Source organism: Nonlabens sp. Asnod3-H03 (genome assembly GCF_045063665.1).
Taxonomy (GTDB): Bacteria; Bacteroidota; Bacteroidia; order Flavobacteriales; family Flavobacteriaceae; genus Nonlabens; species Nonlabens ulvanivorans.
Genome location: NZ_JBEFOD010000007.1, coordinates 288,357 through 346,027, shown reverse-complemented (window position 1 = coordinate 346,027; position 57,671 = coordinate 288,357). Strand labels below are relative to the sequence as shown.

General features: G+C 34.7%; 52 protein-coding genes and 2 tRNA genes (1 of these 54 only partly in view). 28 read left to right on the top strand and 26 right to left on the bottom strand.

Annotated features, from left to right (window positions below; genetic code table 11):
• Positions 1-53 precede the first annotated feature (53 nt).
• The 7 genes from ACJJVI_RS03040 to ACJJVI_RS03010 all read left to right on the top strand — a co-directional run bounded on the left by ACJJVI_RS03040 (position 54) and on the right by ACJJVI_RS03010 (position 13,384).
• A complete protein-coding gene (locus tag ACJJVI_RS03040) occupies positions 54-3,077 on the top strand; it encodes a SusC/RagA family TonB-linked outer membrane protein (RefSeq protein WP_405350222.1) in 3,024 nt (1,007 codons plus the stop codon).
• Positions 3,078-3,087: 10 nt separating this feature from the next.
• Entirely contained in the window at positions 3,088-4,545 is a 1,458-nt protein-coding gene (locus tag ACJJVI_RS03035; RefSeq protein WP_317289914.1) for a RagB/SusD family nutrient uptake outer membrane protein, read from the top strand.
• 10 nt (positions 4,546-4,555) lie between these two features.
• Entirely contained in the window at positions 4,556-6,589 is a 2,034-nt protein-coding gene (locus tag ACJJVI_RS03030) for a hypothetical protein (protein ID WP_152556238.1), read from the top strand.
• Between the two features lie 10 nt (positions 6,590-6,599).
• Positions 6,600-8,252: a family 16 glycosylhydrolase gene (locus ACJJVI_RS03025; RefSeq protein ID WP_405350219.1), complete on the top strand. Its 1,653-nt coding sequence runs from the start codon at positions 6,600-6,602 to the stop codon at positions 8,250-8,252.
• 473 nt (positions 8,253-8,725) lie between these two features.
• On the top strand, positions 8,726-10,036 hold the full coding sequence (locus ACJJVI_RS03020; RefSeq protein ID WP_042269797.1) for a T9SS type A sorting domain-containing protein: 1,311 nt from the start codon (positions 8,726-8,728) through the stop codon (positions 10,034-10,036).
• 129 nt (positions 10,037-10,165) lie between these two features.
• A complete protein-coding gene (locus ACJJVI_RS03015) occupies positions 10,166-12,508 on the top strand; it encodes a T9SS C-terminal target domain-containing protein (protein WP_042269798.1) in 2,343 nt (780 codons plus the stop codon).
• Between the two features lie 144 nt (positions 12,509-12,652).
• On the top strand, positions 12,653-13,384 hold the full coding sequence (locus ACJJVI_RS03010) for a hypothetical protein (RefSeq protein WP_036579551.1): 732 nt from the start codon (positions 12,653-12,655) through the stop codon (positions 13,382-13,384).
• On the opposite strand, the gene ACJJVI_RS03005 is transcribed toward ACJJVI_RS03010, so the two are convergent.
• The 4 genes from ACJJVI_RS03005 to ACJJVI_RS02990 form a co-directional block, all read right to left on the bottom strand.
• Entirely contained in the window at positions 13,381-14,757 is a 1,377-nt protein-coding gene (locus ACJJVI_RS03005) for an FAD-binding oxidoreductase (protein ID WP_405350216.1), read from the bottom strand. The genes ACJJVI_RS03010 and ACJJVI_RS03005 overlap by 4 nt on opposite strands.
• On the bottom strand, positions 14,757-15,092 hold the full coding sequence (locus ACJJVI_RS03000) for a hypothetical protein (RefSeq protein ID WP_036579556.1): 336 nt from the start codon (positions 15,090-15,092) through the stop codon (positions 14,757-14,759). Before ACJJVI_RS03000 ends, ACJJVI_RS03005 begins: the two co-directional genes overlap by 1 nt.
• A 117-nt stretch (positions 15,093-15,209) precedes the next feature.
• Positions 15,210-15,449 carry a hypothetical protein gene (locus ACJJVI_RS02995; protein ID WP_036579558.1) on the bottom strand — a complete coding sequence of 80 codons (240 nt, stop codon included), beginning with the start codon at positions 15,447-15,449 and terminating at the stop codon, positions 15,210-15,212.
• A gap of 4 nt (positions 15,450-15,453) precedes the next feature.
• A complete protein-coding gene (locus ACJJVI_RS02990; protein WP_405350212.1) occupies positions 15,454-15,912 on the bottom strand; it encodes an SRPBCC family protein in 459 nt (152 codons plus the stop codon).
• A gap of 158 nt (positions 15,913-16,070) precedes the next feature.
• Between ACJJVI_RS02990 and ACJJVI_RS02985 the strand changes: the two genes are divergently transcribed.
• The 7 genes from ACJJVI_RS02985 (at position 16,071) to ACJJVI_RS02955 (ending at position 24,821) form a co-directional block, all read left to right on the top strand.
• Entirely contained in the window at positions 16,071-18,047 is a 1,977-nt protein-coding gene (locus tag ACJJVI_RS02985) for a peptidylprolyl isomerase (protein ID WP_042269800.1), read from the top strand.
• On the top strand, positions 18,040-18,891 hold the full coding sequence (locus tag ACJJVI_RS02980) for a hypothetical protein (RefSeq protein WP_042249604.1): 852 nt from the start codon (positions 18,040-18,042) through the stop codon (positions 18,889-18,891). The genes ACJJVI_RS02985 and ACJJVI_RS02980 overlap by 8 nt, the downstream gene beginning before the upstream one ends.
• On the top strand, positions 18,851-20,320 hold the full coding sequence (locus tag ACJJVI_RS02975; RefSeq protein ID WP_036579566.1) for a peptidylprolyl isomerase: 1,470 nt from the start codon (positions 18,851-18,853) through the stop codon (positions 20,318-20,320). Before ACJJVI_RS02980 ends, ACJJVI_RS02975 begins: the two co-directional genes overlap by 41 nt.
• A gap of 12 nt (positions 20,321-20,332) precedes the next feature.
• Positions 20,333-21,286: an AAA family ATPase gene (locus tag ACJJVI_RS02970; protein WP_405350210.1), complete on the top strand. Its 954-nt coding sequence runs from the start codon at positions 20,333-20,335 to the stop codon at positions 21,284-21,286.
• A gap of 1 nt (position 21,287) precedes the next feature.
• The gene (locus tag ACJJVI_RS02965; protein ID WP_160165379.1) at positions 21,288-21,461 is read left to right on the top strand and encodes a hypothetical protein; all 174 of its coding nucleotides are present in this window, start codon (positions 21,288-21,290) and stop codon (positions 21,459-21,461) included.
• A 243-nt stretch (positions 21,462-21,704) separates the two neighbouring features.
• A complete protein-coding gene (locus ACJJVI_RS02960; protein WP_036579570.1) occupies positions 21,705-23,972 on the top strand; it encodes an aconitate hydratase in 2,268 nt (755 codons plus the stop codon).
• Between the two features lie 141 nt (positions 23,973-24,113).
• Positions 24,114-24,821 carry a hypothetical protein gene (locus tag ACJJVI_RS02955; RefSeq protein ID WP_042249598.1) on the top strand — a complete coding sequence of 236 codons (708 nt, stop codon included), beginning with the start codon at positions 24,114-24,116 and terminating at the stop codon, positions 24,819-24,821.
• Here the strand turns inward: ACJJVI_RS02955 and ACJJVI_RS02950 are convergent.
• The 9 genes from ACJJVI_RS02950 to ACJJVI_RS02910 form a co-directional block, all read right to left on the bottom strand.
• Positions 24,813-25,949 carry a lycopene cyclase family protein gene (locus ACJJVI_RS02950; protein WP_405350206.1) on the bottom strand — a complete coding sequence of 379 codons (1,137 nt, stop codon included), beginning with the start codon at positions 25,947-25,949 and terminating at the stop codon, positions 24,813-24,815. The genes ACJJVI_RS02955 and ACJJVI_RS02950 overlap by 9 nt on opposite strands.
• Complete coding sequence (locus ACJJVI_RS02945) at positions 25,928-26,551, bottom strand: carotenoid biosynthesis protein (RefSeq protein WP_036579576.1); 624 nt, start codon at positions 26,549-26,551, stop codon at positions 25,928-25,930. The genes ACJJVI_RS02950 and ACJJVI_RS02945 overlap by 22 nt, the downstream gene beginning before the upstream one ends.
• A complete protein-coding gene (gene crtD / locus ACJJVI_RS02940) occupies positions 26,548-28,011 on the bottom strand; it encodes a 1-hydroxycarotenoid 3,4-desaturase CrtD (protein WP_405350204.1) in 1,464 nt (487 codons plus the stop codon). Before crtD ends, ACJJVI_RS02945 begins: the two co-directional genes overlap by 4 nt.
• Complete coding sequence (locus ACJJVI_RS02935; protein WP_405350202.1) at positions 28,012-28,458, bottom strand: beta-carotene hydroxylase; 447 nt, start codon at positions 28,456-28,458, stop codon at positions 28,012-28,014. It lies immediately after the preceding gene.
• The gene (locus ACJJVI_RS02930) at positions 28,458-29,297 is read right to left on the bottom strand and encodes a phytoene/squalene synthase family protein (protein WP_036579582.1); all 840 of its coding nucleotides are present in this window, start codon (positions 29,295-29,297) and stop codon (positions 28,458-28,460) included. Before ACJJVI_RS02930 ends, ACJJVI_RS02935 begins: the two co-directional genes overlap by 1 nt.
• Positions 29,298-29,299: 2 nt before the next feature.
• Complete coding sequence (locus tag ACJJVI_RS02925) at positions 29,300-30,760, bottom strand: phytoene desaturase family protein (RefSeq protein WP_405350199.1); 1,461 nt, start codon at positions 30,758-30,760, stop codon at positions 29,300-29,302.
• Positions 30,757-31,671 carry a MerR family transcriptional regulator gene (locus ACJJVI_RS02920; RefSeq protein ID WP_348022443.1) on the bottom strand — a complete coding sequence of 305 codons (915 nt, stop codon included), beginning with the start codon at positions 31,669-31,671 and terminating at the stop codon, positions 30,757-30,759. The genes ACJJVI_RS02925 and ACJJVI_RS02920 overlap by 4 nt, the downstream gene beginning before the upstream one ends.
• Before the next feature lie 168 nt (positions 31,672-31,839).
• Positions 31,840-31,922 (bottom strand) — tRNA-Leu (locus ACJJVI_RS02915).
• A gap of 52 nt (positions 31,923-31,974) precedes the next feature.
• Positions 31,975-32,047, bottom strand: a tRNA-Lys gene (locus tag ACJJVI_RS02910).
• A gap of 117 nt (positions 32,048-32,164) precedes the next feature.
• Between ACJJVI_RS02910 and ACJJVI_RS02905 the strand changes: the two genes are divergently transcribed.
• Entirely contained in the window at positions 32,165-32,683 is a 519-nt protein-coding gene (locus ACJJVI_RS02905; RefSeq protein WP_042269811.1) for a shikimate kinase, read from the top strand.
• Here the strand turns inward: ACJJVI_RS02905 and ACJJVI_RS02900 are convergent.
• Genes ACJJVI_RS02900 through ACJJVI_RS02890 form a run of 3 tightly spaced genes read right to left on the bottom strand, consistent with a single transcriptional unit; the run spans position 32,675 to position 34,130 of the window.
• A complete protein-coding gene (locus ACJJVI_RS02900; RefSeq protein WP_348022442.1) occupies positions 32,675-33,169 on the bottom strand; it encodes a phosphoribosyltransferase family protein in 495 nt (164 codons plus the stop codon). The two genes, ACJJVI_RS02905 and ACJJVI_RS02900, sit on opposite strands and share 9 nt — an antisense overlap.
• Positions 33,169-33,753 carry a methyltransferase domain-containing protein gene (locus tag ACJJVI_RS02895; RefSeq protein ID WP_042249590.1) on the bottom strand — a complete coding sequence of 195 codons (585 nt, stop codon included), beginning with the start codon at positions 33,751-33,753 and terminating at the stop codon, positions 33,169-33,171. Before ACJJVI_RS02895 ends, ACJJVI_RS02900 begins: the two co-directional genes overlap by 1 nt.
• Entirely contained in the window at positions 33,750-34,130 is a 381-nt protein-coding gene (locus tag ACJJVI_RS02890) for an RNA-binding S4 domain-containing protein (RefSeq protein ID WP_042249588.1), read from the bottom strand. The genes ACJJVI_RS02895 and ACJJVI_RS02890 overlap by 4 nt, the downstream gene beginning before the upstream one ends.
• A 76-nt stretch (positions 34,131-34,206) precedes the next feature.
• Between ACJJVI_RS02890 and ACJJVI_RS02885 the strand changes: the two genes are divergently transcribed.
• Positions 34,207-35,151 carry an FKBP-type peptidyl-prolyl cis-trans isomerase gene (locus tag ACJJVI_RS02885; protein WP_202963522.1) on the top strand — a complete coding sequence of 315 codons (945 nt, stop codon included), beginning with the start codon at positions 34,207-34,209 and terminating at the stop codon, positions 35,149-35,151.
• A gap of 162 nt (positions 35,152-35,313) precedes the next feature.
• On the top strand, positions 35,314-35,949 hold the full coding sequence (locus ACJJVI_RS02880; protein ID WP_405350193.1) for a hypothetical protein: 636 nt from the start codon (positions 35,314-35,316) through the stop codon (positions 35,947-35,949).
• A gap of 81 nt (positions 35,950-36,030) precedes the next feature.
• Here the strand turns inward: ACJJVI_RS02880 and ACJJVI_RS02875 are convergent, their stop codons facing one another.
• Both ACJJVI_RS02875 and ACJJVI_RS02870 read right to left on the bottom strand, forming a co-directional pair.
• Positions 36,031-36,984, bottom strand: coding sequence for a transketolase family protein (locus tag ACJJVI_RS02875; protein WP_036579602.1), 954 nt, complete (start codon positions 36,982-36,984; stop codon positions 36,031-36,033).
• Between the two features lie 31 nt (positions 36,985-37,015).
• A complete protein-coding gene (locus ACJJVI_RS02870) occupies positions 37,016-37,861 on the bottom strand; it encodes a transketolase (RefSeq protein WP_042296539.1) in 846 nt (281 codons plus the stop codon).
• Between the two features lie 285 nt (positions 37,862-38,146).
• On the opposite strand from ACJJVI_RS02870, the gene tgt reads away from it, so the two are divergent.
• The 7 genes from tgt to ACJJVI_RS02835 all read left to right on the top strand — a co-directional run bounded on the left by tgt (position 38,147) and on the right by ACJJVI_RS02835 (position 46,265).
• Positions 38,147-39,277 carry a tRNA guanosine(34) transglycosylase Tgt gene (gene tgt / locus ACJJVI_RS02865; RefSeq protein ID WP_036579607.1) on the top strand — a complete coding sequence of 377 codons (1,131 nt, stop codon included), beginning with the start codon at positions 38,147-38,149 and terminating at the stop codon, positions 39,275-39,277.
• Positions 39,277-40,350, top strand: a complete 1,074-nt coding sequence (locus ACJJVI_RS02860) for an LptF/LptG family permease (RefSeq protein ID WP_036579610.1) — start codon at positions 39,277-39,279, stop codon at positions 40,348-40,350. Before tgt ends, ACJJVI_RS02860 begins: the two co-directional genes overlap by 1 nt.
• Entirely contained in the window at positions 40,337-41,236 is a 900-nt protein-coding gene (locus ACJJVI_RS02855; protein ID WP_405350188.1) for a DMT family transporter, read from the top strand. Before ACJJVI_RS02860 ends, ACJJVI_RS02855 begins: the two co-directional genes overlap by 14 nt.
• Before the next feature lie 167 nt (positions 41,237-41,403).
• The gene (locus tag ACJJVI_RS02850; RefSeq protein WP_036579613.1) at positions 41,404-42,357 is read left to right on the top strand and encodes an acetyl-CoA carboxylase carboxyltransferase subunit alpha; all 954 of its coding nucleotides are present in this window, start codon (positions 41,404-41,406) and stop codon (positions 42,355-42,357) included.
• Between the two features lie 337 nt (positions 42,358-42,694).
• Complete coding sequence (gene dnaB / locus ACJJVI_RS02845; RefSeq protein ID WP_405350184.1) at positions 42,695-44,245, top strand: replicative DNA helicase; 1,551 nt, start codon at positions 42,695-42,697, stop codon at positions 44,243-44,245.
• A 208-nt stretch (positions 44,246-44,453) separates the two neighbouring features.
• A complete protein-coding gene (locus tag ACJJVI_RS02840) occupies positions 44,454-45,668 on the top strand; it encodes an asparagine synthetase B (protein ID WP_193742966.1) in 1,215 nt (404 codons plus the stop codon).
• Between the two features lie 57 nt (positions 45,669-45,725).
• Entirely contained in the window at positions 45,726-46,265 is a 540-nt protein-coding gene (locus ACJJVI_RS02835; protein ID WP_405350182.1) for a hypothetical protein, read from the top strand.
• 192 nt (positions 46,266-46,457) lie between these two features.
• Here ACJJVI_RS02835 and mqo read toward each other — a convergent pair whose 3' ends face one another.
• Entirely contained in the window at positions 46,458-47,927 is a 1,470-nt protein-coding gene (mqo, locus tag ACJJVI_RS02830) for a malate dehydrogenase (quinone) (RefSeq protein WP_405350180.1), read from the bottom strand.
• Between the two features lie 214 nt (positions 47,928-48,141).
• On the opposite strand from mqo, the gene ACJJVI_RS02825 reads away from it, so the two are divergent.
• The 3 genes from ACJJVI_RS02825 (at position 48,142) to ACJJVI_RS02815 (ending at position 52,107) form a co-directional block, all read left to right on the top strand.
• Positions 48,142-50,412, top strand: a complete 2,271-nt coding sequence (locus ACJJVI_RS02825; protein WP_405350179.1) for a hypothetical protein — start codon at positions 48,142-48,144, stop codon at positions 50,410-50,412.
• A 108-nt stretch (positions 50,413-50,520) separates the two neighbouring features.
• Entirely contained in the window at positions 50,521-51,369 is an 849-nt protein-coding gene (locus ACJJVI_RS02820; protein ID WP_405350176.1) for a universal stress protein, read from the top strand.
• On the top strand, positions 51,370-52,107 hold the full coding sequence (locus tag ACJJVI_RS02815) for a sulfite exporter TauE/SafE family protein (protein ID WP_405350173.1): 738 nt from the start codon (positions 51,370-51,372) through the stop codon (positions 52,105-52,107).
• A gap of 4 nt (positions 52,108-52,111) precedes the next feature.
• On the opposite strand, the gene deoD is transcribed toward ACJJVI_RS02815, so the two are convergent.
• From deoD to ACJJVI_RS02780, 7 genes are read right to left on the bottom strand one after another with little or no spacing between them, the layout of a single operon-like run.
• Positions 52,112-52,810: a purine-nucleoside phosphorylase gene (deoD, locus tag ACJJVI_RS02810; protein ID WP_405350171.1), complete on the bottom strand. Its 699-nt coding sequence runs from the start codon at positions 52,808-52,810 to the stop codon at positions 52,112-52,114.
• Positions 52,811-52,828: 18 nt separating this feature from the next.
• The gene (gene deoC / locus ACJJVI_RS02805) at positions 52,829-53,473 is read right to left on the bottom strand and encodes a deoxyribose-phosphate aldolase (protein WP_405350169.1); all 645 of its coding nucleotides are present in this window, start codon (positions 53,471-53,473) and stop codon (positions 52,829-52,831) included.
• Positions 53,474-53,486: 13 nt separating this feature from the next.
• Complete coding sequence (locus ACJJVI_RS02800) at positions 53,487-54,407, bottom strand: mechanosensitive ion channel family protein (RefSeq protein WP_405350168.1); 921 nt, start codon at positions 54,405-54,407, stop codon at positions 53,487-53,489.
• 3 nt (positions 54,408-54,410) lie between these two features.
• Positions 54,411-54,875 (bottom strand): DinB family protein, encoded by a 465-nt coding sequence (locus ACJJVI_RS02795; protein WP_405350166.1) that lies wholly within the window; start codon positions 54,873-54,875, stop codon positions 54,411-54,413.
• On the bottom strand, positions 54,875-55,165 hold the full coding sequence (locus ACJJVI_RS02790; protein WP_036579645.1) for a chaperone modulator CbpM: 291 nt from the start codon (positions 55,163-55,165) through the stop codon (positions 54,875-54,877). The genes ACJJVI_RS02795 and ACJJVI_RS02790 overlap by 1 nt, the downstream gene beginning before the upstream one ends.
• Entirely contained in the window at positions 55,165-56,043 is an 879-nt protein-coding gene (locus tag ACJJVI_RS02785) for a DnaJ C-terminal domain-containing protein (protein WP_405350164.1), read from the bottom strand. The genes ACJJVI_RS02790 and ACJJVI_RS02785 overlap by 1 nt, the downstream gene beginning before the upstream one ends.
• A gap of 10 nt (positions 56,044-56,053) precedes the next feature.
• Positions 56,054-56,461, bottom strand: coding sequence for a hypothetical protein (locus ACJJVI_RS02780; RefSeq protein ID WP_036579649.1), 408 nt, complete (start codon positions 56,459-56,461; stop codon positions 56,054-56,056).
• A 175-nt stretch (positions 56,462-56,636) separates the two neighbouring features.
• Here ACJJVI_RS02780 and ACJJVI_RS02775 point away from each other — a divergent pair, with 175 nt between their 5' ends.
• Positions 56,637-57,671, top strand: partial view of a PAS domain S-box protein gene (locus ACJJVI_RS02775; protein ID WP_405350162.1) — the 5' portion only. Its footprint extends 192 nt past the window's final position; 1,035 of the gene's 1,227 nt are visible here — the first part of the coding sequence; it begins with the start codon at positions 56,637-56,639; its stop codon lies beyond the right edge, outside the window.

Below are 57,671 nucleotides of genomic sequence, written 5' to 3'. Positions count from 1 at the left end.
ATTTTAATTAACATAAACTTCACATTAATTTTAACCAATCAAATTTTAAAAGGATGAACAAACACTTTTTCTTTCTTCTTATTACAACGTTTTCGTTAATTGGATTTGCACAGCAAACACAATATTCTGGAACGGTAATAGATGGCTCAAATCAAGAACCTTTATTAGGTGCTTCAATTATAGTAAAAGGAACAAATGTTGGAACCACCTCAGATCTCGATGGGAAATACAACATTACTGCTAACTCATCAGATATATTAATTATATCTTATCTAGGTTATCTAACTAAAGAAATTCCAGTAAGTTCTGACTTAATAGTGACCTTAGAAGAGGATGTAGCTTCTTTAGATCAAATAGTTGTTGTTGGATATGGTACACAAGCAAAAAGAGAAATTACCGGAGCGGTAACTGTGGTTAAGGCAGAGACAATTGAAAGTTTGAAGCCCACACGTATAGAACAGGCTCTTCAAGGTCAGGTAGCAGGTGTTAATGTAACATCTACATCTGGTTCTCCTGGAGCTGCTTCAAATATCAGAATTCGTGGTATTTCTACTAATGGAGATAATAGACCTTTAATATTGGTAGATGGTAATGTTGTTGAAGATTTAAGTGTTATAAATCCAGGTGATATTGAAAGTTATACCGTTTTAAAAGATGCGACAGCTGGTATATATGGTGTGCGTGCGGCAAATGGTGTTATTTTAATAACCACTAAAGGAGGTCGTAAGAATCAAAAATTACAATACGAGTATGATGCTTTTGTAGGTTTTCAACAAACTACTAGAAAATTACCTACTTTAAATTCAAAGCAATATTCGCTTTTAGTCAATGAAGCATTCGCAAATAATGGTGAAACACCACCATTTTCTACTATAGTAGGTTTGAATGATACAGATTGGCAGGGAGAAGTTTTTAGTAATGCACCAATATTTAATAATAACATAGGATTAAGAGGTGGGACGGAAAAGGCAGCATATGCCTTTGGTGCCGCTCTACTTACACAGGATGGTATTGTAGGAGCCGGAAAAAGTAATTTTACCCGTTCTACTTTAAGATTCAATTTTGATTATGATCTTTTAAGCAATTTAAAGGTGAAAACTGGATTGTTTTACACAGGTACCTCTCGAAGTACCATATCTGAAACTGGTCTAGGTAGTGTTTTATTTAATGCGGTCAATAATGCTCCTACCTTTTCAGTAAGGGATGCAAATGGAGATTTTACCTTAGCAGAAGGCTTAGGGAATGAGGTTATTAATCCTGTACATCAACTGGAGAACACATTTAATTCTAATAAAGTAGATAAAATTAGTGGAAATTTTGGACTGAATTATAAGTTTTGGGATGACTTCACCGTTGAAACCCGAATCCAATTTAATTATGCCGAAGCTTATGGTGATAATTTTGCACCTGAGGCAAACTATGGTTCAGGTAAAGTATTTAACTTAACACGTAATGTTTATGGAGAATACAGTAATTACTTTAGGGATTACACTTATGATGCGTTTATTAATTATAAGCACACTTTCGCGCAAGCGCATAACTTAAATGCTACTGTAGGAATGTCTGCGTTTAGAACTACTGGAAAGTTTAATGGTTTAACAGGTTTTGATATTCCAGATAATAGTTTTTCAAATGCAAATAGACAGAATGCATCTGATATAGTCGATAATTTCCAAAATGGAGGTGATGAATATGATGCAAGACTACTATCACATTTTGCTAGATTGCAATATGATTATGATGGGAAGTACTTGTTCTCTGGTGTTATAAGACGCGATGGATCTACAAAATTTGGTCCTGAAAATAAGTTCGGAATTTTTCCATCAGCATCTGCTGGTTGGGTCCTTAGTAAGGAAAGTTTTCTTGAGGAGTCTAAAGCTATAAATTTCTTGAAATTAAGAGGATCTTATGGTATTATAGGTAATGATAGAATACCTGATTATAGATTTATCTCTTTACTTAATGGTGAAGGAGCTTATGTTATAGGAGATAACTTGATTTTTGGAACTGCAATTGGAGCAATATCTAATCCTGAAATTAAATGGGAAGAGCAGTATACTGCAGATATTGGTCTAGAAGCTGAGTTTTTAGATTATAAATTAAATGTGACAATTGATTACTACACAAGACGAACTGAGGATTTACTATTGGTTCCAGTAGTTTCTGGTACCTTAGGCGTTACAGCTCCTGGGTCAAGCGCACCTGTTATTAATGGTGGAGATATTGAAAATAAAGGATTAGAGTTTGCGATTAGTTATAAAGATAAAATTAATGATAATCTTTCATTCACTGCAAGTTACAATTTTGCAACATTGAAAAACGAAGTTCTTAAAGTTAATAATTCTGTAGGGTTTTTAGAAGGTGGTTCTTTCGGAGTAGGGCAACCAGCGCCATCTAGAATGGAAGTTGGTAAGCCTATTGGATATTTCTATGGTTATCGTACTGATGGTATTTTTCAAGACGCTAATGAAGTAGCATCACATCCTTCTCAACTAGCGTTAGGAGCAATTGCTCAACCTGGAGACATTAGGTATGTAGATATTAATGAAGACGGTGTTATTAATTTAGAGGATAGAACAGATTTAGGAAATCCTATACCAGACGTTACTATGGGTTTAAATATATCTGTAAATTATAAGAATTGGGATGTGCAAACTTATCTATATGCTTCTATAGGTAATGATGTAGTACGTAATTATGAACGTAATCAAAACTTGACAAATCTTACAACAAACTATCTAGATCGTTGGACGGGTCCTGGTACTAGTAACTCTACACCTAGAGTTACAACTGGAGCTACTTCAAATCAAGTTTTTTCTGATTTTTATGTAGAAGATGGTTCTTTTTTAAGAGCTCAAAATATGCAAGTTGGCTATACTATTACAGACGCTACACTTGATACACTTAAAATTAAAGACATGAGATTTTATGTCTCCGTTAATAATCTATTCACGCTTACTAAATATCGAGGATTTGATCCATCTGCATCAGATGGAGCTCCTATAGGTGGAGGAATCGATTATGGCTTCTATCCAGTGCCACGTACTTTTTTAGCAGGTGTTAATCTTAAATTTTAATCTCATCATTATGAAAAAAATAATAAACCTATTTCTTATTTTGAGTGTTGCCGTTGTAGTCAACAGCTGTACAGATGACTATGTAGATGTAGCTAGTAGAGATGCAAACTCTGAAGACTTTTTCAATACTCCAGAAGATTATCAAAGTGCTTTAATAGGTGCTTATGATTTATTACAAAGTACCTACATGAATGTGATGCTGGGCGAGATAGCTTCTAATAATACCGTCGCTGGTGGAGAAAGCGCGACAGACGTTATTGGAATACAGCAAATCGATGATATGACGCACACACCTGTAAATGATCAACTTAAAGATATTTGGGGATGGATGTACTCTGGTGTTAATCGAGCTAATTATATAATGGAATTTCAAGATAAAATTGACTTTCCAGAAAAGCAGCAAGTGTTAGCTGAAACCAGATTCCTTAGAGCATATTATTATTTTGAATTAGTGAAGTTCTTTGGTGATGTACCGTTAGTTGTAGATAAAAGAATATTATTTGGAGATCAATTTGAAATTAATAGAACTCCCAAAGCAGACGTATACACTCAAATAGAATTGGATCTTATTTTTGCAGCAGATAACCTAAATTATACCACAACTGAAACTGGTAGAGTGACTAAAGGTGCTGCTCAAGCATTACTAGGTAAGGTTTATTTGTATCAAAATAAATTTGGAGATGCCGCTAGCGTCCTAGACGATGTAATCACTATGGGGCCATATGATCTTGTAGATGACTACGATACGATTTTTGAAAACGATAATGAGAACAACATTGAATCTGTTTTTGAAGTGCAATATACAGATGTAGAAGGAGCAGGATTTGGTTGTCTACAGTGTAGTGAAGGTAATGTTGCTGTTGGTTTTAACGGTATACGTAATTACACAGGTCCTGTATTTGACTCAGGTTTTAGCTTTAACTTACCTACTCAAGATGTTTATGATGAGTTTGAGCCTAATGATCTTAGACTACCAGTCGCTTTACTAGATATTAATGTTTGGTCTGCTGCAAACGGTGCTACTTTTAATACTGGATTTGAACATACAGGATATTATAACAGAAAATATATAGCAAGGCAAGGTGATTTAAATACAGGAGATCAAAACCTTACTAACCCTAACAATTATAGAGCTATTAGGTTTGCAGATGTGTATCTTATGGCTGCCGAGGCATATAATCGTGGTAATCTAGGTGATGATATTGCCAGAGATTACCTAAATGAAGTTAGAATGCGTGCTATGATGCCTTTAGTTACAGCAACTGGTGCAGCATTGACGGATGCTATTTACCATGAGCGTAGAGTAGAGCTAGTTGGTGAAGGTCATCATTTTTTTGATTTAGTACGTACTGGTAGAGCAGCAACTGAAATTAATGGCTTTACAACTGGCAAGAATGAAGTATTTCCTATTCCTATAGATGAAATCATACTATCAGGTAATCGATGGGACCAAAACCCTAATTATTAATCATATCAACATGAAAAAGACATTCTATTTTTTAAGTGTTTTACTATTAGCTATTATGGCAGTAGTTAGCTGTACAGAAGACGACCTTACAGAACAAGTTCAAAACTTAGCTGCACCTCAAGAACTGGACATAACGTTCAATATTCTACAAGATAATAGTGGGATGGTGACACTAACACCATCTGCTTCAGGTGCTGCTTCTTTCGAATTGTATTATGGCGATGATACTGAAGAGTCTATAGAATTACTTCCAGGTGAAAGTGCAGAGCGCATTTATTCAGAAGGTAATTATCCAATTCGACTGGTAGCTACTTCAATAAATGGTAAAATATCTGAAATTACGAAAGATTTATTGGTTTCTTTTAGAGCGCCAGAAAATCTTGTTATTAGCATAGTTGATGACCCTAATTCTAGTTTCGGAATAGTAGTTTCGGCAACAGCAGATTTTGCAACCATGTTTGAAGTGACTTTTGGCGAGGATGCAACATTACCTGCACAAAACCTTGCTACAGACGGTGAGACAGGATATGTATACAATTCAATAGGTGATTATGTGGTAACGGTTACTGCATTTAGTGGTGGTGCTGCTACAACTATGGGGACTGAAACTGTTTCTATAATTGATCCATTTTTACTACCTATCGATTTTGAATCTGCGACACTTGCATATAATTTTATTGATTTTGGAGGTGCTGCTTCCGCGAAAGTTGCTAATCCAGACCTCGCAGGTAATAATAGCGCTTTTGTTGCCGAAACTACAAAGACAGCCGGAGCACAAGTTTTTGCTGGAACTGTTATTGAATTAGATGAAGCCATAGATTTTACTACTTTTCAAAAAATAAAATTAGATTCTTGGTCTCCACTACCTGCAGGAGCTATTGTGAAAATGAAGTTAGAAAATGCTTTAGATTCTAATATTAGTACAGAATTAGATGTACCTACTGCGGCCACTAGTTCATGGGAGACTTTGATTTTTGATTTCTCTGCTGCTGACCTTACTCAACAGTACCAAAAAGTCATTGTATTTTATGATTTCGGTAATGCCGGTAACTCAAATACATTCTATTTTGATAACATTGAATTAACAGATCAAAGTCCTATAGCTTTAGAGCTACCATTAGATTTTGAGTCTACGCTTCTAACTTACAACTTTGATAATTTTGGTGGAGCAAATACTTCATTAGTGTCTAATCCGGATATTTCAGGATTAAACACTTCTGCTACGGTAGGGAACCTAAATAAATCAAATGGATCACAAGTGTGGGCAGGATCATTTATTGAATTGGATAACCCTATTGATTTTTCATTAATGCAAATGATCAGTATAAAAACATGGTCGCCTCAATCAGGTATCACTGTAAAAATGAAATTGGAAAATTTAGCAGATCCTAATATTAATGTAGAAGTAGATGTGGTCAATACGGTTGCAAATGCATGGGAAGAGCTTACATTCGATTTTACAGGAGTTAATAACGCAAATAATTATCAACGTGTAGTTGTGTTTTTTGATTTTGGTAACGCTGGTGCTGGGACTGATTACTATTTTGACGATATAGCTTTGACTGATGGAATGGCATCTTTAGAATTACCAGTAACTTTTGAAGACGCTACACTTAATTACAGTTTCACTGACTTTGGTGGAGCAGCCACGTCAGTAATAGCAAATCCAGATGCAACTGGAGCAAACACAACAGCTATGGTAGCAAACCTTAATAAATCTTCAGGCTCACAGGTCTGGGCAGGTTCGTTTATTGAATTAGATGCTCCTATTGATTTTACTAGTTTACAAAAAATCAAATTAAAGACTTGGTCTCCTCAATCAGGTATTGTTGTGAAAATGAAATTAGAGAATTCTGCAGATTCTAATATCAATGTAGAGGTTGACGTTACTAATACGGTAGCAAATGGCTGGGAGGAATTGACTTTTGATTTCACTGGAATAAACAGCTCAAATGATTATCAAAAAATAGTAGTTTTCTTCGATTTTGGAACCGCTGGAACTGGAACGGATTACTATTTTGACGAAATTGAATTAACAAATTAATAAAAGCATTATGAAACTTATTAATAAAATATATTTTTTAGCCTTTCTAAGTCTGTTAGTTTTATCATGTCAGGAAGATGATTTACAATTTGGAGATATTACAGCACCCACTAATCTTGAAGTTAGTTTTATTGTACAAGGTCAGGATGCGATGAATCCTGATGGTGACGGTAGTGGTAAAGTAGACTTTACAGCAACAGCAGATAATGCTATTAACTTTACTTATGATTTTGGAGATATGCGTACAGGATCTGCCTATGATGGTACAATTACACATCAGTTTGTAGAACCTGGAGTAAATACCTATAGTGTTACTGTAATAGCAACAGGCACAGGCGGAGTTTCAACTTCCAAAGTTGTCTTAGTAGATGTGTTTAGTGCTTTTAACGATGCAGAAGCTAAAACCTTCTTAACTGGTGGTGATGGTTTATCTAAAACATGGTATTGGGCAGCTGCTGAACCTGGGCATTTAGGAGTAGGTCCTAATGATCCAAATGCAGCAAATCCTGGAGAAAATAATTTCCCAGCATTTTATAGTGCTACGCCATTTGAGAAGAATGGCGCTCCAGAAAGTATGTGTCTTTATATGGATCAGTTAGTCTTTACTCAAAATGGAGATAACGTCACTTATGAATTATTGAACGGTGGAGAGACCTATTTTAATGGTTCGTTTGAAGGTGTAGCCGGAGGTTCTAATGGATTCGATTACTGTTATGCTTACGATACCTCAGGTATTAAAAATGTTACTTTTCTACCGTCTGATTCAATTGTGCCAGACGATGAAAAGCGTGGCACTGCAATGCAATTTAGCGGTGATGGATTTATGAGTTATTATATAAACTCTTCTTTATATGATATTCTTGAAATTTCTGAGAATCGATTAGTTGTGCGTTCCATTATGAATGGTGACCTCGCCTGGTACCATATCTTCTCGACAGATGATCCTAATGCAGCTAGTGGTGGAACTACAGGTTCTTTAGTTTGGTCAGATGAATTTGACGTTGATGGTGCTCCAGATCCCGCAAACTGGACTTATGATCTTGGTACTGGAACCAATGGATGGGGAAATAACGAGTCACAAACTTATACAGATAGAGTAGATAACGTAAAAGTTGAAAATGGTGTTTTAAAAATTACAGCAAAAGCAGAAAATTTTAATGGTTCTAATTTTACATCTGCGAGAATAAAGTCTGAAGGGCTATATGACTTTACCTATGGTACGGTAGAGGTTAGGGCAAAATTACCTACTGGAGGCGGTACTTGGCCAGCAATATGGACTCTAGGTTCAGATTATCAAACCAATACTTGGCCAGCCGCCGGTGAAATGGATATTATGGAACACGTAGGTAATAATCAAGATGTCATTTATGGTACTGTTCATCATCCTGGTGCCTTTGCAGGTAATGCAGATGGTGGTAACTTGATGGTGTCTGGAGTTTCAACAGATTTTCATGTGTACAAGCTTGAATGGACCGCTACAGATATAAAGTTTTTTGTTGATGATCAACAATTCCATCAAGTTGCAAACGATGCAACTTTGCCCTTTGATAAAGATTTTTTCTTTATTATGAATATAGCCATGGGCGGTGATTTTGGTGGTGTAATAGACCCTTCGTTCGTCGAAAGTACTATGGAAGTAGATTACATAAGAGTTTATCAGTAGTTAGATAATTATTTATGTTGTTAAATGGTTCCCCTAGGGAGCCATTTTTTTTTAATAGAACATATCTACTAAATGTTTGATGAACAAATAGTAGTGATATTCTTAAAACCTACGATAAGAACCATATTGATAGAGCTTTCAATATTAATATTATTTATTTTACGTAAAAGTTAATGATTGTACTAGTAGGAGGATATTCAATTAATTATTAATAATAGTGAGTTTTTAAAAGTTTATTTATGTCCCGTTTTACTCAACATTACCACAACATTTTGTGTTTTGAAGAGTAAATAATGGATTTTCGAAATCGTTATAGCTTGTGTAAATAGCTGTAAATGATTTAATTATGTTTTTATAATTTGTTTTGATCGTAGATTACGCAGTGATGATTTATTGTATGGGTGTAATATGATTAACTATATCGTTATTGTTATAGATTTAATTACTCAAATTAAACTTTAAATAACAATCAAATGAAAAAAATTACTTTATTGCTTTTCTTGTTTTCAATAGCAGGATTTTCACAGTCATTACCATTAGACTTTGAAGTACCAGAGGATGACAACTTTGGAGCTTTTAATGGAACCGCAGCAAGCGTAGTTGTAGATCCTACAGATGCAACTAATCAAGTGCTTGAAATGATTGGTGCAGGTGTAGATTTTGATGGTGCAGCTATGGGTTTAGATACCTATGTAGATCTTTCTAATGATGCAACAAACATTATTACCATGAGAATATGGGCGCCAGATGCAACCTTAAGAACGCACCTTTTGAAATTTGAAGGTGGAACTTCGGGAGCAACTGAGTTAACGTTTACAACTAATATGATGGGTTGGCAAACTGTAAGCATTGATTTTGGAGCTGGTTTAGGTAATGAGTATCCTACTATTGTAATCTTTACAGACTCAACTCCTGGTAATACAGCTACAGGTACATATTATATTGATGATATAACAGGACCTAATGGAGCTATGATTCCAGTTGATCCTATACCTGCAACAGCAGCTCCAGACCCTACAGCTCCAGCAGCTGAGGTTCTATCTATTTTTACAGATACAGGTGGATATACTAACTTTTGGACACGCGATTATAATTTTGGTCAATCTAATATTGTAGATTTAGGAACTTCTGGTGTTAATAATACTTTTAAATTTAATCTAGCCGCTGCTGGTTATGGAGAAGGTAAAAATAGTGTTGTTGATATAAGCGCCTACAACTTCTTACAATTTGATTATTGGGCAGACAACATGTCAACAGAGATTAGATTTTATATGATTGATAATAACGGTGCTGTCGTTGAGTATTGGTATGAAATCGGTGGAGCTGCACCACAAGAAGCTATTGTGTCAGAAGCTTGGACTCATGTTGAAATCCCACTTTCTTTCTTTGAAAACACAGCTCCTAGAAGCACTGGTGGTACTGGAGGTTTCTCAAAAGCAAACTTCTTTCAATGGAAGATAGATGCGTCAAGTAATTTACAGTCTGATTTTATTTATGTTGATAATATCTATTTCTCTCAACAAACACTTAGCTCTGAATCTTTTAAACTTAATGTATTCAATGCTTACCCTAATCCTGCTCAAAGTAGTTGGACTATACAGTCAGCAAATACAATTATCGATACGGTAAATATTTATGATCTTACCGGTAAATTAGTATTAACTCAAAAGGAAGGTAGTGCAACATCTATAAATCTTGATGCAACTGGTCTTTCACAAGGAATGTATATTGCAAAAATCTCTTCTGGAGATGGCGTGCAAAATATTAAATTGTCTAAAGAGTAATACTATAGCCAATTATTCTTTTCAAAAAGGTTACTTCTAGGAGTAACCTTTTTTATGTTTAGGTTTTTGATGTTTCGCTTTCGCGAAAGCGATTTACCAATTGAATTGCATGTCTAAAGCATCTTAAACTTGAGATTACCTTACATTTATTTAATCGTACTAATTTTAACCTTTAATTTTTTAAATGGTCAAGATGAAGCTAGTAATTGGTATTTTGGAGAAAACGCTGGATTAACTTTTAATAGCGGCATGCCTGTAGCTCTAGTTAACGGCAATTTAAATACTGCCGAAGGTTGCGCTGCTATCTCCGATTCTCAAGGTAATCTTAGATTCTATACAGATGGAAGAAGTGTTTATAATAGGGATCATCTAGTAATGCCTAATGGTTCCCAATTACAAGGTAATTCATCGAGCACTCAATCTGGTCTAATTGTGCCGCATCCTGGGAATCAAAATCTATATTATATTTTTACTCTTCAATCACTTGCTGCGCCAGGTGGCCTCAGATACAGTGTTGTAGATATGTCACTAGATAATGGATTAGGAGAAATTACTACCGATAAGAATATTTTGTTACATGATCCTACAACTGAAAAAATTACAGCGGTAAGTCATTCAAACGGTACGGATGTGTGGGTAATTGCTCATAAATATGGTTCTAATGAGTTTACTTCTTATCTAGTTGATATCAATGGTATTAATATTAACCCTATTATTAGTGCGGTAGGTAATAATGTAACTGTTCTTGCTGACACCATAGGTCAAATGAAGGCATCGCCTGATGGGACCAAGGTAGCTGTTGTTTATAATGAATCAGAGATTTTAGAACTTTTAGATTTTGACGCTACAACAGGAATGCTTAGCAATGCTTTTCAAATCAACTCATTTGGTACCAATATGGGAACAAATTCTTCTAAAATTTATGGTGTAGAGTTCAGTCCACGTAGTAGATTCTTATATATCACAGAAACTTTTGAAGGTGTTTATCAATTTGATTTGATTAATTATAATGCTGTAGATGTTGATAATTCAAAAGTGTTTTTGGGTTCTCAATCCTCAAATACCGTTACAGGATCTAATAATTCCCTTCAACTAGCGCAGGACGGTAAAATATATGTCGCACAAGACGGATATGATGGACTAGGTGTGATTAATAATCCAGACGAATTAGGTTCTCTTGCAAATTATTCTTCAAATGGAGTAACCTTAAATAATAAAATATCCCGATTAGGATTGCCGCCATTTGTACAGTCCTATTTTGACATTGGCTTTATTGTAGAAAATGTTTGTGTGGGTGACGCATCACAGTTTACAGCTAATTTGTCTCAAGCATACTCTTCAATTTCTTGGGATTTTGGTGATGGTTCTACTTCTGCCATAGAGAATCCTATCCATAGTTATGCTATTGCAGGTGATTACAATGTCAGTTTAAGTGTTGTAGAGGCTGTAACAGGTCAGCTATTTATAGAAAATCGGGTGATTACAATTTATAATACACCTATAGCAAATTCAGTAAACGACTTAATACAATGCGATACGGATGCAAATGGAGTTGAGACTTTTGATCTTACTAGTCAAAATGCTAGTATACTAAATGGTCAAGGACCTAACGGGTTAAGAGTGGATTATTTCGAATCCACAGCAGATTTAATTGCAGATATGCCCATTACTAATCCTATAAATTATACCAATACTTCATTAAATCAACTTGTAATTGCGCGTGTGAGTGTTGTAGGTAGTGAAGATTGTTTTGATACCACTACATTCCATCTTCAATTATTAGAAAGTCCTCAGTTATTGTTGCAGCCAGAATATTTTCTTTGTGATGACCAACAACTAACTGTTGATGCTGGTAGCGGATTCGATAATTATCTATGGTCCACTGGAGCAACTTCGTCAGGAATTGTTATAGATACACCAGGTTCTTATAGTGTAACGGTTTCTAGTATTCAAGGTGTAACTAGTTGTGATACTAATTATGCCTTTAACGTTATTGCCACTGATGTACAGATTACGGATGTTATTGTTGAAGATTGGACGTTAAATGATAATTCTATTATCGTTGAAGTAAGTGGTGTCGGCAGTTTTGAGTACTCTATTGATGGCGTTAATTATCAAAACTCAAATGTATTTAATCAATTAGCCATTGATGAATATACAATATATGCGCGTGATGTTACTGGTTGTTCTACGGTTAGTCAAAATGTAGTTATGTTATATCATCCTAGGTATTTTACACCTAATGGTGACGGGTTTCACGACTACTGGCAGATAATAAATAGTCGTTTTGAACCTAATAATGAAATCTATATCTATGATAGATATGGTAAGCTTCTCAAGCAAATTAGTGCTGACGGGATAGGTTGGGATGGAACCTATAATGGCGTCCCATTGCCATCAAGTGATTATTGGTTTATTGTGAAACGGGAAAATGGTAAAATGTATAAAGGGCATTTCTCTTTAATTAGATAGTATTTATAATAATCATTAATTAATCGCGCTTTATGACGACCAAATTAGGAATACTAAAATATTTCCGATATTTATAGTTACTAGTACTGTGTTGTTTAGCACAGAATACCTTCATTAAGTTGTTAATCGCTAAATTGTAAGTGTATGTTCCTATTTAAATGGTTTAAAAGTTTAACGATTAGAACTCAAATGTTAGTTTTGAGTTCTTTATTTATAGTTTTTAACATCGTGGTTATTGCTATAGGTGATATTGAATATATTAGGCTGGCTAGAATACTGTCTACACTTGCGGTTTTCCTATATTTTATTGTAGCGATAGGTCATTATAGTAAATGGTTATACTTCATATACTGCTTACAGGTATTATCTAGTATAGGATTCTATTATTATGATTTTAATTTTGGAAAATATCTATTTCTAGCGGCTAGTATCTTAGTCTATGGTATTATAGTTTCATGGGTATTGAAAAGTATTCAATGGGATCAAATAAAACGTTATGAATATGCTTCTTTCCTATTCATATTTTTTACGCACATCGCTTTTCATTTTTATAACGTAAATAATTTTGAAGAAATGATAAGTACAGATGTTGAGTATCTTCTATTATTACTTACAGGAATCGCTGGTATGACTACTTGTTTATTAGTAGGTTTTTCAAATGCTACGAGAAGTACCTTTAATTCTGCTTATTTGATGTATGCTACTTTTGCTTTTGTATTTGCAGATTTTGCCGCGATGGTAGCTTACTATTATGAATTATTTCCAATACGATTCTATTTTATAGAGCGAGGCAGCTATTTATTTGGACTATATATATTAGCGCGATTCTGTTATATAGAAAATAATGAAAGCGTAACACAAAACTACCTCGATTAGAAAATTTTACCAGGATTTAATAATCCTTTAGGATCCATAGTTAACTTCAAAGCCTTCATTAAAACTATTTCTTCTGGTGTACGGCATAGATTGAGATAGTCTTTTTTATGAGTGCCGATACCATGTTCTGCGCTTACAGATCCTCCTATCGCTTTTAATCCGTCATAAATACAATGGTCAATTTTCTTTTTTAAATCGCGATTTAGATTACTCTTGCCTATCATGAAGTGAATATTGCCATCGGCAACGTGGCCAAATGCATATATCTGCTCCACACCATCTATTTGAGCAAGTGATTGATAACGATCAGCGATATAATCACCTATGAACGGTATAGGTAAGCTAATGTCAAAGTGCTGATCGTGTTTCATAAAGTCCACGAGATTATTTACGTCCTCTCTAATTCTAAAAAACCACTCAATATCGCTAGGTGATTGAGCCATTACAGCATCTAATATTCTATCTTGTTCAATAGCGTCTTCGAGCAATGATTGAAATTCGGCGTGATCATTTTGTGGATGACTACCTAGAGCTTCAATAAGTACGTAATAATTGTAATCATAAGGTAATGGTGGTCTAACAGCATTACTAACGCTAGTCATCTGTTCATAACTATTGCGCCATATAAGTTCAAAACCACTCAGTTTTCCAGCGAGATTACTGTCCATGTATTTTAGAAATGCGACTACATTTTCATAGTTGTTAAACCCAATATAAGCAGCATTTCTACTTTTAGGCGCTTCTTCTAATTTTAAAATAGCTTTTGTCACAATCCCTAAAGTACCTTCAGAACCTATAAAAAGTTGCTTCACATCATAGGCGCTGTTGTCTTTAATGATCTTTTTCATTGATGATATGATGGTCCCATCTACCATCACGGCCTCTAGGCCTAGAATCAGTTGTCTGGTCATACCATATTTAAGAACTCTCAGTCCACCTGCATTTGTAGATATAATGCCGCCTATTTGCGCGCTACCACGAGCGCCAAAGTTAAGAGGGAATAATAAGTCAGTATTTGCAGCAGCTTCATGAATATGTTCTAAAATAACTCCAGACTGTACGGTCATTGTCCTGCTTGAGCCATCAATCTCTTCAATAGAATTTAAGCGCTCTGTTGAAATGACAACCTCGTTCCCATACGTTTCTGTACTACCTACAAGATTAGTTAATCCACCGTGTACGACAACAGGTAAATTGTGCTCATAACAAATCTTCATAATACTACTTACTTCATCAGTACTAGTAGGCATTAAAAGGCAGATAGCTTTCAATGGTTCATCCATGTGCCATATATGATGATAGCGAGATTCTAGCTCCTGACCACTTACAATTTGTGATGGATCTAGAATTTTTTCAAAAAGACTAAAGCTCATTATTCTAGTAAAGATTTAAGCATATTTAATAAATGCTTTTCCATGGAGTCATATTCACCATCAATTTTAAAAAGAGTTTTCACTTCTTTAAAAGTATCTGTAAGTTCTTTACTAGATAAGTTGTGATGATTTACATACTCTTGAACCCTTTTAAGACTTTGGTAATCAGTATCATTGTTAAATACTTTATGAATTGTTCTAAAATCTGATTTCTCTACGTGCTCTTTTATGAAATGTAATTCTTCTGCACCTTGAGAAAGATCTGCACTTGCACAGTAAAGTAGTAAATACGTCTGAAACTCGTTTTTATTCCAGTTTAAATGATTCGTTTCCATGGCTGTAATTTAGTACTTAAAATTAAGCAATAAATAGTCATATGTAAAGTAGAATAGCAGCTAGATTAATTATTAAGTATTGATTGTCTTACTGAATACGCTTTCGCGAAAGCGTAATTAACTCATCCACAACTGCCCACGATGTGGTTTAAGCGCATCACGTACTGGTGGCATCGCAGCTTCTTCAATACCCATAAAAGCTATAAAGTGATTTTCATTTATTTTTTCTACTCCAGTGCCTAAAGAAGCAATTTTATCTCTCACGATAAACTCATCTAGATGGATAACGTGATGTTGTGCGGTGCGCTGTGCGTCTGGACCTTTAAAGTCCCAAATCAGTTTAAGTTGTCTTCCCATGGATTTACATTGTGCTTGCAAAGGTCTTAAAATCTTCCATGTGCTGGTGTGTTTGACTAGTAAAAATTTGAGGTCGCCCTTTTGCAACAATACGCATCATGCCTGTAAAAGTAAATGTAGCAGTACTGTCCCAAACCGTTACCTTTTGTGTTTGATCACCTTTTTTAATCACCTTTTCTTGAAAACGATTACTTTGCTTATTGAAGACACCGTTAGTCCTATAAGTAGCTTCCCATAAATGTGGTAAGTCGATTGCGGTTATTTCCTCAATCATTGTTATAGTAGTACCAGCAGCTTTAATTTTCATACTGCGCTTACTGCCTGATTGACCTATGTCAGGTGTAAGGTTTTTAAAACTTATTAATCCTTTTTGCCACTCTTTAAAATAATCTTGATTTTTAAAAAGCTCCATAACCTTTTCTATTGGTTGTGGTATCGTCACTTGATGGGTGCATTCAATCATAAGAATTATGTCGAAGTGATGTTGAAAAACTAACTAGATAACTGCTTTAAAATACCTAGTTAAAATAGAAGTGAAATCAATATACTAGGTTGAAAAGAGAAGCGTTTTGTATAGGGTTAAAATATGGTTATTTTTGCTAGCCTTGAAAGAGAATAAATATGATTTCTACAAAACGTTTTTTTACGATACTATTACTTTTTATAAGTTCGATAGCGGTCGCTCAAGAACTTGAAGATAAAACATTACTTACTATAGACGGTAATTCCTATGATGCTGGGACTTTTATGAGAGTTTATCTCAAAAATCTAGACATTGTACAAGATGATTCTCAAAAAGATATCGATAATTACTTAGACCTTTATATAGACTACAGGTTAAAGTTATTGCAGGCTTATGAAATGAATCTGGATCTTAAAGAGTCTTATAAAAAAGAGCTTAATAATTATAGACAAAGTCTTGCACAAGCCTACTTAACAGACACAGATGTAACAGAATCCTTGATAAGAGAAGCTTATGATCGTAAAAAAAGAGAAGTAAAGGCCAGTCACATATTAGTTAAAGTTGGGCCAGGCGATGCGCCACAGGATACATTAAAAGCGTGGAATAAAATAAACGCAATTAAAAATGAATTAGATAATGGAGCAGATTTTTCTAAACTGGCACGTACTAAAAGCGAAGGCCCGAGTGCTGGTAATGAAGGGAAATTAGGCTGGTTTAGTGTTTTTAGAATGGTTTATCCTTTTGAAAATGCTGCTTTTGACACTGAGGTAGGGAAGCATTCTGAAGTTTTCAGAACAGACTTTGGATATCATATAGTTAAGGTTTTTGAAGATAGACCAGCAAGAGGTGAGGTTACCGTTGCACACATCATGACTTTTGACGCTAGAGATGCTGAAGAAAAAACCGCCGAAAAACGTATCAATGATGTTTATAAACAGTTGCAAGAAACGGGTAGATTTGAAGAACTAGCAAGAGAGTTTTCAGACGACATGAACTCTGCATCGCGTGGTGGTAAATTAGATCGTTTTGGAACAGGAGGATTAAATGCCACTACTTTTGAGGATATCGCCTTTGGTTTAAAAGAAAAAGGTGAATACTCTGCACCTTTTAAATCAAAATTTGGATGGCATATTGTTAAGCTTATAGAAAAACATCCAGTAGGTAGTTATGAGGATCTTGCACCATCACTAAGAGAGAAAATTAGAAAATCACCTAGAGCTCGCAAGATTACAGACTCATTCAATAAAAGTCTTAGAGAAAAGTATCAGGTAGAAAGATCAGAGAAGGTACTTGAAAAATTAAATGAAGTTATTTCAGATTCTATTTTAAGTAATAGCTGGCAATATGATCCTGCTCTCAAGATGGCAGATTTGAAAATGTTTACTATTAAAGATGAAGAAATCACCTATGCAGATTTCTACAAAGACGTTATGAGCCGTCAGAAAAAGGATTTTACAAATTATAGTAGTAAAGAAGAAAAGGTACAAAAGTTCTATTATGATTTTATCGATAAATCTATTGCAGCTTATTATGATAAAAATTTAGAAAATGAAAATAAAGACTTTGCCTTTATCTATGATGAGTATAAAGAAGGTCTATTACTTTTTGATTTACTAGAAACTAAAATTTGGAATAAGGCAAAAGAAGATTCTACAGGTCAACAGGCTTATTATGATTTACATAAAAGTAAGTATCAATGGAAACGTAGGTTAGATATTGTTTTAACACAAAATACTACAGAAGAAGTAGCTCAAGAAGTGCAGCGATTATTAAAAAACGGAACCTCTAGAGAAGAGATTAAAAAACAATTCAATATCGATGGACGTACTAAGGTAATGATGTCTAATGGGATTGTTGAAGAAAATTATAATCGCATTCCAGACAATTTTGAAGTTAAAGAAGGCGTTTCATCCATTTATTATGATGAGAAAACAGGATTCTATAAAGTAATTCTTGTAAAGGAGATTTTAGAACCTTCTCAAAAAACACTTGATGAGGCTCGTGGTGCAGTAATTAATGATTACCAGCAACAATTAGAAAAAGATTGGATGTCATCCCTTAGAAATGGTAGAACTATTAAGGTGAATAAAAAGACCTTTAAAAAAGTCAAAAAAGCGATTGCAAAAGATGCATAAACTATTGTATTACATAGCTTTTTTATTGCTACTTAGCTCTTGTGAGTATTTTCAGCAAGCACAGCCTGTGGATGCTGTAGTTATAGCCGGTGATGCTTATCTCTCTCAAGAAGATATTGAAAATCTATTACCAGAACAATATACCAAAGAAGATAGTACCATAATAGTCTCTAGTTATATTAATAACTGGGCAACTGAGCGATTGTTAATGCAAAATGCTCGCAAAAATATTTCCCTATCGCAGCAAGAACAACTAGATAAGCTTATTGAAAAATATCGCTTTGAACTTTATTCACAAGCTTATAAGCAAGAGCTCACCAAGCAAAATTTAGATACGGTTATTAAACTTGCAGCCATAGAAAATTATTTTAAACAACATCAAAAGGATTTTAAACTCAACGAGGATTTAGTGCAATTCCGTTATATACAATTAGATCCATTGTACACAGATGTTGATATGGTCGATAAATTATTCAATAAAGGCTCGATTGACGCGTTTAAAAAGTTAGATAGTCTATCCTTGGGATTCAAAAGTCATTTTTTAAATGATAGTATCTGGGTTCAGAAAAATATTGTTTTTAATAGAGTCACTACAATCACGCCCTCAAATGAAGAGCGTTACATAAAAGATAACAAATATTGGAAATTAGAAGATAGCGTTGGCGTATATTTGGTGCGATTCAATAATGTACTGCGTCGCGGTGATAATGCACCATTATCTTACGTAAAACCTACAATAAAACAAGTGTTGCTCAATAGGCGCAAACTTAATTACATTAAAAAATTAGAAAAAGATTTATTAGATGATGCTATCAAGAGTAAGAAATTTCAAATTAAGTCATAAATACCTTCTGGTTATTTTAGGTCTCGCTTTCGCGAAAGCTTCTATTGCACAAACAGATACAATTCAAATGTCTGATGAGCAGGTAAAAGAAGAAGTACTGTTGGCTATGAGAAAAATAGACTCGGTAAAACCAGTACCTGTGGTACAAGTAAGAGAGCTTATTGATGGAGTGTCTGGTGTTGTAGGTGATTATGTTATCCTTAATTCAGATATTAAAAAACAACTTCTAGAAATTCAAGGAGATCAAGACTTAGGTGAATTGTCAGACTGTCAATTGATTGAGAGTATATTGCGTGAAAAAATGTTTGCTCATCATGCAGTACAAGATAGTATCACGGTCAGTGATCAAGAAGTAGAGGCAGAGACTGATCAACGTATTGCATATTTTAAAGGTATTCTAGGAAGTGAAGATGCCGTGTTGAAGAAATATCAAAAAAGTAGCATGCCAGAATTAAGGTCTGCATTAAATCGTATCACTAGAGATATGAAACTAGCGCAACGTATGCAACAGCGTATTACTGAAGAGGTGGAAATTACGCCAGAAGAGGTAAGAGCATTTTTCTTTAATCTACCAGAAGAAGAACGTCCATTATTTAATACTGAAGTTGAGATTGCTCAAATAGTAGTAAAACCTAAACCTAGTGATGATGCTGTTAAAGATGTGGTAGATAAACTAAACGATTACCGTACTGATGTACTTGAAAACGGAGCTAGTTTTGCAGCAAAAGCTGCATTGTTCTCTGAAGACGTAGCAACAGAGCGTCAAGGTGGTATTATTTCTTTGAAAAGAGGAGATCAATTTGTAAAAGAGTTTAAAGAAGCAGCCTTTTCATTAACCGAAGGAGAAGTAAGCGAACCATTTGAAACTGTTTTTGGTTGGCATATTTTAAAAGTAGAGAAGGTAAAGGGACAAGTAAGAGATGTACGTCATATACTATTATATCCATATATTTCTGTTGCTCAGGTTAATGAGGCAAAACAGAAACTCGATGAGATGAGAGATAGAATAATTTTAAAAGAAATTACTTTTGATCAAGCCGCACGAGAAATTAGTGATGAAAAAGAAACCGCAAAGAATGGTGGGAAATTAATTAATCCCAATACTGGTGAAGCACGATTAGATCTTACCAGACTTTCTGAAGATTTAACTAGACAGATTATTTTTCTTGAAAAAGGAGATATAAGTGGTATTATAGATGAAAAAGATCAGATAGGTCGTGAGACATTTAAAATTATTTATGTCATCAATAAGATAAAAGATCACAAAGCAGACTATGCTTTAGATTATCTTAAAATTAAAGATATTGCTTTAAGAGATAAACAAGTAAAAGCAATTAGGAAATGGCAATCAGAAAAACTCAAAGACACTTATATTAAGATTGGCGCAGAGTTTAAAGGTTGTGATTTTGAAAATGAATGGAATAAATAATAAACAGATCACATGTCAGATGTAACTGCTATCGATAATTTGGTAAAGAAACACCAAGAGCTCAAAAAAGAAATTGCAAAAATTATTATAGGACAAGATGAAGTCATAGACCAGATTCTTATTTCTATTTTTGCCGGTGGGCATGCTTTATTAGTAGGTGTTCCAGGTCTAGCAAAGACTTTAATGGTAAACACCATTTCACAAGCACTAGGTTTGCAATTTAAGCGTATACAGTTTACACCAGATTTAATGCCTAGTGACATCCTAGGTAGTGAAATACTAGATGAAAGTAGAACCTTTAAATTTATTAAAGGTCCTATATTTTCTAATATCATCCTTGCAGATGAGATTAACCGTACACCACCTAAAACTCAAGCAGCTTTACTAGAAGCCATGCAAGAAAAAACGGTTACTGTCGCAGGTCATAATTATAAATTAGACGCACCTTATTTTGTGCTAGCAACACAAAACCCTATAGAACAAGAAGGTACTTATCCATTGCCAGAGGCACAACTGGATCGATTTATGTTTGCTATTAATTTAGAATACCCTTCTTTTGAAGAAGAGGTAAATGTGGTGAAGGCAACTACTAGTAATCACAAAGCGCAAATTAATGCATTGTTCAATGCTCAAGAAATAATAGATTTTCAACAATTAGTACGTCGTATACCTGTAGCAGATAATGTTATTGAATATGCCGTGGCCTTAGTAGGTAAGACAAGACCAAAGTCGGAAGCCGCACCAGCGATTGTTAAGGGATATATCGATTGGGGTGCTGGACCAAGAGCTTCTCAGAATTTAATTCTAGCAGCAAAAACTCACGCAGCTGTAAATGGTAAGTATAGTCCAGACATAGAAGACGTGAAAGCAGTTGCTACTGGAATTCTAAGACATCGTATTATTAAAAACTACAAGGCAGAAGCCGAAGGATATACTGAAGATAGTATTATCGCAAAAATTCTTTAAGATGCGCAAATACGCTGCTAGTTTATATCTCTTTTTAATAGGAGGTATTTTAGTTGGTGCTGGTGCATTATATAGGGATATCTATCCTATTTTTAGCAATAGTTTTATGGTTTTAGGATATGCTGCTGACCTAGCTGCTGTTTATTTTATTTTTAAAGCAGTCAACAGGAAGTAGATTTCATCTTGTCTACAGTCAACCTACTGAAATAAATTATTACTAGTTTGATAATCATTATCGTTAGAATTATGAATTTGACAATTTAAACGGTTTAAATTATTAAATTCATAATTACTCATCTTCTTAAACATCATTATTTTGAGAACGTCTAAACTACTGTGGTAGCGCGGTTAGACTTTCATTTCACGTGTCATTTTTGTAACTTCGCAATCCTTAAAATGACTAATTAAAATAAGATATATGGCTTTTGATATTGATATGATAAAAAAGGTGTATGCTGAGATGCCAGCTCGTGTAAATAAAGCACGTGAAATTACTGGTAAACCTCTTACACTAGCTGAGAAGATATTATATTCTCACCTTTGGGATGGAACACCTGGTAAACCTTTTACTAGAGGTAAAGACTATGTAGATTTTGCACCAGATCGTATCGCATGTCAAGATGCTACGGCTCAAATGGCTTTGCTACAATTTATGCAAGCTGGTAAAACCGAAGTAGCAGTACCTACAACAGTTCACTGTGATCACTTAATCCAGGCAAAGAACGGTGCTAATGCAGATCTTCAAAATGCTTTAAATACTTCTAATGAAGTTTTTAATTTCCTTGAGTCTGTTTCAGATAAATATGGTATTGGATTTTGGAAGCCAGGAGCTGGTATTATTCATCAAGTAGTACTTGAAAATTATGCGTTCCCAGGTGGTATGATGATTGGAACTGATTCCCACACAGTAAACGCTGGTGGACTAGGAATGGTTGCAATTGGTGTAGGTGGAGCAGATGCCGTTGACGTAATGGCAGGAATGGCTTGGGAATTGAAATTCCCTAAACTTATAGGTGTTAAATTAACAGGTAAATTATCTGGTTGGACAGCTCCTAAAGATGTTATTCTTAAAGTAGCTGAGATTCTTACTGTAAAAGGTGGTACAGGTGCAATTGTAGAATACTTTGGTGAAGGTGCCGCAAACCTTTCTTGTACTGGTAAAGGAACTATTTGTAACATGGGTGCAGAGATAGGTGCAACAACATCTACCTTTGGATACGATGCTTCAATGGAGCGTTACCTACGTGCAACAGATCGTTCTGATATAGCAGATGCTGCAAACGAAGTGAAAGATTATCTTACTGGTGATGATGAGGTATATGCTAATCCAGAACAGTATTTTGATCAAGTAATTGAAATTAATTTAGATACATTAATGCCTCACATAAATGGACCTTTTACTCCAGATCTAGCGACTGAAGTAGGTTCAATGAATGAAAAGGCGACTAAAAATGAATGGCCTCTTAAGGTAGAATGGGGACTTATAGGTTCTTGTACTAACTCTTCTTATGAAGATTTATCTCGTGCAAGTTCTATAGCTCAACAAGCTATTGATAAAGGTCTTAAGACTAAGGCAGAATTTGGAATTAATCCAGGATCCGAAAAAGTACGTTACACAACAGAGCGCGATGGTATCCTAGGTATCTTTGAAAAGTTAGATGCAAAAATCTTTACAAATGCTTGTGGACCATGTATTGGTCAGTGGGCACGTTATGAGGATCCTAAAAATGCACCTAAAAACTCCATCATTCATTCGTTTAACAGAAACTTTGCTAAACGTGCCGATGGTAACCCTAATACACATGCATTTGTAGCTTCTCCAGAAATGGTTGCTGCCATTGCTATAGCCGGTAGACTAGACTTTAATCCGATCACTGATAAATTAATCAATGAAGATGGAGAAGAAGTAATGTTAGATGAGCCTACAGGATGGGAATTACCACCTAAAGGTTTTGAAGTAAAAGATGATGGTTACTTAGCTCCACAAGAAGATGGAAGCGGTGTAGTTGTAAATGTTGCAGAAGACTCTGAAAGATTGCAATTATTAGAACCATTTACTCCTATAGGTACTAATGTAAATAATGCAAAATTATTAATAAAGGCTTTTGGTAAATGTACAACAGATCACATTTCTATGGCTGGACCATGGTTGCGTTATAGAGGTCACTTAGATAACATCTCAAATAACTGTTTAATAGGAGCGGTTAATGCTTATAATAAGCAAACTAATCTTGTTAAAAACCAGTTAGATGGTGAATATGGAGCAGTTCCTGCAACAGCTAGAGCTTATAAAGCTGCTGGGGTACCTTCTGTAGTGGTTGGAGATCATAACTATGGTGAAGGTTCTTCACGTGAACATGCAGCTATGGAGCCACGTCACTTAGGTGTTGTAGCAGTAATTGTAAAATCATTTGCTCGTATCCATGAAACAAACCTTAAAAAACAAGGTATGTTAGGACTTACGTTTGCAAATGAAGCTGACTATGATCTAATTCAAGAAGATGATACGTTCAACTTTGTTGATCTTGCTAACTTTACACCGGATGTGCCATTGACTATCGAGATCACTCACGCAGATGGTTCTAAGGATACAATCAAAGCAAATCACACTTATAACGCTGCTCAAATCGAGTGGTTCCATAAGGGAAGTGCTTTGAACAAAATTAAAGAAGATAACGCGGCATAATTAAAAGCGTTTTTTGAATTATATTTAAAATGCCTCTTGAGATTTCAAGAGGCATTTTTATATAACTTAAAACAAGTATTCAAATGATATGGTGATGTTTTTTTGATTTTTAAAATACAGAAGCGGCTATCTTTGTAAAACATGTCACAACAAATCACAACACTTACTTTTTTTAAATATCCTGAATTAAAACAAAAATTTTGGGCATTCGGAATGATGCAATTTGCACACAGTCCGTTAAAGAAAGTGAATGGCTTACAATTTTATAAATTGTTGGGTTCAGGAAAGAAAAACTTTGATCCTAAACCAGACTGGAGTGTTTATGGATTATTGCAAGTTTGGGAAAATGAAGAATCTGCAAAAAGCTTTTTTGCAAATTCAAATTTATATAATCGATATCAAAAGCACAGTTCCAACCAGCTTACTTTCTATATGAAATGTATTAAAGCGCATGGACAGTGGTCTAAGAAAAACCCATTTATGGTGAGTGAAAACTTAGATGATAATAACGCCTATATCTCTGTAATAACAAGAGCGACTATTAAAATAAGCATGTTGAAAAAATTTTGGGATTATGTACCTACCTCTCAATTAGACTTAGTTGATAATCCTAATTTATTATTTACTGCTGGAGTAGGAGAGAGACCAGTAACTCAAATGGCGACTTTCAGCCTTTGGAACGATGCTCGTGCTTTAAAGAAGTTTGCCTATCGTAGTCAAAGTCATAGACATGCTGTGCAACAAACTCAAGCCTTGCAATGGTATAAGGAAGAGATGTTTACCAGATTTCAACCTTATCGCATTATTGGTTCTTGGTCTAATTTTGAAATACCGGAAGGTCTACAATAAGCTTTTAAAAAAAGCTTTAATCATGCGCTTTGAAGTCATGCTTTGCATTATAGAGATCTCTTCTGCAAGGTTGGTTTCCTCATCTAGAAATTTAAATAGTCTTTGTATGTTATTGTTATCATATAAACGATGAAAAAACGCTGGTCCATCATCATTGAAATCATGTAAGACCGACAGCATGCTGCTATCATATATACTAAACCGTTTTGTAAATAAATCTGTCAGTAATGGTAAGCCGTTTAAATAATTACGTACCAAAGTAGCTGCTTTTTTCTCTGTCATTTTAAAAGAATAACCAGTTGATGGTTTTACCCAGCCACCTGCGGTTCCTATCTTATAGATATTTTGAGAATGGTGACGATCAAAATTATAAGTAGTCATAGGGATAATACCTTTTTCTATTTCTACAATTTTATACTCTTTTATGTTTAATTGCTCATTAATATAACGTTTGAGATACTCTTCATAGGTAGTATCCATTACCAGATCAGGCGAAAAATATGTAAATTCTATAAGTGCTTTCTTAGTGCTATAGGGCAATATATATGTAAAGCTTGTCGTACCACGATCCCTTAAGCTATAGTCCATCATGGTAAAACATTCTGGATTGAAGTGATCATCGGTAGTCTCGATGGTCCACCCTTTAAAATGCTGTTGTAAAGTGATCGCTTTTTGATCTTTAAAAAACTGATTGTCTATACGACTATCTAATATGACCTTAGCATGGATTACACCATTGGTGTGGTTTATAATTTGTATTTCTTCATTTTTTTTATCAATGCTGGTTACTGTTGAATTGATAAAGGAGCTGTGATTACTTTGTTGTAGTTTCGCTTTCGCGAAAGCGATAAAATCTACACTGTTGATGGTCTTATAAACATAGGGATTCATATCTAGTTCAATAATACCTTGTGCCGATTTAAAAAGGCCATAACTCCATTTTTTAAGAGTCATATGGTCCCATTTTCCAGAATCTTTTTCCCAATAGGACCATTTCTTATGTAAGACGGTAGGAGCATTGTCTATAACCACCAATTTTATATCTGGGCATTGTTGTAATAGCTCTAAGGCTATATGACTGCCAGCGCAGCCCAAACCTATAATTGCTATATCGAAATGATGATCCATAATCCTAATGCAAAAATGAGTTGTGCAGTATACAAATGTAAGGAAGTGTTGCGATCACCTTTCAACTTATAATGAGCTAATACGGCATGGAGTATAGAAGCAACGATAAACCAGCATATATAATTCCACCAGCCTGCACCACCATTAAAGTGCCAGTAACCTGCATAGTCACAAATATGTTCTAGGAAAAAATCGAGAATGACCATTAATCCTGCTGCACTAAATATTTGGGCTGTTATATTTTTTATATACGATTGGGATATAGAATGACTTATAAAAGCCAGTATGGCCCAGTTGACACCTATTAAATAGGGTATGCCATCTAATTTAGGACCTAAATTATCACCATAAAAATAATCACCAAAAAGGCTGCCCGTATGTACACCTAACCATTCTACTATCATTCCTACGATAAAGCATAATGCAAATAGGCTTACTTTTTTTATAGATTGGATAGGATAACAAATCCATAAAACTAAAGCAAGATATAGAAGTGTAAAAGGAGATTTAGTAACAAAAAAGTCTTGGTACCCCAATGCTATACCTATAAGTGCTGTAACATGAAGCACCCAAGTAAAAAGTATAAGCGATTTTTTAATCATGACACATCAGGTATTAAGTCTGCTGTTATCTGTGCACTTAATAAACAGAGTGGAATTCCGCCACCTGGATGAACAGATCCACCGACGTGATATAGGTTTTTAAGTCCTTTATTAAAATTAGGGTGTCTTAAAAAGGCCGCAAATTTATCATTACTGGCAGCACCATACAATGCGCCTCGATAGCTACTGGTATTTTTCTCAATACCGCGAGGATCTAACACATGTTCTGTACTGATGTAATTAGAAATATCTGTATGGAGACAATTATTAATTTTTGCTATTATATTTTTTCTGGCTTCTACAATCATTGCTTCCCAGTCCTGTCCATAATCACCAGGTGCATTAATCATAACAAACCAATTTTCACAACCTGCCGGTGCATCTGTTTTAGTTTCCTTACTGGTAATATTAATATATACTGTAGGGTCGTTGAAAAGAGATTTTTTATTGAAAATGTGATCAAACTCTTCTGGATAGTTCTCGCTAAATAAGATATTGTGAAGATCTAGGTTTGGAAATTTACGATTAATACCCCAATAAAAGATTAAGGCGCTACTACTGCGTTCTTGATCAAGTGTTTTTTGAGGTGCAGGATAGTCGGTAAGCAATTTTTTATAAGTAGGATAAATGTCCATGTTTGAAACAATGATATCTGCCTTATAATTATTAATTGGCGTTTTTATACCAGTAGCTTTATTGTCCTTATAATTAATTTTGGTCACGCTTTCGCGGAAGCGGAATTCTATCCCGACCTTAACAGCGAGTTCATAAAGAGATTGAGATATACGGTGCATCCCGTTTTGAGGATAATACGTTCCTATTCCCATCTCTAAATGAGGTATCATGGACATGATTCCTGGAGTTTGATAAGGTGAAGAACCGTTATATGTAGCATAACGATTAAACAGTTGGGTTAATTTAGGGTTTTCAAACACTTCATTTTCTTTGTGTAGTGTATTGAATAGGCCCAGAAAAGGTGCTTTAATGATCGCTTGTATGGTATCTATTGAGAAATACGTGCTCCATTTATGGAGCGACTTTTCTAAAAAAAGAGATTTGGTAAGGTTATAACGTGATTTACTATTATTAAGGTAGTTGTTGATAACGGCTTTGGACTCTGCAAATGTATCACTAGCATGAGAAACAAAATCTGCTTGATTGCTGTATGCCTTAAATGAAGTTCCATCTTCCCAGAAATAATGACAACCAACACTCTTTTTTATGTAGGAAAAAGAATTGCAATGATCAGGAAATAAATCATGAAGTTGATCTACTAAATGAGGTAGAGTAAATAGGGAAGGACCTAGGTCAAATCTATACCCGTCTTTTTCTATAGAGTGCAGTTTACCACCAGCATAGTCATTTTGTTCAAATATGGTAACTTGATATCCCTTATGGCGCAGTCTAAGAGCAGTTGCGATTCCTCCTAATCCAGATCCTATTATTATGGCAGTAGCCATTTATTTGAAATATTTGAGAGGAACGACAAGCATTCCAAAGTTTTCACCTTTTTCTTTACCGATGTGTTTGTGGTGTATTTTATGTGCTCTTCTAACTCCACGTGCATAGACATTATTAGCTTTACGCAACCATTTAAAACGTTGATGAATAAATATATCATGTACTATAAAATATGCTACTCCGTATGCAAAAATTCCTGCACTCATAGGTAGTGCCCACCAAAGATCTAATTCGCTATGTGCAATCTTAAGCCCAATGCTTATTATTGCATAAAAAACAAAGAAGAAATCATTTTTCTCAAACCAGCTGTCGTGTTTTTTATGATGATGGTCTTCATGTAAATTCCATAAAAAACCGTGCATCACATATTTATGCATCCACCAGGCATTAAACTCCATAACGCAGAAAGTGGTTAGAAAGATAAGAATCCAAAAAAGTATATCCATTAAATCAAATTTAAGCGATAGCTAACATATCCTTTTGCAAGTAAGCCTAATTTTTCATAATTGGGAACCCTAATACGTGCATTTCTTATTTCTTTAGATGGTGTGCGTTCTAATCTGGTAAGTAGTCTACGGTAATAAACATATGCGGTATAAACACCTAGTTTAGCCTCAACTGGTAAACGTTGAATTCCCTTAAGTCCTGCATCAAAGTCCTCTTTAATTTCTTGTATAAGACGGGCTTTATCATCTTCAGATAAATCCTGAAGATCTGTATTAGGAAAATAACTTCTTTCTAGTACATCAAGATCTGCTTTTAGGTCACGCAGGAAATTAACTTTTTGAAAAGCGCTACCTAGTCTCATAGCGTCATCTTTAAGTTCTTCATATTTTGCTTTATCACCTTTTACGAATACTTTTAAAGACATAAGGCCTACCACATCTGCGCTGCCATAAATGTAATTTTTGTATTCCTCATCGGTTAGATAAACAGACTTGTCAAGATCTAGTCTCATACTATTGATAAAGGCTCCATACATATCTGGGGTGATATTGTATTTGTTTACGGTTTCTTGAAATGAATTTAATATTGGATTGAGGCTTATTTTTTCATCAATCGCATGCTTAAGATCCAGTTCAAATCGATCCAGTAAGGTTCTTTTATCATAATCATGAAATGAATCTACAATCTCATCTGCAAATCTTACAAATCCATATATATTATGTATGTCTTGTCTAATCGTGGGACCTAACATTTTACTAGCTAAAGAGAAAGAAGTACTATAATTGTTAGTTACGGCCTTACTACACTGACGGGATACTTTATCGAATAGGCTTTTCATAATTATGAATATTTTTTAATTAGGTCTGCTGCTAATTTTCCAGAAATAAGAGAAGGCGGTACCCCAGGTCCCGGAACGGTAAGTTGACCAGTGAAATATAGATTTTTTACTTTTTTACTTTTAAGATTAGGTCGTAAGAAAGCAGTTTGTAATAAAGTGTTTGCCATACCATAAGCATTTCCTTTATAGCTATTGTATTCTGATTTAAAATCATTTACACAGAACGATTCTTTAAATATAATATGATTTGTGACGTTTTGCTGTGTTCTTTCTTCGAAACGTTTGATAATAATATTGAAATATTTTTCTCTAAGTTCAGGCGTGTCCTCTAAACCAGGTGCTAGCGGTATTAGAAAAAAACCATTTTCACAGCCATCTGGTGCCGTGCTACTATCTGTTACTGATGTAAAGTTTGCATAAAACAATGGGTCTTCAGGCCATTGGGCATCTTCGTAGATTTCGTGCGCGTGTTTTTCAAAATCAGTATCAAAGAATAAATTGTGATGTTCAATATTTTTTAGTTTTTTGTCAAAACCAACATAGAAGATTAATGAGCTGGGTGCAAAAGTCTTCTTTTCCCAATAAGCTTCAGAATATTGCCTGTTTTTTTGAGGTAATAGGGTTTCTGAATGATGATAATCTGCGCCAGAAAGAATGATATCAAATGTTAACTTCTCATCATTTACTTCAATACCTATAGCATGATTCTTATCATCCACTAATATTTTAGAAACAGCTGAGTTGGTGTGAATGGTTGCTCCTTGTTCTTTTGCCAGCTGTTCCATTGCTAGTATAACTTCATACATTCCTCCTTTGGGATGCCATGTGCCTAGTCCAAAATCAGCATAATTCATAAAATTATAAAAACTAGGTGTGTTACCTGGAGTAGCGCCTAAAAATAATACCGGGAATTCTAGAATAGATATTAGTTTAGGATTGGTAAATTTTTTACGAACATCTCTTGATACATTACTTACAAATGCTCCTAGCTTTTTTACGGTCTGAGGTGTTACTAACTCTAGTGGAGATTCTCCTGGCCTGTAGACAAGCTTTTTAATGGCTATGTCATAGTTTTCTTTTGCATTATCTATGAAGTCTTGAAGATAAACAGAACTTCCTTTCTCGATGCGTTCAAACGTATTTTTAATAGTGCCTAAATTATCTCCTATAACAATTGATTCATCTTTAAATACGACTGTATATGCAGGACTTAATTTATCTAATTCATAATAATCAGAAGGCATTTTACCAAAATCAGCAAAAAAACGTTCAAATATATCTGGCATCCAGTACCAAGAAGGTCCTATGTCAAATGTAAAACCATTTTTAACTAATCTTCTAGCTCGTCCACCAACGGTATTGTTTTTTTCGTATATCGTAACGTCATTACCTGCTCGAGCTAAATAGCTAGCAGCAGAAAGAGAAGCGAAACCAGAACCTATTATTGCTATTTTTTTGCTCATGCTTTTATTACTAAATCAGGAATTTTACCTATCACATCAGATATACCTCTAAATACAAGTTGATTAGGTTTAAGGTCTTTGTCTTTTATTTTCTGAGCTAAATGTCCTAAAACCCATAACTCAACGTCGTCACCATTGGAGACTTTCTTGTCAAACTGTTTTAAGAAGGAGGGAAGCTGTTTTTCGGTTGGTTGAACGGTTATGTAGGTTATAAAAGTAGGCTTAGCTTCTTTATTTTTAAAGAATGGTAGAGATTCTAACATCATACTCGCTCCTAGATATATGGTGTTACATCCTTTTTTTAATAACTCATAGTTTAGAAAAAGTAATCCTAAGTCATGCATTTCATTTTCTGGAAGAAACAATATGTAAACTTGTTCTTGATTATGAGGCTGTTGATACTGTAATTTCTCTAGGTTTATTAAAACCTTTTGTTTAATCAAGTGACTAATAAAATGCTCATGTGCTAGATTGATTGTTTTTGATTGCCATAAATAACCTAATTCCTCTAAAAAGGGTACGAATAGATTATAGAACACGCCTGAAAAACCGAACTCGTATAAAGAGCTTTGATATATTCTTTGAAACATTTGCTGGTCAAAGTTGACCATAGCTAGTTTTAATTCCTGTATGGCGTGATCATTCTTATTATTACGTTCAGCAAAATTTCTAACCTGAATTTCAATATCTTCTGAACTCAGTTCAGCAATAGCTGATATTTTTATACCAGCATTACGTAAATAGGAGATGTTCAATATCTTCTGTAGAGCTTCTAAATCATACGTTCTGATATTGGTATCTGTTCTATCTGGCGTTAGTAAGCCATACCTCTTTTCCCAAATTCTTATGGTATGTGCTTTAATGCCACTAAGGTTTTCTAAATCCTTAATACTAAACTTGCTTTTAATCAAAATATCTCTGTTTTACTTTTACATGGGTAAAGTTAAACAAAATTGGAAAGTGTTTGAGTTTTTATAAAAAAAGTTCTACAATTTGGATTTTATTTAACAATTGAGATGTTATTTGTGAGAATTTCGATAGAGGGTAAAAAAAAATCAGGTAAAACCTGATTTTTATAGTACCCGAGATGGGACTTGAACCCACACGTGACTAGCACACACGGCCCTCAACCGTGCCTGTCTACCAATTCCAGCACTCGGGTATAAAAAAAGCCCTTAAAATTTAAGGACTTTTTAGAGATTACTATAATCTTGTGATCTGGCTGGGGCTCGAACCCAGGACCCTCTCCTTAAAAGGGAGATGCTCTGCCAACTGAGCTACCAGATCGGTATTGCTTAATTGCGGGTGCAAATATATAACCTCTTTTTAAATCTCAACAAGTTTTTTTAAATTAATTTCGTTTTTTTTAATCTGTGCTTTTTGAAGGCTAAAAAATGTAATTAAATGATTGTTTTATTAGGTTATATGGGTAGTGGTAAAACTGTTGTAGGACAGGTGGTTAGTGGTTTGATAGGGTTCGAGTTCATCGATTTGGATCATTATATTGAATTTAAAGAAGGAAAAAAAATTTCTGAAATATTTGAGAGAAATGGTGCTATTTATTTTAGAAAAATAGAAAATAAATATCTGAAAGAGTTAATAAAAGAAGATCGTAAAGTTATTTTAAGTCTAGGAGGTGGTACTCCATGCTATTACAATAACATGGAATTATTATTAAATAAGAGCTATATCCGTACATTTTATCTAAGCGCGGGAATAAAAACACTATTGAATAGATTAAATGATGATAAAATAAATCGTCCCATAATTTCAGGAATTACAGGTGAAGATGAGTTATTAGAATTTATTGGCAAGCATCTTTTTGAACGTCGTCCATATTATCAACGTGCACATCATCAAATTACTGTTGATGATAAAAGTCTTAGTCAAATTTCAAAAGAAATAATAAGTACACTATTTTAAGATAACACTGTATGGTTCTGCTTTAATATGAACCTCTATGTGTTCTTGCATGGTTGTAGACAGAGAAATTCCTTTAAAATCCGCCTTTACTGGATATTTTTTATGATTACGATTAACTAAAACAGCGGTTTTTAAGCGCTCTAATGGTACATCTAAAAAATGTTTTACTCCATATATAAGAGTGGTGCCGCTATTAAGCACGTCATCGCATAGAACCACACCTTTATTGGTATATTCTTCGGCTTTTAAAGATGTCTTGATATTGTTTAATGGGTTTGTTTTGTCAATTTCTACTTTACAAAGAATTATGTCACTAGAAACAATTTTAGAAAGAGAAGATTTAAGTTTTTTAGCAAATACATAACCACCGTCACTTATGCCAGCTAAAATTATCTCATCGTGGTTTAGATAAACTTCAGCTATTTGATAAGCGATACGTCTAATTTTATTTTTTACTTGATCATGATCTAAAATTCGAGTTTCCATTATTTCTTTTTCATTAGTTTAATAAATATCTCTTTATCCTGTCTTTCCTTTACAGAATTGTAACATGACTCCATTATAATAATTTTGAAGTGTGACTCGAAAAGTTTAATATATTCTGTAATAATGCCTCCAAATGGAGGTCCGTTCAATTTGTTTTCAAAGTTAAATAAAACACCAGCTAATCTACCGTTGTCATTTAATAGTTGATGTGTCTTTTTAATGTAGCTTTCGCGAAAGCATGGTTCTAAAGCACAAAAAAATGTTTGTTCTAAAATTAAATCATATTTGCCATTATGATCAAAATAATCCTGTTGTACAAAATTACTGCAGGGTAGGGCTATCTTTTCTTTGGCATATTTAATAGGTGATGATGCAATATCTAAAATAGTAATGTTTTTAAAACCGCTGTTAAAGAGATATTCTGCTTCATGTGCGTTGCCAGCACCTGGGATCAAAATAGATATGTCTTTATCTGTTAATTGATTAATGTAATTCTTCAAAGGTGTAGATACTTTTCCTAAATCCCATCCAATTGAGTTCTTGGTATATCTCTCTTGCCAGTATTGTTGATCTAATTTAATCATTCTTCCTCATCTTGTTGGCCTAGTAAATCGTTTAAGTCTCTACGATCTTTTTTAGTGGGTCTTCCTTCACCTTTGCGTCTATAATAGTCTTGATTCAGTTCTATCATTTTTCGAGCTTCAAAATTTTCCTGTGGAGTACGATCTAACCTATATAAATTGACTAGTTTATTACCTATTCGACTATCTGGCAGGTCTATTACTTCAATTATATAGTCGATTTGATCTTTACGTAATTTTATTATATCTCCAGGATATACATCTCTAGATGGTTTGATAATTGAATCGCCAACTCTGATTCGTCCTTTTTTTGCGGCATCGGTAGCCTTGCTTCTAGTTTTGAAGTATCTAGTAGCCCATAAATATTTATCCACTCGCATAACAGAAGCTTTAATTAAGCGTTATCTCAACAAAAGTACTAGAAAATACTATCTTTGAGCGCTTAAAAAAATGAAGATGAGAAACCTTAAATACATTGTAGCCAGTTGTCTGTTTATATTTATAGCAATTGCATGTAATCCAGATGATGATTCAACTACAGTCGCAGTTAGAGATCGTCAAGAAGTTGATCTAGAGGATCAGCTAAAACTTTCTGAATATCTAGAAACACATTTTTATTATGAAGTTTATCCTCAAAATCCTGTTGGAGATGAGGTAGAAATTAAATTTGATACTATTTCTGGTGCAAATGCTAATCAGACTCCACTATCCCAACAAGTTACTGAGTCATTTTTATCTAGAGAAGGAATAGACTATAAAATTTACACTTTAAAATTATTACAAGGTTCAGGAGATAAATCACCTACATTCGCTGATAGTGCTTTAGTTAGTTATAAAGGGTTACTTCTTGAAAACGATGATGATGGAAATCAAATTTTATTTGATTCATCTGTAAATTCCGTTTGGTTTGATTTGCCAAGTGTGGTTCCAGGTTTTGCTGAAGGAGTATCACAATTTAATGGAGCTAGCACTATAACACAATTACCTGATAATACATTCTCTTATCAAGGTAGTGGATTAGGAGCTGTGTTCTTACCATCAGGTTTGGGTTATTTTTCTGCTACCATTTCAAGGGTACCAGCTTATTCACCTTTGATATTCACTTTTCAACTAAGATCTGCCAAAACAACTGATCACGATGGTGATGGAGTGTTTTCTAAATTTGAAGATTTGGATGGAGATCGTAATTTAAGGTCATCTGATAATGCAGATAATACCGATGAAGATACGATAGGTGCTTTTAATTATATAGATGCTGATGATGATAATGATGGTGTTGATACCATCGATGAAAATGCAGATCCTAATGGAGATGGAGATCCAAGTGATGCTTTAGATACAGATGGTGATGGTGTACCAGATTACTTAGATGCTGATACGGCTATCGCAGTAACAACCTAGGATATTTATTCCATATATAGATAATAATATGAGCCTCAATCGAGGCTTTTATTATTAAGATATCTTTGCGATTATTGCAAATTATTGAATAAGTATTAGATAATTACGCAAATTAAATTGTAGTATTCACAATATTATTGTCTTGAATTTAAAAACAAGATCATGAAATCAATTGTAATTTGTATCATTATTTTAGTCTTATCACTAAATTGTGTAGCACAAAGTAATGGGGCTACATCATCTGCAGAATTAGACATTAACCAAAATATACCTTATGTTAAAATAGGTGCAGGTTATTGGATTCCTACCAGCAAACTATCGTATTTTTTAAATAATGCACCTTTTTTTGAATTAGGAATTGTAATACCAGATGATTCTTATAGTAGGAGTTTTGAGTTAGGAGTTCAACTTGTTATTCCTCAACAAGAAAATTTCTTTCTATTAAGAGATAATAATGAGGATTATGAAATTGAGGCGACTACTATATTAAATGCTTATTTAAAGCTTAATAAATACATATGGGAAAAAGATAGAAATCGCTTAGAACTAACTTTTGGATTAGGGATGTCATCAATATTTCTTGATCCGGTAACTAGGGCAGGAGATGCTGTTCTGGATTATGATAATATAAACTCTTTTCTAGTAGCACCTGGGTTATCATATACCTTTAGTTTTAAGGATAAATCGATAGTTCAAATATCATTTGATATGCAGTATACACCATTTAAAATGGAGCGAGGCACGACTAAAGATTTGAACTCTTTTTCTATGCTTCCTAAGATAGCTTATCGCTTTTAGACGGTTGCTGGACAATTAGAAAACAAAAAAAATCCTTTAAGCTCAGCTTAAAGGATTTTTTAAATTGAATAAGATGAAAGATTACTTTCTGCTTATTACTTTTTCAGCTTTTAATGCAATATTCTCTGCGTTTAAGCCATATTTTTCTAATAATTGAGCTGGTGTTCCACTTTCACCAAAGGTGTCCTGGGTAGCAACAAATTCTTGTGCCGTTGGATGGTGCATCGCTAATGTGCGAGCAACACTTTCTCCTAATCCGCCTAGATAATTGTGCTCTTCGGCAGTAACGACACAACCAGTTTTTTTAGCTGATGCGATAATAGCAGCTTCATCAAGAGGCTTAATAGTGTGAATATTAATGACCTCTGCGCTGATTCCTTTTTCATTAAGAGTTTTAGCCGCTTCTAAAGCTTCCCAAACTAAATGACCAGTAGCTATGATAGTAACGTCAGTACCTTCCTGTAGCATCACTGCTTTTCCTATTTCAAACGTTCCATTTTCTGGAGTGAAGTTAGCTACTTTAGGACGACCGAATCTTAAATAAACAGGTCCGTGATGCTCCGCTATAGCTAGTGTAGCTGCTTTAGTTTGATTGTAATCACACGTGTTGATTACAGTCATGCCAGGCAACATTTTCATTAATCCTATGTCTTCTAAAATTTGGTGTGTTGCACCATCTTCTCCTAGAGTAAGACCTGAGTGAGAAGCACAAATCTTCACATTCTTATCAGAATATGCGATGCTTTGTCTGATCTGGTCATAAACACGACCTGTAGAAAAGTTAGCAAAAGTTCCCGTAAATGGAATTTTACCACCTATAGTCATGCCTGCCGCGATTCCCATCATGTTTGCCTCTGCAATACCAACTTGAAAGAAACGCTCTGGATGATTATCTGCAAAAGCATTCATTTTTAGAGAACCCGTTAAATCAGCACATAGCGCTACAACGTTCTCATTCTTTTTTCCTAGTTCCGTAAGTCCGTCACCAAAACCTGATCTCGTATCCTTACTTCCTGTATTTTCGTAAATTTTCATATACTCATGCTGTTAATACAGCGTGTTTTAATTAATAATCACCTAAGGTTTCTGGATTCTGTCTCAATGCTTCAGCAAGTTGCTCATCATTAGGAGCAATACCATGCCATGCATGAGATCCCATCATAAAGTCGATACCGTTACCCATTTCAGTATGAAGCAGGATACAAACTGGCTTACCTTTTCTAATAAGATTCATTGCTTCTTTCATTCCAGTGATAATTGCATCTACATCATTTCCTTTCTGAACCGTAATAACATCCCAGCCAAAAGCTTCAAATTTATTACGTAAATCACCTAATGCAAGTACCTGTTCTGTACTACCGTCAATCTGTTGCCCATTCACATCAATTGTTGATATTAAATTATCAACCTTATTTGCAGACGCATACATAGCAGCTTCCCAGATCTGTCCTTCTTGTAATTCACCATCTCCATGAAGTGTGAAAACCGTTTTATCATCTCCGTTTAACTTTTTAACTTGTGCAGCACCTATAGCAACACTCATTCCTTGACCTAATGAACCACTTGCAATACGCACACCTGGTAAGCCTTCATGAGTTGTTGGGTGACCTTGTAGTCTGGTGTTTAGTTTTCTAAAAGTACTTAACTCAGATACCGGGAAATATCCAGCACGAGCAAGAACACTATAAAAAACAGGTGAGATGTGACCATTAGATAAAAAGAATAAATCTTCATTTATTCCGTCCATGTTAAAGCTAGGATCATGATCCATTACTTCATTATATAAGGTAACAAGAAATTCTGTGCAACCTAGAGAGCCTCCAGGATGTCCACTACTAACCGCGTGTACTTGTCTTACGATATCGCGACGTACTTGCGTTACTAAATCTTTTAAGTGCTGTGTATCAGCCATTTTGGTTTTTTTTGATGATGGTTCAAAGTTAGAACGATTCTCATTTTTTTAAAGGGTCAAATACCTACCACTTATTAACTAAAAACCATGTTTTGTAAACAAATTAAAAAATAGTGGAGAACTAGTTTATTTATAAGTGCCGTTAGAGTTGTCATAATTACGCTTTCGCGAAAGCATAATAACAATGTCTATATTTATAATTATCTACTTCAATTGGTTCCTAATTCATTTTGAGATATTAAAATGAAGTACAAATTCAAGTTCATTAAAGTATCTTTGCGCCGCATGAAATTTGATTTATTACAAACTGATTCACAAAGCCAAGCGAGAGCTGGAGTTGTGCACACGGACCATGGAGCGATTGAGACTCCTATATTTATGCCTGTAGGTACTGTAGGTACTGTTAAAGGCGTTCACCAACGCGAGCTAGAAAATGATGTCAATCCTGACATTATACTAGCAAACACCTATCACCTATACTTACGACCTGGTATAGATGTGCTAGAAAAAGCTGGTGGATTACATAAATTTATGAACTGGGATCGTCCTATTCTTACGGACTCAGGTGGATATCAAGTGTATTCTCTAAGTGCAAATCGTAAGATTAAAGAAGAAGGTGTGAAATTTAAATCACATATAGATGGTTCATACCACTTTTTTACTCCAGAACGTGCTATGGATATACAGCGCAGTATAGGTGCAGATATTATTATGGCGTTTGATGAGTGTACTCCATATCCATGTGAATATAATTATGCGCGTCGCAGTATGCACATGACTCACCGATGGTTAAAAAGGTGTATAGAGCACTTTAACAATACTCCTAATAAATATGGTTTTAATCAAACTTTATTTCCGATCATTCAAGGAAGTACATACAAGGATTTAAGAGAACAAAGTGCTGAGTTTATCGCAAATTGTGATATGCCTGCAAATGCGATAGGTGGACTGTCAGTAGGTGAGCCGGCTGAGGAAATGTATGCTATGACAGATGTCGTTACAGCTGTATTGCCTAAGGATAAACCTCGATATCTTATGGGTGTGGGAACACCTATTAATCTATTAGAAAATGTAGCGTTAGGTGTCGACATGTTTGACTGTGTGATGCCTACACGTAATGGGCGTAATGGGATGATTTTTACAGCTCATGGTACCATGAACATGAAGAATAAGAAATGGGAAACAGATTTCTCACCATTAGATCCAGGAGATTATGCTTGGGTAGATACTGCTTATTCTAAGGCTTATGTACGTCACTTATTTACTGTAAACGAGATGTTGGGTAGACAAATTTGTACCATACACAATTTATCCTTCTATTTATGGTTAATGAGAGAAGCTCGCAAGCATATAATAGCAGGTGACTTTAGAACATGGAAGGATAAGATGGTTAAACAAATGGATAATAGACTTTAGTGCTTAAAATTCTAGATAGATACATATTAAAACAATACTTAGGAGCTTTTCTACTGCTCTTGTGCCTTTTCATACCTATTATGATTACCGTGCATATTGCAGAAAAGATAGGGAAGATCTTAAGTAAAAACATCCCTTTTGCCGAGGTGATGATGTACCTTCTAGACTTTACCATCTATTTTTCAAATTTCTTATTTCCTATTTTTCTCTTTATTTCTACCATGTTTTTCACTTCTAAACTGGCTAATAATACAGAGATTGTCGCCTTTCTAAGTTCTGGAGTGTCTTACAATAGATTTTTGCGTCCTTATATAATAGGAGCAGTTCTAGTATGTGTTACCGCTTTAGTATTTAGTACCGTGTTTGTTCCAGATGCAGCAGCAGGATTTAATGAGTTTCAATTCAAATACTTTAAGTCAGAAAAAGAACGGCAGACCAATAATGTTTTCCGGCGTATATCAGATGACGATTATGTGTATGTAAGTAATTACAATTCTGGAAGAAAAACAGGATACGATTTTACCTTAGAGCATTTTAACGGAAATGAACTAGAGTATAAATTATATGCAGAACGTATTGCTTTTAAAGACAGCATTTACACACTCAGTCGTTATAAAAAACGTGTGCTGCAGGAAAATGGAGAAATTTTAACTACTAAGGCAAAATTAGACACCATTCTTAATTTTGATATAGATGAGTTAACTCCATCATCTTATGTGGCAGAGACTTTATCTTATCAAAAGCTTCTTGATTTTATAGAGACGGAAGAAAGTCGTGGTAATGGAAATATGAACGTATATTATGTTGAGAAACATAAGCGTACATCCATACCTGTAAGTGCTTTAATATTTACCATTATAGCTGTTGCAGTATCGTCTGTTAAAAAGCGAGGTGGAATGGGTGTGAATCTTGCGATAGGTCTAGCCATAGCAATGAGTTATATGTTCTTGGATAAAGTATTCGGAACTATTGCAGAGAAAAGCACATCGTTTGAACCATGGATCGCCGTTTGGGCTCCTAATATATTCTTTGGTATAGTAGCTTTATTCCTGATAAGAAATGCGCGACGATAGATTATTTAATTATCTCCATCTTCATTTTATAGTTTTTATTTGGGGTTTTACCGCAGTATTAGGTGCACTTATTTCGATAGAATCTGTGCCTCTAGTCTGGTGGCGCATGGTGCTAGCCGTCATTATGATTGTGATCTACATGAAGGTGAAAAAGATTCCGTTTCAATTTACGGGAGTTCATAAATTACCGCGCAAGCGTTTGCTATCCATTTGTCTAGCAGGTATGGTCATCGCCTTGCACTGGATTACATTTTTTGGTGCCATTAAAGCTTCTAATGTATCTGTTACTCTTGCGATGATGAGTACAGGAGCTTTCTTTACAGCCTTGCTAGAACCGCTGTTTACACCTAAAAAATTGGTGTGGTATGAACTAGTATTTGGAATGGTGATTATAGGTGCTTTGTATTATATTTTTCAAGTAGAGACAGAGTATATTATGGGAATGGTGCTGGGATTAATCAGTGCTTTTTTGAGCGCTACATTCTCGATTATGAATGTGACTTTTGCAAAAGAGCATCCTCCATCAATGATATCGTTTTATGAATTATTAAGTGGTGTGTTATTGCTATCCTTATTTTTTGCGCTCCCACAATTTGACTTTGTTGGACCACAACAATTGACTAGTGATGACTGGTTGTGGATGGGTATACTAGCATCTGTGTGTACCGCTTATGCATTTATCGCTAGTGTAAAAGTAATGAAGTATTTAAGTGCTTATACGGTCATGCTTACCACAAACCTTGAGCCAGTTTATGGGATTTTACTAGCGTTTTTCATATTAGGCGATGCAGAACAAATGACATCACAGTTCTACATCGGTGCTATTGTTATTCTAGTAGTTATAGTACTTAATGGCTTTATAAAGACACGTTTACAACGCAAATAGTGGATGCTATTATAGATCAACAATAAACGTTAAAGTTAAAAGGCTGTTTTATCTCGCTTTCGCGAAAGCGAATAAAATTAAACCTCTTAATATCTTATACTATTGAGGTGCTATCGCATAAAAGAATCTATTATATTTGTCTTCCTAACAAGAACAACCCTAAGTTTATGGAATATCTTGATTTTGAATTACCTATCAAGGAACTTGAAGAAAAATACCAGCAAACGCTGGCCATAGGAAGTGATAGCGAAGTAGACGTTACCGCAACCTGTAAACAAATAGAGAAAAAATTAAAAGCGACTCGCAAAGAGATTTATGGCAATTTAACGCCATGGCAACGTGTACAGATGTCACGTCATCCTGCTCGTCCTTATACACTAGATTATATCAAAGCAATTTGTGGTGACACATGGCTAGAGCTACATGGTGACCGTGGAGTAAAGGATGATAAAGCGATGATAGGTGGGCTAGGTAAAATAGGCGATCAGAGCTTTATGTTCATCGGTCAACAAAAAGGTTTTAATACCAAGACACGTCAGTACCGCAATTTCGGTATGGCAAATCCCGAGGGATATCGTAAAGCTTTACGCCTTATGAAAAGTGCCGAGAAATTTGGTGTTCCTGTAGTATGTCTTATTGACACACCAGGTGCATATCCAGGACTTGAAGCTGAGGAGCGTGGACAAGGTGAAGCTATTGCTCGCAACATTCTTGAAATGACTCGTTTAAAAGTGCCTATCATTGTAATGATTATAGGTGAAGGAGCAAGTGGTGGAGCACTAGGTATAGGAGTAGGTGATCGAGTAATTATGCTTGAAAACACTTGGTACTCTGTGATATCACCAGAATCTTGTTCTTCTATTTTGTGGCGCAGCTGGGAATTTAAAGAACAAGCTGCAGATGCGTTAAAGCTAACTGCAACTGATATGAAAAAAATGAAACTGGTTGATGAGATCCTCAAAGAACCAGTAGGTGGCGCGCATACTAATAGACCTGATACTTTTAAAGCAGTAAGTGCATGTATATTACGCCATTATGAAGAATTGAAAGTTCTAAAGGCTCCAGAGCTTGTTGAACAACGTATGGATAAATATTGTAATATGGGTGTTTACAAAGAGTAAGCCTATTACCATCTTATTTATAAAATCCCTAGACCGATAGGTCTAGGGATTTTTTTATCGTCGATAAAATACCTAGCGATCATTTTGCATCTTGTTTATCCTCAAGCAACAAAGTATTTTCTTTTAAAAGTAGGAGAAATCGTGGTGTAAAACTTATCAACGACCTTATTTTTGTTTCAAATTTAGGCGCGATTTTTGTCGCCTATTGATTTACAATACAATCAAAAAAAAACTGCAGTTATCAACAGGTTGTCATCATAATAAATAGTTAATTTGTTAACTACCGTGTGACATCCCTATACTTAATAAACACCTTTAAAGCACTACTTTTGAACCTATGGAAAAAATTCAATCATTAGCCGTATCTAAAACAGACAATAGTATGGTCGTTCCTCTTGAGAGAGGAAAGATACCACCGCAAGCTATTGATTTAGAGAAAGTTGTTCTAGGAGCGTTGATGATTGATGGTAAAGGTGTGGATGAGGTTATTGACCTGTTAACACCTGAGGTTTTCTATCAAAAATCCCATCAATACATCTTTGATGCTATTGATAAACTGTTTAAAAGCGGTAGTCCTGTCGACTTATTAACCGTTAGTGCTCAATTGCGTAAAGATGAGAAAAGTGAAGCCGCTGGTGGTGACCATTATCTTGTGCAATTGTCACAGCTAGTAAGTTCAACGGCACACATTGAATTTCACGCTAGAATTATACAGCAAAAGTTTATTCAGCGTAGTTTGATTAAATTATCTACAGAGATTATTTCAGACTCTTATGAAGAGTCTACAGACGTTTTTGACCTACTAGATAAGGCAGAATCTAAACTGTATGAGGTAACTCAAGGTAATATTAGAAAAAGTACAGAGTCTGCAATGGATCTGGTAAAACAGGCAAAGCAGCGTATTGAAGATATCGCAAACCGTGATGGATTAAGTGGTATCCCTACTGGATTTACAGATCTAGATCGATTAACATCTGGATGGCAGCCTAGTGATTTAATTATTATCGCGGCACGTCCTGGTATGGGAAAAACGGCCTTTACACTTTCTATGGCACGTAACGTGGCGGTAGGATCTAATATACCAGTAGCATTCTTCTCACTAGAGATGAGTTCTGTACAATTGATCACTCGTTTGATATCTTCAGAAACGGGATTAAGCAGTGAGAAATTAAGAACCGGTAAGCTTGAGCCCTTTGAATGGGAACAGCTTAACGTTAAAGTAAAAGATCTAGAGCGAGCACCTATTTTCATTGATGATACACCATCATTATCCATTTTTGACTTGCGTGCAAAGTGTAGACGTCTGGCCTCACAACATGGTATCAAGTTAATCATGATTGATTACTTACAGTTAATGACCGCACAGACAGGTGCAAAAGGTGGTAACCGTGAACAGGAAATATCAACCATTTCTCGTAATCTTAAAGCACTGGCAAAAGAACTGAGTGTTCCTGTAATAGCACTATCACAGCTATCGCGTGCGGTAGAGACTCGTGGTGGTAGTAAAAGACCTTTACTATCTGACCTGCGTGAATCTGGAGCAATCGAGCAAGATGCAGATATTGTATCCTTTATCTATAGACCAGAGTATTATAACCTTGAAGAATGGGATGATGATGATCGCAGCCCAACCGCAAATCAAGCCGAATTTATCGTTGCAAAACACCGTAATGGTGCGACAGATGCGATACGTCTTAAATTCCTTGGGCAGTTTGGTAAGTTTGATAATCTTGATGATTTCTCGACGCCATATGAATTTGGTTCAAAAATGAATGCGGCAAACGATGATACTAACAGGCCAGATGGACTTGATCCTAGAAGTTTACCTAGCGCTCGAGACGCATTTGGTGATTTCCCTGCGAGTCCAGATGATGAGGTACCTTTCTAGGTCATCTTTAAAAAGCATATACTTTTTTCTATAACTACTGCGTTCTTTGCTATCTTAGCCATCGAGCCATAGTATGGCATTTTTTATGATGTAGATGATTGGGTTTACGCTTTCGCGAAAGCGTAATGAACCATCTCAAAGCTCAAAAGTACACATGTTTATGTTTAAGAAATTTCTATTATACGCCTTTCTAGCACTATGGGCACCTATGGCAATGGGACAATATTTATTTGTTCCTATGGATGCCGACACTCAAAACGATCACTTAAAAGCCTATGGAGTTTCCTATTGGGTACTCAGTAAAGGGACCAAAGTAAAATGGTTATTGAACTATCGTGGTGGCTCTTTTTTAATGCCCGATGTCGATGAAATAAAGAAGGAATTAATCGTACGTGGCGTGAGTTATGAGGAAATGACAGAAAGTGAAGTGAGCGATATACTTGCTCTTATTGCTAGTCCATCTCAAAACATGCAAGAAGTATTGCTAGAAAAAGCACCTAAAATAGCCGTGTATACTCCTACAGGAAAGTTGCCATGGGATGATGCGGTAACGATGGTACTTACCTATGCAGAGATTCCTTATACTAAGGTCTATGATGAAGAAGTTCTTGCAGACGAGTTATTACTCTATGACTGGCTGCACTTGCACCATGAAGATTTTACAGGTCAATATGGTAAATTTTACAGAAGCTTTAAAACAGCAGCCTGGTACATTCAAGAAAAAAAGGAAGCCGAAGAACGCGCTGCAAAACTGGGATACGACAAGGTGAGTGAGGCAAAACGTGACGTAGCACTTAAAATACGTGATTATGTAGTCGGTGGTGGCTTTATGTTTGCGATGTGTAGTGCTACAGACAGCTTTGACATTGCCCTTGCCGCCGAAGGTGTTGATATCGCTGAGCCTATGTTTGACGGTGATGCTAGTGAAGCGGCATATCAAACTAAAATTGATTACACAAAGACCTTTGCCTTTACAGATTTTACCTTAGAACGATCACCTAATGTGTATGAATTCAGCTCTATAGATATGACGCAGAAGCGTGGTATTAAAAAAGAATTGGATTACTTTTCTTTAATGGATTTCAGCGCAAAATGGGATCCTATCCCAACGATGTTGAATCAAAATCACACCAGTCTCGTAAAAGGATTTATGGGACAAACGACTAGTTACGATCGTGATGAGGTGAAGAAAAATGTTTTGGTTCTAGGAGAAAATAGATCTAACAAAGAAGCAAAATACATTCATGGTATACGTGGTAAAGGATTCTTTACCTTCTACGGTGGTCACGATCCAGAAGATTACCAGCATAGAGTAGGAGATCCACCTACAGAGTTGAGCCTACATCCTAACTCGCCAGGATATCGTTTGATATTAAACAACGTATTATTCCCAGCGGCTAGAAAGAAGAAGCAGAAGACTTGATGGGTATCAATCGGATAAGTAAACTTATTAAATAAGCGCGAATTAAATATTCAAGAATTGATAAAACAAACATTTCTAGTTATTTTGATAATCTTTTTGTCATTTGGTAAATCTACTTTTCCGGTAAATGATAAAATTAAATGGCATTCTTCGCGACCTTTGAAATGGTCTGATTTTAAAGGAAAAAAAGAGGTTGGTAAAAAACGAGTTGCTGTTGCTGAAACTGCTGTTGAAATTGTAACTGAAAACTCATTTTATAGAGATGGAATACCCATTTTCGAAATTAACTGTTATTTTTTAAAAAATGAATCTTGGACTATAACTAAAGATATACAACATTTAAAACATGAACAGTTACACTTTAATATTCATGAAGTTTATACTCGTAAGATTAGAAAAGAATTTGATAGCTTAAACAATAATAAAATCACTGATTTTGACGTATATAAAAGTGTATTTGAAAAAAAATTGAGTGAATGTGATTCATTAAATAATAAATATGATAATGAAACTTATTTTAGTATTGATAAAATTGTACAAGTAAAATGGGAGAAAAAAATATCACAAATGTTAATCGAATTAAATTCTTTTAAATAATTAAACACGATATTATATTTAATTATTGTATCATATTTGTTTGTAAAGATTACTTAATCTTCGATATAGTTACATACCATCAATTAATTGAAAATAAAAACCTGCAGTGTCTGCGTGTCGAGCTGCACGTCGGGCACATCTGTAATGCGTGTGTTTTAATCTAAGATTTAAAATGCGCACATGCCCTAATTTTTACAACTCTAACAATACCTTAGACTTCATCAACTCTTTATCAAATAACTCCTTAGTTACCTCAGTCTTATAAAATGGAATCATTTTTTGTAGTTTACTTAAGGTTTCAGGATTTTCTATGAGTTCAGGAAAAGCTTTTTCAATCACGTCTAGCATAATCTTTACCGCTGTAGAAGCTCCAGGAGAAGCGCCTAAAAGGCAAGTAATACTTCCATCTTTACTGGCAATGACTTCAGTACCAAACTGTAACTGTCCGCCTTCAAACTCATCTTTTTTAATGATTTGAACGCGCTGTCCAGCAACTAGGTATTCCCAGTCTTCATTTTTGGCATTTTTATAGAACTTGCGCAAGTCATCCATGCGGTCATCAAAGGACATAGTGACTTGATTTACCAAGTATTGTGTTAATGGTAGATTATCCCAAAAGGTCTCCAGCATGGGTTTGATGTTATCGCTCTTTATGGATTTAAAAAGATCGAGGTAAGAACCTTCTTTTAAAAACTTAGGGCTAAAACCGGCAAAAGGACCAAATAGTAATTCGCGTTTTCCATTAATAAATCGAGTGTCTAAATGTGGCGTGCTCATCGGTGGATCATTAGGTCCAGCTTTAGAATAAACCTTGCCGTAATGCTGGTCAATGATCTCTTGGTTTTTACAAACCAGCCACGCGCCACTTACAGGAAATCCGCCATAACCTTCTTTTTCGTCTATTTCTACCTTTTGTAATAGTAACAAACTACCGCCACCGGCACCTATAAAAACATGGTGTGCACTTAAAGTTCTAGTATCACCACTGATCCTATTTTTTGTAATGACGTCCCATTCTATATCTTTATCTGGATCTACATCTTGAACCTCTTCATTAAATGAAACGGTGACGTTATATTCTGACTCTAGGATATGGAATAGCTGTTCTGTAAGAGACCCGAAGTTCATTTCGGCACCACGATTGATTCTAGAGCCAGCCATATGATCGCTCTCATCACGGTTTTCCATGATTAACGGAAACCATTCTTTCATTTTCTCTATAGATCTTGTGAATTCAATAGAATCAAACATGAAATGTTCTTTCATAGCGTGAAAGCGTCGCTCTAGATAATCTACATTATCTGCTCCATAAACCCAGCTATTATGCGGTACCGGATTTATAAAAGAGTTAGGTTCTTTGATCAGATTTTGAGCTATCAGGTAACTCCAGAATTGTTTAGACATTTCAAATTGTGTACAAATATCTATTGCCTTACTAATATCAACTTGATCATTTTTTTGAGGGCAATAATTAAGTTCACATAAAGCACTATGACCAGTACCAGCATTATTCCATGCAGCACTACTTTCTTGAGCAACTTTATCTAATCGTTCTAAAATTAGAATGCGCATTTCTGGTTGAAGTATTTTAGTAATAAGGGCTAGAGTAGCGGTCATGATACCAGCGCCAACACATATAAGGTCGTAGTCTTTATTTTCCATTCTCAATTTTAAGGATTATTAAATTAATGAGTAAGAAAAACGAGTTAAATGATATTGTATACATCATTTAATTAAACATAGGATAAAGTAATTAGTCGATAATGAGTCTGTTAAAGTGAGTATTTGTCGGTTATTGCTGCTGTTACGTCGATAAGGTGTTTGTTTTTATCTTTAATGTGGTCATTGATTAGAAATGATAATATCTTTGTAGTCTATGAAGAATTTGTATATTTTAATTATCATACTATTATCAGCTTTAAGTGCTCAGGCACAAGTTGGTATCGGAACAGACACTCCTGATCCATCAAGTATTTTAGATATTGAATCTACTGACGGTGGAATTTTAATTCCGCGTATGGAGGAATCTGACAGAACTGCAATAGCAAGTCCTGTTCAAGGCCTTTTAGTTTATCAAACAAATAATGAAGATGGCTTTTATTACTTTAATGGTACCATCTGGATTAGATTAATCTCTAGTAGTGAATTTATCAGTGAAAGCGGTGTTGTACATAATACAACTGATATTGCACGAGACGATTTTGTTTTTGGAAGCACACAATTGAATAATATGAGTGGTGCAAGTGACGATTACAGAATGTTTTTTGATAAAGGAAAAGGAGCTTTTAGAGTTGGATACAATGATAACTCAGATTGGGATAATACTAATTTGGGTTCTTTCAGTATGGCGATGGGTCGAGATAACCTAGCAACCTCTTCTTATGCTATAGCACTAGGATACGATAATGTAGTATCTGGAACTGCAGCAACGGCTTTAGGATATATTAATAATTCTACAGGAGATTATTCTGTTGCTATGGGTAGAGGAACGACTGCAAGTGGAAATCATTCCGTATCTGCTGGTATTGCATCAAAGGCAACGGGTTTAAATAGTATATCCATAGGAAATACAAGTGATGCTATTGCAGAAAACGCTATTGCATTAGGAAGATTAAATGATGCTACAGCAATTAATGCAGCTGCAATAGGTTTTTCAAATGTTGCATCAGGTGAAAATAGCTTTTCATTGGGTAATAATAATTCAAGTACAGGTTTAGGTAGTTTTACATTAGGTAATAACCTTTCTAGTCCATCGGGAAGTGAGATGGTAGTAGGGACTTATAATGAGCGATATACACCTGTTAATGCAGCTGGATTTGATGCAGCAGATAGGTTATTTAGTGTCGGTAATGGATCTAGAGTAAGTGGAACTACAACCTTTAGTAATGCCTTTACGATTCTTAAGAACTCTAATACTGGTATCAACACCTCATCACCGCAATCATCTTTAGACGTAAGGGCAGTCAATCATTTAGGAGCTGTTACAGCTACTGATGGTGTTTTAGTACCTAGAGTTATTGATTTAACGATAAACGGTTCTGAGAATGGACAGTTAGTATTCCTTAATGCTGATTGGGTTAATACATTAGGTACACCAGCTACAACAGATGACATCAGCTATAAAGAAGGTTTTCATTACTGGAATAGTACAGCTAGTGTTTGGTCACCGGTGAACACCGATGAGTCAGAATGGACGTATGATCCTATTAATACAAGAACCACCGCTAACAGACCTGCAGATGCTGGTAACGATGTCGTGGTAACAGATGCTGGTGCTATTTATGCTAATACAGATCAACCGATGATAGCCAATGGTGATGTGTACACCAATGATAAGTTATTTGTAAATGGAGCTACTACTATCAATGAAGGTGCATTACGTGTGGTACGCACTAATGTAAATTCAAGTACCAACACATTTACCATGATAGACTTATCAAAACTAGCTGGTTATGGTCCTAAATTTACGTATCGTATGGCGGTAGAAAATTTTGCAGGTACACGTGAAATGGGTGCAATTGTAGCGCGATTAGTTGATAATGATGATGCAACTAGATCTTCAAAAATGGATTTTGTCACTTATAATTTAGTAGGTCCTAGAGGTGGTTTTCAATCGGGTTTAATGATTAATAACCGTGGTTACTTAGCGCTTTTCAAAGAGAATTCGCAAGACATCGATAACGATGATGCAACCAATAAAGTACACATTAAAGATGTAGATAATGATCCTCTAAGAATAGAAGGATTGCAAGCATCTACATCGAGCACAGATAGAACTTTAATGATAACGGATACTGGAATCGTTAAACTAGCAAATACAGGTGCTGATTTAAATAAAACGAGCTCATTTGAAGAAACAACTTCTGGAGCGTCTTATACTGCTACTTTAGCAGATTATACGATTAGAATAGTAAATGGTACAACTAGTGTTGATTTACCAGCACCAGCAGCAGTAAATAAAGGTAAGATTTTTATACTCATAGGTAAAAACGATATCGTAGGTTCTGTGTCAATTTTAAGTGGTGGATCAGCGCTTAATATTACAGACGACACTATATCAGGAGCTAATACTTTTAATACTCTAACGGCTTCTGATCGATATACTATACAAAGTACAGGAACAGAATATATCGTCATTTCTCACTAATCTAGTATTTATTATATAGTCCTATGAGGCTTATTGATTTACCGTGATTTATATCATAGTTTGCTCTTAATCTAACAATTACATTTGATTAGACTAAAAGCAATCGTCATGAAAAACATTCTATTACTTACCGATTTTACTGATAAATCTGAAAATGCACACGATTATGCACTTCAGCTTTTTACAGGGCAATCATGTGATTTTCATCTTTTGAGCGTGCAGAAGTTTTGGGAGTACACCATGGATGATCTGATGGTTGCAAACCCTAAAGACGACATAGCAAGTGCTTTATTAAATGATAATAAAAGTGATTTACAAAAAACGAAAGAAGCACTGATTTTAAAATCTAAGGATGAAGATTTTAATTTTCACACTATGGTAGATTATGATGTCTTTACTAGTGCTGTAAATGATGCCGTAAAGAAATATCACATAGATTTAATTATCTGTGGTACAGATGGTAAAAGTGGTATCATTGAATACATCTTTAGCTCACATACCTTAAGGATTATAAGAAATACAGACTGTCCCGTTCTTGCTGTACCTACAGAATATAGCTATGAAAAGCCAACTGCTGTTCAGTTTATTTTAGATTATGATGACATATTTGACGAGTGTGGCAAAGTTGTTTTTCTTGAATTAGTTTCAAAATTTAGATCTACAATTAATGTCATGCGTTTCAGTCATGGATTTCAAATAGATCCTATAAATTATAGAGAAGAACGAGAAGCTTTTATTAAGTTTTGTTTGCCTAGTCCTGTAATTTATGAGCTTCACAAAGATCAAGAACCATTAATGATTATTAAAAAATCTCTGAGCTCTAGAAATTATCAACTACAAGCAATATCTGTAAAGTCTCAATCTTTCCTAGAGCGCATGTTATCAGAATCACATCTTTCTGAGATAGTAAATGCAGCTACTTTACCGCTACTAGTATTAAGAGATTGTAATTCCTAGATGCTTAGTAGATACCTACCTGTCTTTTTAATACTAGCTTTATTAGCAGAAGTGCTGGGAACTATCGGTGGTTTCGGTTCGTCTGTATTCTTTGTGCCAGTTGCAAATTTTTATTTTGACTTTCAATCTGTTTTAGGAATTACTGCATTATTCCATTTATCCAGTAATGTGACTAAAATTGCCTTCTTCAGAAAAGGTTTAGATAAAAGACTGTTATTATATCTAGGTATACCGGCTATAATATTTGTTTCTATTGGAGCTTTTTTAAGTAAATACGTTAATCCAAGTATGCTGGGTTTGATATTAGGTGTTTTTTTGATTGTTCTCAGTCTTGTTTTTTTAATTTTTAAAAAACTAGTGGTTAAGGACAGCAATAAAAATGCTATTGCTGGTGGCGTTTTGTCTGGCCTTAGTGCTGGATTATTAGGAACTGGTGGTGCGATAAGAGGTATTACTATGGCTGCATTTAAGATGGATAAAGCAACCTTTATCGCGACATCTGCAGCTATTGATTTTGGCGTAGATGCCAGTAGAGCTGTTATTTATTACTACAATGGTTACATGCACCAGGATCATCTATATATTGCAGGATTATTGTTAATAGTTGCTATTGTAGGTACATGGATTGGCAAGCGAATACTGGCTTATTTTTCTCAGGAACAATTTAGAACTTTAGTACTCGTATTAATATTGATTATAGGTATAGCTAGTGTTTTTTCTGATTACATTAAAATGTAAATTACTATAACGTGGCTAGTGCTATCTCAATCATTTTTTGAAATGTGGTCTCTCTTTCTTCAGACGTGGTATGTTCTCCAGTAACTAGTGAATCTGATATGGTTAGTATAGAAAGTGCCTTAACATTATGTTTTGCTGCGATAGTATATAGTCCAGCAGTTTCCATTTCTACACACAATACACCATAGTCTGCCCATTGTTTATAGTTCTCAAAATCATCTTCATAGAACTCATCTGCAGATAGAATGTTACCAGCTTTAATGTCAATGTTATTTTCTCTTGCATAAAGACACGCTTTTAAAAACAAATCAAAATTTGCAGTAGGCGAGTAGTCGGCATTCTTAAATCTTGAATTATTAATTCCAGATGTCGTACTGGCCGCCATTGCAATCACAATATCTCTTATCGCTACATCTTTTTTATAAGAACCGGCAGATCCTACACGTATCAGATTCTTTACTCCGTAATTATTAATTAATTCATGACAGTAGATAAGTGCAGATGGTATTCCCATGCCAGTTCCTTGTACAGATACAGGTTTACCTTTATAGTTTCCAGTATAGCCCAGCATTCCTCGTACATCATTATAACAAATTGCGTTATCCAGAAAAGTTTCAGCTATCCATTTTGCTCGCATAGGATCTCCAGGAAGTAGAACGGTGTCTGCAATTTCTCCTTTTTTGGCTTCTATATGTGTACTCATAATATGGGTCTTATTTAATTATGCTTTTACTATTTTAATACCAGATGAAGTTCCGATTCTATCAACACCTAGCGCTATATATTTAAGAGCAGTTTCTTTATCTCTAATACCTCCAGAAGCTTTAATTTTAATTTGATTTCCTACTGTTTCTTTCATCAATCTTACATTTTCAATGGTTGCGCCTCCAGTCCCAAAACCAGTTGATGTTTTAATAAAATCTACATTTGCCTCTAGGCATATGTCACAGGCATTTTTAATTTGACTATCATTAAGGTAACAGTTCTCAAAGATGACTTTAAGGACTTTTCCTTTTGAAGCTTCTCGCACCTCAAGAATATCTTTTTTCACTGTATCAAGATCATTATTTATTAAGGCTCCTATTTGAAGCACCATGTCGATTTCATCAGCACCGTGCGCTATAGCTTCTTTAGTTTCAAAAACTTTAGTTTGAGTACTGACAGCGCCTAAAGGAAATCCCACAACGGTTGCTATTTTTATTGAGGTGTTTTTCAATTCCGCTTTCGCGAAAGCGGTATAACAGCCATTAACACATACGGCATAAAAATGGTGCTCCATAGCTTCTTTACATAATAGGGCTATATCGTTTAATGTAGACGTCGCTTTAAGTTGTGTATGGTCTATATAAGTGTTGATGGAAGTCATGTTGTTTAATATATTAATCTTGAGTAGGAGTTGTCACTTGAATGCTAGTGGTTGGCATTTTAATTATTTCAAAAGTAGTAGATGCTAATGAAACCAGTCCATCAGTCTCTAGTATAGCCTGTTGAATTTGCTGTTGTAACTCATGTTTTGTAATGCGTCTTTTTTTATAGTCTACAATATATCTCAAGTTAAGTTGTATCCAGTTATCAGTAAGTGTGATTGCTATAGTAGGTTCTACCATAGCATTTTCAATGTAGTATTTTGAAACTACATTTTGCCAGTGGCTTTTTGAGAGATTGACATAGTCAGATAAGACTTGTTGAGCAATGTCAATGACAATTTTTTTAGTGAGAGCCACATCTGATTTATAATGAATTGGTAAATTAAATTCATCCCAAATAAAAGGGAAATCTTGAGAAAAATTATAAATGGGTCCTTTAAAAACAAAGGCATTACTTAATTTAACAATACGACCACTATAATTATCTGTGCTTACCCATTCGCCTATTTCCATCATTGTAGTGTAGATACTGTCTATATCTATCACATCGCCTTTAATACCATTAATTTCTATACGGTCACCAGGTTTGTAGACCTTCACAAAAAATATATATAATGAACCTGCGATACTCAAAAAAAGCTCTTGAAGAGTGATGGCTACACCAGCAGATAGTAGCCCGATAGCAATTGTAAAGTCTGTTATATTACCGGTAAAGTAAGTAATGGATAAAAAGATGATAAAAATATAACCTATGATTTCAACGCCTTTTTGAGATTTATATCTAGTGACACTATCAGGTAACTTTTTCTTTAATAATTTTCTAAAAACTTGTACAGCAATTAATATAGCGATAACCCAAACTAAATATTTAAAGATACTTGCCGTGATAGGATTTTGCGAGATCCATGTTTGTAATTGATTGATTAGTTCCATCATTTAATTAAATACGGTTCCATATTTAAGTATAATACCTATCTGACCTGCATGATAGGCTGTGTGTGAGATGATACGGCCTAGAGCTTGTGCTTTAGTCTTGACACCAAATTCTTTTGTCGTTATTTCTACTTCCCAGTCGGTGGCACCTTGTTTTTGAATAATATCCATCAATACATCTCTAGAGTTATCAAGCATTATTATCAATTTTTCTAAATCAGTCCATTCACCGGTGTCGTGTTGTGCAATAATCGTTTTTGCAATTATTTTTGTGCCTTTTGCGCCAAAAACATTTTTTGCAAATAATAATTCAACTTCAACAATGTGGCGCAACAAAAAACCTAAACTATTAGGTGATGGCGCTAGTTTTTTCTTGAGGTCGAAAGTGGTTATAGAACTTAATTGATTCTCTAATCTCGTGCGAGATTCTTTCCATAAAGAAGTAAGGTGTTCAGTTTGTGTAGCCATTATAAGAATCTTTGTAGTTTGTTTTCTAATTGAATAATCTGTTGTTGCATAGACTCCATACGTTCTAGTAAGTCTATAATCGTATCTACACCTTCTAGATTGATATTTAAATCTTTGTGGAAAACGATTATTTTTTCAAGTTTTTTTATTTGATGCTCGGGTATGAAATATGCTTCTTCGAGTTCTATAATTTCAATGAGACCTTCTTTACCTAATATTTGAACCATCTCTAGTTCAATGTGATGACCAATACAAAAGTCTATCGCAGGTATGAGTTCATAATCTTCCATTAGTCTTCTAATTTTAAAAGTTCTTGATATAGTTCTTTTTGTTTAGGCGACAGTTTTTCAGGTATTACAACTGAGTATGTAACATACAAATCACCATAAGAGCCTTCTTTTTTATAGATTGGGAAACCTTTTCCTTTAAGCTTTACTTTAGTACCGTTTTGAGTACCTTCTTTAATGGTTAATTTTACCTTGCCATCTAAGGTATTAATAAGTTGAGAACCTCCTAAAATTGCGGTTAGTAAAGGGATGTCTTGAGTTATAAATAAATCGCCTTTTTCTCTTTTAAATGGTGTGTCGTTAACAATTGAAAAAGTAATGATTAAATCTCCATTAGGGCCATTACTAGGGCTTATGCCACCATGATTTTTAATCTTAATACTTTGTCCATTTGTTACACCTGCAGGAATAGTGATTCTAATATTTTTACCATTAATGGTCAGCGTTCTCTTATGGGTTTTGTAAATATCCATAAGATTGAGTTGAAGCTCTGCTCTTAAGTCCTGACCTCTATAAGACTGTCGTTGTTGTCTGCCACTGCCGAACATAGATTCAAAGTAATCTGAGAAATCCTCTTGGTTGTAGCTTTGTTGTCTGTAGTATGGGTCTTGTTTATGTTTACTTTGCTGTCTTTTAGCTTGTTCATAATCTTCTGCATTTTCCCAGTTTTCACCATATTGATCATATTTTTTACGATTCTCAGGATTACTTAAAACCTCATTAGCCTCATTTAATTGCTTAAATTTAGTCTCGGCTTCTTTATCATTTGGGTTAAGATCAGGATGATATTTACGAGCCATTTTACGGTATGCCTTTTTAATATCATTTTCACTAGCATTTTTTTCTACACCTAATATTTTGTAGTAATCTATAAATTTCATGTGCTGTAGTCTATAGCTGGTTCAATTCTATTTCTAATTTATGTAGTATAATGAGTTCAGATTTATTGAGTTTTGAATAAGAGTATGCAATTGCTTTTGCAGTTTCTAGAATTAAACGACTCACTTGCTCATTATACAATTGTGGCTGTTCATTTTTATAGCTGACAAAGGATTGATACATATCGTCTGCACTTTCATTAAAGAATTGAACACCTTCAAAAACAATCTCTATAAGATGTGCCGCATCACCACCCAAAATATCTGTCAATTCATCATATTGTAACCAGAATTTTTCGATATAAACTTGTAAAGTTTTAAATTCTTCTGGTGCTATTTTTTTATCACAAAATGCCACGGCATAAAATAGCTTACCTAGATTATGATAAAATGATTCTGTAGTTTTAATATTTGGTTTCATAATCAATTGTTTTCTCAAATTTAAAAGTTGTTCAGGATGATAACTATGATTTATATCATGAGAGTTGATGGATTTTTATATCGTAAATAATGATGAGTTCATTCAATTTATTAGTGCTGTAAAAGCTTTATTAATTTATTAAATAAAACATTTCATTTAATTGTATTTTTGAGATATGAAGTTTTTTGAAGAGAGTGTAGAAGAGGCTTTTCGTATCTTATTTGAAGGTGCGTCAGAAGGTATTGTTGTAGTAAATTCAGAACAGTTTATAGTGGCAACTAATTCTTCTGCAAGAGCAATTTTTGGATATGATAAGAATGAACTAGAAGGACAGCATCTTCATAAATTAATTCCTTCTTCATACCATAAAGAACATCATTCTCACTTCAATGGTTTTATGAAACACAGTCAGAAGCGAGAAATGGGTAAAGGACGTGTACTCTACGGTATGCGTAAAGACGGTTCTCAGTTCCCAGTAGAAGCTGGTTTAAATCCTTTTTCTTTACATGATCATCACTACGTAATGGCTTTAGTGACTGACATTACGGTACGTAAAGCTCAAGAAAAACATATTGAAGATCTTAATAACCATTTAGAAGAGAAGATAGAAGAGCGTACCGATTCTTTAAATCAAGCTGTTAAATCGTTACAAGATGAAATTGTTTTAAGAAAAGAAGCAGAGAGAAGCGCAAATGAAGCCCTACAAAAAGAAAAAGAGCTGAATGAACTGAAAACCAAATTTTTATCTCTGGTTTCTCATGAGTTTAAAACACCTATTAGTGGTATTTTAACTTCGGCAACACTTGCATCAAAATATACTAAAGAAGAACATCAAGAAAAAAGAGTTAAACACCTTAATACTATTAAGAGTAAGGTGAAATATCTTAATACAATTATAGATGACTTTTTATCTATTGAAAGATTAGATACTGGTAAGACTAATTATAAGATAACATCATTTCCTTTAAGCAAGGTGCTTAATGAGGTGATCTATGATGCAAACGTCCATTTAAAAGATGAACAAAGTATCAATTATCCCAAAAATGCAGATGCTATAACAATAGAATTTGATGAGAAAATACTAGAACTATCATTAAGTAATCTTATTCATAATGCCGTAAAGTATTCTGGTGAAGGAACTATAGTAGATATAAAAGTTGTAGAAAAAGTAAGTTTTATAGAAATATTAATCATAGATCAAGGGATAGGA

Coding starts and splice junctions, on each gene's coding strand:
- ACJJVI_RS02820 (WP_405350176.1), top strand. CDS start 50,521: ATGAAAAACATTCTATTACTTACCGATTTTACTGATAAATCTGAAAAT.
- ACJJVI_RS03005 (WP_405350216.1), bottom strand. CDS start 14,757: ATGAGCTTTAGTCTTTTTGAAAAAATTCTAGATCCATCACAAATTGTA.
- ACJJVI_RS02960 (WP_036579570.1), top strand. CDS start 21,705: ATGGCTTTTGATATTGATATGATAAAAAAGGTGTATGCTGAGATGCCA.
- ACJJVI_RS02870 (WP_042296539.1), bottom strand. CDS start 37,861: ATGGCTGATACACAGCACTTAAAAGATTTAGTAACGCAAGTACGTCGC.
- ACJJVI_RS02895 (WP_042249590.1), bottom strand. CDS start 33,753: ATGATTAAATTAGATCAACAATACTGGCAAGAGAGATATACCAAGAAC.
- ACJJVI_RS02990 (WP_405350212.1), bottom strand. CDS start 15,912: ATGATTGAATGCACCCATCAAGTGACGATACCACAACCAATAGAAAAG.
- ACJJVI_RS02905 (WP_042269811.1), top strand. CDS start 32,165: ATGATTGTTTTATTAGGTTATATGGGTAGTGGTAAAACTGTTGTAGGA.
- ACJJVI_RS02965 (WP_160165379.1), top strand. CDS start 21,288: ATGCGCAAATACGCTGCTAGTTTATATCTCTTTTTAATAGGAGGTATT.
- ACJJVI_RS02855 (WP_405350188.1), top strand. CDS start 40,337: ATGCGCGACGATAGATTATTTAATTATCTCCATCTTCATTTTATAGTT.
- tgt (WP_036579607.1), top strand. CDS start 38,147: ATGAAATTTGATTTATTACAAACTGATTCACAAAGCCAAGCGAGAGCT.
- ACJJVI_RS02800 (WP_405350168.1), bottom strand. CDS start 54,407: ATGGAACTAATCAATCAATTACAAACATGGATCTCGCAAAATCCTATC.
- ACJJVI_RS03000 (WP_036579556.1), bottom strand. CDS start 15,092: ATGGAAACGAATCATTTAAACTGGAATAAAAACGAGTTTCAGACGTAT.
- ACJJVI_RS03020 (WP_042269797.1), top strand. CDS start 8,726: ATGAAAAAAATTACTTTATTGCTTTTCTTGTTTTCAATAGCAGGATTT.
- ACJJVI_RS03010 (WP_036579551.1), top strand. CDS start 12,653: ATGTTCCTATTTAAATGGTTTAAAAGTTTAACGATTAGAACTCAAATG.
- ACJJVI_RS03025 (WP_405350219.1), top strand. CDS start 6,600: ATGAAACTTATTAATAAAATATATTTTTTAGCCTTTCTAAGTCTGTTA.
- ACJJVI_RS02950 (WP_405350206.1), bottom strand. CDS start 25,949: ATGGATCATCATTTCGATATAGCAATTATAGGTTTGGGCTGCGCTGGC.
- mqo (WP_405350180.1), bottom strand. CDS start 47,927: ATGGAAAATAAAGACTACGACCTTATATGTGTTGGCGCTGGTATCATG.
- ACJJVI_RS02985 (WP_042269800.1), top strand. CDS start 16,071: ATGATTTCTACAAAACGTTTTTTTACGATACTATTACTTTTTATAAGT.
- ACJJVI_RS02850 (WP_036579613.1), top strand. CDS start 41,404: ATGGAATATCTTGATTTTGAATTACCTATCAAGGAACTTGAAGAAAAA.
- crtD (WP_405350204.1), bottom strand. CDS start 28,011: ATGGCTACTGCCATAATAATAGGATCTGGATTAGGAGGAATCGCAACT.
- ACJJVI_RS02970 (WP_405350210.1), top strand. CDS start 20,333: ATGTCAGATGTAACTGCTATCGATAATTTGGTAAAGAAACACCAAGAG.
- ACJJVI_RS03035 (WP_317289914.1), top strand. CDS start 3,088: ATGAAAAAAATAATAAACCTATTTCTTATTTTGAGTGTTGCCGTTGTA.
- ACJJVI_RS03040 (WP_405350222.1), top strand. CDS start 54: ATGAACAAACACTTTTTCTTTCTTCTTATTACAACGTTTTCGTTAATT.
- ACJJVI_RS02925 (WP_405350199.1), bottom strand. CDS start 30,760: ATGAGCAAAAAAATAGCAATAATAGGTTCTGGTTTCGCTTCTCTTTCT.
- ACJJVI_RS02795 (WP_405350166.1), bottom strand. CDS start 54,875: ATGGCTACACAAACTGAACACCTTACTTCTTTATGGAAAGAATCTCGC.
- ACJJVI_RS02815 (WP_405350173.1), top strand. CDS start 51,370: ATGCTTAGTAGATACCTACCTGTCTTTTTAATACTAGCTTTATTAGCA.
- ACJJVI_RS02780 (WP_036579649.1), bottom strand. CDS start 56,461: ATGAAACCAAATATTAAAACTACAGAATCATTTTATCATAATCTAGGT.
- ACJJVI_RS02900 (WP_348022442.1), bottom strand. CDS start 33,169: ATGGAAACTCGAATTTTAGATCATGATCAAGTAAAAAATAAAATTAGA.
- ACJJVI_RS03030 (WP_152556238.1), top strand. CDS start 4,556: ATGAAAAAGACATTCTATTTTTTAAGTGTTTTACTATTAGCTATTATG.
- ACJJVI_RS02840 (WP_193742966.1), top strand. CDS start 44,454: ATGGCAATGGGACAATATTTATTTGTTCCTATGGATGCCGACACTCAA.
- ACJJVI_RS02875 (WP_036579602.1), bottom strand. CDS start 36,984: ATGAAAATTTACGAAAATACAGGAAGTAAGGATACGAGATCAGGTTTT.
- ACJJVI_RS02975 (WP_036579566.1), top strand. CDS start 18,851: ATGATGCTATCAAGAGTAAGAAATTTCAAATTAAGTCATAAATACCTT.
- dnaB (WP_405350184.1), top strand. CDS start 42,695: ATGGAAAAAATTCAATCATTAGCCGTATCTAAAACAGACAATAGTATG.
- ACJJVI_RS02935 (WP_405350202.1), bottom strand. CDS start 28,458: ATGGATATACTTTTTTGGATTCTTATCTTTCTAACCACTTTCTGCGTT.
- ACJJVI_RS02785 (WP_405350164.1), bottom strand. CDS start 56,043: ATGAAATTTATAGATTACTACAAAATATTAGGTGTAGAAAAAAATGCT.
- ACJJVI_RS02825 (WP_405350179.1), top strand. CDS start 48,142: ATGAAGAATTTGTATATTTTAATTATCATACTATTATCAGCTTTAAGT.
- ACJJVI_RS02955 (WP_042249598.1), top strand. CDS start 24,114: ATGTCACAACAAATCACAACACTTACTTTTTTTAAATATCCTGAATTA.
- ACJJVI_RS02945 (WP_036579576.1), bottom strand. CDS start 26,551: ATGATTAAAAAATCGCTTATACTTTTTACTTGGGTGCTTCATGTTACA.
- ACJJVI_RS02890 (WP_042249588.1), bottom strand. CDS start 34,130: ATGCGAGTGGATAAATATTTATGGGCTACTAGATACTTCAAAACTAGA.
- ACJJVI_RS02790 (WP_036579645.1), bottom strand. CDS start 55,165: ATGGAAGATTATGAACTCATACCTGCGATAGACTTTTGTATTGGTCAT.
- ACJJVI_RS02880 (WP_405350193.1), top strand. CDS start 35,314: ATGAAATCAATTGTAATTTGTATCATTATTTTAGTCTTATCACTAAAT.
- ACJJVI_RS02980 (WP_042249604.1), top strand. CDS start 18,040: ATGCATAAACTATTGTATTACATAGCTTTTTTATTGCTACTTAGCTCT.
- deoC (WP_405350169.1), bottom strand. CDS start 53,473: ATGACTTCCATCAACACTTATATAGACCATACACAACTTAAAGCGACG.
- ACJJVI_RS02885 (WP_202963522.1), top strand. CDS start 34,207: ATGAGAAACCTTAAATACATTGTAGCCAGTTGTCTGTTTATATTTATA.
- ACJJVI_RS02930 (WP_036579582.1), bottom strand. CDS start 29,297: ATGAAAAGCCTATTCGATAAAGTATCCCGTCAGTGTAGTAAGGCCGTA.
- deoD (WP_405350171.1), bottom strand. CDS start 52,810: ATGAGTACACATATAGAAGCCAAAAAAGGAGAAATTGCAGACACCGTT.
- ACJJVI_RS02995 (WP_036579558.1), bottom strand. CDS start 15,449: ATGGGAAGACAACTTAAACTGATTTGGGACTTTAAAGGTCCAGACGCA.